This is a genomic window from Micromonospora sp. DT48, assembly GCF_049844495.1.
In the GTDB taxonomy this organism is placed as follows: Bacteria; Actinomycetota; Actinomycetes; order Mycobacteriales; family Micromonosporaceae; genus Micromonospora.
On the sequence record NZ_JBNCLE010000004.1, the window covers coordinates 401,124 to 457,771 of the forward strand.

General features: G+C 71.5%; 49 protein-coding genes and 1 pseudogene (1 of these 50 only partly in view). 17 read left to right on the top strand and 33 right to left on the bottom strand.

What is annotated here, in order from left to right; all coding sequences use genetic code 11:
- The 10 genes from ACLQ2S_RS02610 to ACLQ2S_RS02655 form a co-directional block, all read right to left on the bottom strand.
- Positions 1–1,605, bottom strand: the 5' portion of a protein-coding gene (locus tag ACLQ2S_RS02610; protein ID WP_155214781.1) for an ATP-dependent Clp protease ATP-binding subunit. The gene continues 930 nt to the left of window position 1, outside the view; 1,605 of the gene's 2,535 nt are visible here — the first part of the coding sequence; it begins with the start codon at positions 1,603–1,605; the stop codon falls past the left edge of the window.
- Between the two features lie 440 nt (positions 1,606–2,045).
- Positions 2,046–2,396, bottom strand: coding sequence for a histone-like nucleoid-structuring protein Lsr2 (locus ACLQ2S_RS02615; protein ID WP_308440940.1), 351 nt, complete (start codon positions 2,394–2,396; stop codon positions 2,046–2,048).
- A gap of 115 nt (positions 2,397–2,511) precedes the next feature.
- Positions 2,512–4,020 carry a lysine--tRNA ligase gene (gene lysS / locus ACLQ2S_RS02620; protein ID WP_309222399.1) on the bottom strand — a complete coding sequence of 503 codons (1,509 nt, stop codon included), beginning with the start codon at positions 4,018–4,020 and terminating at the stop codon, positions 2,512–2,514.
- A gap of 275 nt (positions 4,021–4,295) precedes the next feature.
- Entirely contained in the window at positions 4,296–5,054 is a 759-nt protein-coding gene (locus tag ACLQ2S_RS02625; protein WP_309222398.1) for a type III pantothenate kinase, read from the bottom strand.
- 19 nt (positions 5,055–5,073) lie between these two features.
- Complete coding sequence (gene nadC / locus ACLQ2S_RS02630; RefSeq protein ID WP_155214390.1) at positions 5,074–5,970, bottom strand: carboxylating nicotinate-nucleotide diphosphorylase; 897 nt, start codon at positions 5,968–5,970, stop codon at positions 5,074–5,076.
- Positions 5,967–7,661 carry an L-aspartate oxidase gene (locus tag ACLQ2S_RS02635; RefSeq protein ID WP_425701024.1) on the bottom strand — a complete coding sequence of 565 codons (1,695 nt, stop codon included), beginning with the start codon at positions 7,659–7,661 and terminating at the stop codon, positions 5,967–5,969. Before ACLQ2S_RS02635 ends, nadC begins: the two co-directional genes overlap by 4 nt.
- Before the next feature lie 61 nt (positions 7,662–7,722).
- On the bottom strand, positions 7,723–8,619 hold the full coding sequence (locus ACLQ2S_RS02640; RefSeq protein ID WP_425701025.1) for a septum formation family protein: 897 nt from the start codon (positions 8,617–8,619) through the stop codon (positions 7,723–7,725).
- A 156-nt stretch (positions 8,620–8,775) separates the two neighbouring features.
- Complete coding sequence (gene panD / locus ACLQ2S_RS02645) at positions 8,776–9,195, bottom strand: aspartate 1-decarboxylase (protein WP_155214387.1); 420 nt, start codon at positions 9,193–9,195, stop codon at positions 8,776–8,778.
- Positions 9,196–9,221: 26 nt separating this feature from the next.
- Positions 9,222–10,070 (bottom strand): pantoate--beta-alanine ligase, encoded by an 849-nt coding sequence (gene panC, locus ACLQ2S_RS02650; protein ID WP_425701053.1) that lies wholly within the window; start codon positions 10,068–10,070, stop codon positions 9,222–9,224.
- A gap of 38 nt (positions 10,071–10,108) precedes the next feature.
- Complete coding sequence (locus ACLQ2S_RS02655) at positions 10,109–11,071, bottom strand: Rossmann-like and DUF2520 domain-containing protein (RefSeq protein WP_425701026.1); 963 nt, start codon at positions 11,069–11,071, stop codon at positions 10,109–10,111.
- Positions 11,072–11,182: 111 nt separating this feature from the next.
- Here ACLQ2S_RS02655 and ACLQ2S_RS02660 point away from each other — a divergent pair, with 111 nt between their 5' ends.
- Both ACLQ2S_RS02660 and ACLQ2S_RS02665 read left to right on the top strand, forming a co-directional pair.
- Complete coding sequence (locus ACLQ2S_RS02660; protein WP_425701027.1) at positions 11,183–12,319, top strand: SAM-dependent methyltransferase; 1,137 nt, start codon at positions 11,183–11,185, stop codon at positions 12,317–12,319.
- Positions 12,320–12,356: 37 nt separating this feature from the next.
- Positions 12,357–13,538, top strand: a complete 1,182-nt coding sequence (locus ACLQ2S_RS02665; protein ID WP_196222411.1) for an NADH-quinone oxidoreductase subunit D — start codon at positions 12,357–12,359, stop codon at positions 13,536–13,538.
- Positions 13,539–13,569: 31 nt separating this feature from the next.
- On the opposite strand, the gene ACLQ2S_RS02670 is transcribed toward ACLQ2S_RS02665, so the two are convergent.
- The 4 genes from ACLQ2S_RS02670 to ACLQ2S_RS02685 all read right to left on the bottom strand — a co-directional run bounded on the left by ACLQ2S_RS02670 (position 13,570) and on the right by ACLQ2S_RS02685 (position 18,143).
- Positions 13,570–15,192, bottom strand: a complete 1,623-nt coding sequence (locus ACLQ2S_RS02670; protein ID WP_425701028.1) for a hypothetical protein — start codon at positions 15,190–15,192, stop codon at positions 13,570–13,572.
- A 155-nt stretch (positions 15,193–15,347) separates the two neighbouring features.
- Positions 15,348–16,349: a glycine betaine ABC transporter substrate-binding protein gene (locus ACLQ2S_RS02675; RefSeq protein ID WP_230462212.1), complete on the bottom strand. Its 1,002-nt coding sequence runs from the start codon at positions 16,347–16,349 to the stop codon at positions 15,348–15,350.
- A gap of 302 nt (positions 16,350–16,651) precedes the next feature.
- Positions 16,652–17,374, bottom strand: coding sequence for an ABC transporter permease (locus tag ACLQ2S_RS02680; protein WP_155214382.1), 723 nt, complete (start codon positions 17,372–17,374; stop codon positions 16,652–16,654).
- Positions 17,375–17,456: 82 nt separating this feature from the next.
- Positions 17,457–18,143, bottom strand: coding sequence for an ABC transporter permease (locus ACLQ2S_RS02685; RefSeq protein ID WP_425701029.1), 687 nt, complete (start codon positions 18,141–18,143; stop codon positions 17,457–17,459).
- Positions 18,144–18,145: 2 nt separating this feature from the next.
- Here ACLQ2S_RS02685 and ACLQ2S_RS02690 point away from each other — a divergent pair, with 2 nt between their 5' ends.
- Entirely contained in the window at positions 18,146–19,141 is a 996-nt protein-coding gene (locus ACLQ2S_RS02690) for an ABC transporter ATP-binding protein (RefSeq protein WP_425701030.1), read from the top strand.
- 58 nt (positions 19,142–19,199) lie between these two features.
- On the opposite strand, the gene ACLQ2S_RS02695 is transcribed toward ACLQ2S_RS02690, so the two are convergent.
- The 7 genes from ACLQ2S_RS02695 to folP all read right to left on the bottom strand — a co-directional run bounded on the left by ACLQ2S_RS02695 (position 19,200) and on the right by folP (position 23,929).
- A complete protein-coding gene (locus tag ACLQ2S_RS02695; protein ID WP_155214380.1) occupies positions 19,200–19,691 on the bottom strand; it encodes a hypothetical protein in 492 nt (163 codons plus the stop codon).
- A 78-nt stretch (positions 19,692–19,769) separates the two neighbouring features.
- A complete protein-coding gene (locus ACLQ2S_RS02700; protein ID WP_155214379.1) occupies positions 19,770–20,075 on the bottom strand; it encodes a hypothetical protein in 306 nt (101 codons plus the stop codon).
- 64 nt (positions 20,076–20,139) lie between these two features.
- On the bottom strand, positions 20,140–21,348 hold the full coding sequence (locus ACLQ2S_RS02705) for an ABC transporter permease (RefSeq protein ID WP_425701031.1): 1,209 nt from the start codon (positions 21,346–21,348) through the stop codon (positions 20,140–20,142).
- A 170-nt stretch (positions 21,349–21,518) separates the two neighbouring features.
- Entirely contained in the window at positions 21,519–22,004 is a 486-nt protein-coding gene (locus ACLQ2S_RS02710) for a DUF3180 domain-containing protein (RefSeq protein WP_230462230.1), read from the bottom strand.
- Positions 22,005–22,113: 109 nt separating this feature from the next.
- Positions 22,114–22,641 carry a 2-amino-4-hydroxy-6-hydroxymethyldihydropteridine diphosphokinase gene (gene folK, locus ACLQ2S_RS02715; protein ID WP_155214376.1) on the bottom strand — a complete coding sequence of 176 codons (528 nt, stop codon included), beginning with the start codon at positions 22,639–22,641 and terminating at the stop codon, positions 22,114–22,116.
- Positions 22,638–23,003: a dihydroneopterin aldolase gene (gene folB, locus ACLQ2S_RS02720; protein ID WP_155214375.1), complete on the bottom strand. Its 366-nt coding sequence runs from the start codon at positions 23,001–23,003 to the stop codon at positions 22,638–22,640. The genes folK and folB overlap by 4 nt, the downstream gene beginning before the upstream one ends.
- Positions 23,000–23,929, bottom strand: a complete 930-nt coding sequence (gene folP, locus ACLQ2S_RS02725) for a dihydropteroate synthase (RefSeq protein WP_309222396.1) — start codon at positions 23,927–23,929, stop codon at positions 23,000–23,002. Before folP ends, folB begins: the two co-directional genes overlap by 4 nt.
- Before the next feature lie 343 nt (positions 23,930–24,272).
- On the opposite strand from folP, the gene ACLQ2S_RS02730 reads away from it, so the two are divergent.
- From ACLQ2S_RS02730 to ACLQ2S_RS02760, 7 genes are read left to right on the top strand one after another with little or no spacing between them, the layout of a single operon-like run.
- On the top strand, positions 24,273–24,590 hold the full coding sequence (locus ACLQ2S_RS02730; protein WP_309222395.1) for a hypothetical protein: 318 nt from the start codon (positions 24,273–24,275) through the stop codon (positions 24,588–24,590).
- A 13-nt stretch (positions 24,591–24,603) separates the two neighbouring features.
- Entirely contained in the window at positions 24,604–24,966 is a 363-nt protein-coding gene (locus tag ACLQ2S_RS02735; RefSeq protein WP_093409867.1) for a hypothetical protein, read from the top strand.
- Between the two features lie 49 nt (positions 24,967–25,015).
- On the top strand, positions 25,016–28,306 hold the full coding sequence (locus ACLQ2S_RS02740) for an ATP-binding protein (protein WP_155214374.1): 3,291 nt from the start codon (positions 25,016–25,018) through the stop codon (positions 28,304–28,306).
- A gap of 1 nt (position 28,307) precedes the next feature.
- Entirely contained in the window at positions 28,308–30,245 is a 1,938-nt protein-coding gene (locus tag ACLQ2S_RS02745) for an MFS transporter (RefSeq protein WP_425701032.1), read from the top strand.
- Positions 30,242–30,802: a hypothetical protein gene (locus ACLQ2S_RS02750; RefSeq protein WP_425701033.1), complete on the top strand. Its 561-nt coding sequence runs from the start codon at positions 30,242–30,244 to the stop codon at positions 30,800–30,802. Before ACLQ2S_RS02745 ends, ACLQ2S_RS02750 begins: the two co-directional genes overlap by 4 nt.
- Entirely contained in the window at positions 30,795–31,961 is a 1,167-nt protein-coding gene (locus ACLQ2S_RS02755; RefSeq protein ID WP_425701034.1) for a M23 family metallopeptidase, read from the top strand. Before ACLQ2S_RS02750 ends, ACLQ2S_RS02755 begins: the two co-directional genes overlap by 8 nt.
- A gap of 13 nt (positions 31,962–31,974) precedes the next feature.
- Positions 31,975–32,568, top strand: a complete 594-nt coding sequence (locus ACLQ2S_RS02760) for a hypothetical protein (protein ID WP_155214371.1) — start codon at positions 31,975–31,977, stop codon at positions 32,566–32,568.
- A 7-nt stretch (positions 32,569–32,575) separates the two neighbouring features.
- Here the strand turns inward: ACLQ2S_RS02760 and ACLQ2S_RS02765 are convergent, their stop codons facing one another.
- Complete coding sequence (locus ACLQ2S_RS02765) at positions 32,576–33,130, bottom strand: hypothetical protein (protein WP_425701054.1); 555 nt, start codon at positions 33,128–33,130, stop codon at positions 32,576–32,578.
- Between the two features lie 198 nt (positions 33,131–33,328).
- Here ACLQ2S_RS02765 and ACLQ2S_RS02770 point away from each other — a divergent pair, with 198 nt between their 5' ends.
- Positions 33,329–35,902 (top strand): FtsK/SpoIIIE domain-containing protein, encoded by a 2,574-nt coding sequence (locus tag ACLQ2S_RS02770; RefSeq protein WP_425701055.1) that lies wholly within the window; start codon positions 33,329–33,331, stop codon positions 35,900–35,902.
- A complete protein-coding gene (locus tag ACLQ2S_RS02775) occupies positions 35,899–36,606 on the top strand; it encodes a hypothetical protein (RefSeq protein ID WP_155214368.1) in 708 nt (235 codons plus the stop codon). The genes ACLQ2S_RS02770 and ACLQ2S_RS02775 overlap by 4 nt, the downstream gene beginning before the upstream one ends.
- Before the next feature lie 10 nt (positions 36,607–36,616).
- Here ACLQ2S_RS02775 and folE read toward each other — a convergent pair whose 3' ends face one another.
- The 4 genes from folE to ACLQ2S_RS02795 all read right to left on the bottom strand — a co-directional run bounded on the left by folE (position 36,617) and on the right by ACLQ2S_RS02795 (position 40,504).
- Positions 36,617–37,279, bottom strand: coding sequence for a GTP cyclohydrolase I FolE (gene folE / locus ACLQ2S_RS02780; protein WP_155214367.1), 663 nt, complete (start codon positions 37,277–37,279; stop codon positions 36,617–36,619).
- Between the two features lie 38 nt (positions 37,280–37,317).
- A complete protein-coding gene (ftsH, locus tag ACLQ2S_RS02785) occupies positions 37,318–39,333 on the bottom strand; it encodes an ATP-dependent zinc metalloprotease FtsH (RefSeq protein ID WP_155214366.1) in 2,016 nt (671 codons plus the stop codon).
- A gap of 359 nt (positions 39,334–39,692) precedes the next feature.
- Entirely contained in the window at positions 39,693–40,268 is a 576-nt protein-coding gene (gene hpt / locus ACLQ2S_RS02790; protein WP_155214365.1) for a hypoxanthine phosphoribosyltransferase, read from the bottom strand.
- 98 nt (positions 40,269–40,366) lie between these two features.
- Positions 40,367–40,504: a hypothetical protein gene (locus tag ACLQ2S_RS02795; RefSeq protein ID WP_196222409.1), complete on the bottom strand. Its 138-nt coding sequence runs from the start codon at positions 40,502–40,504 to the stop codon at positions 40,367–40,369.
- 153 nt (positions 40,505–40,657) lie between these two features.
- Here ACLQ2S_RS02795 and ACLQ2S_RS02800 point away from each other — a divergent pair, with 153 nt between their 5' ends.
- The gene (locus ACLQ2S_RS02800) at positions 40,658–41,620 is read left to right on the top strand and encodes a GlxA family transcriptional regulator (protein ID WP_155214364.1); all 963 of its coding nucleotides are present in this window, start codon (positions 40,658–40,660) and stop codon (positions 41,618–41,620) included.
- A gap of 165 nt (positions 41,621–41,785) precedes the next feature.
- On the opposite strand, the pseudogene tilS reads toward ACLQ2S_RS02800, so the two are convergent.
- The 3 genes and pseudogenes from tilS to dacB all read right to left on the bottom strand — a co-directional run.
- Positions 41,786–42,763, bottom strand: a pseudogene (tilS, locus tag ACLQ2S_RS02805) (tRNA lysidine(34) synthetase TilS); the annotation flags it as partial.
- A 15-nt stretch (positions 42,764–42,778) separates the two neighbouring features.
- Positions 42,779–43,846 carry a zinc-dependent metalloprotease gene (locus ACLQ2S_RS02810; RefSeq protein ID WP_155214362.1) on the bottom strand — a complete coding sequence of 356 codons (1,068 nt, stop codon included), beginning with the start codon at positions 43,844–43,846 and terminating at the stop codon, positions 42,779–42,781.
- 125 nt (positions 43,847–43,971) lie between these two features.
- The gene (gene dacB, locus ACLQ2S_RS02815) at positions 43,972–45,414 is read right to left on the bottom strand and encodes a D-alanyl-D-alanine carboxypeptidase/D-alanyl-D-alanine endopeptidase (protein ID WP_425701056.1); all 1,443 of its coding nucleotides are present in this window, start codon (positions 45,412–45,414) and stop codon (positions 43,972–43,974) included.
- Between the two features lie 472 nt (positions 45,415–45,886).
- On the opposite strand from dacB, the gene ACLQ2S_RS02820 reads away from it, so the two are divergent.
- Entirely contained in the window at positions 45,887–46,393 is a 507-nt protein-coding gene (locus tag ACLQ2S_RS02820) for an inorganic diphosphatase (RefSeq protein ID WP_093409905.1), read from the top strand.
- Positions 46,394–46,418: 25 nt separating this feature from the next.
- On the opposite strand, the gene eccD is transcribed toward ACLQ2S_RS02820, so the two are convergent.
- Positions 46,419–47,819, bottom strand: a complete 1,401-nt coding sequence (gene eccD / locus ACLQ2S_RS02825; RefSeq protein ID WP_155214361.1) for a type VII secretion integral membrane protein EccD — start codon at positions 47,817–47,819, stop codon at positions 46,419–46,421.
- A gap of 102 nt (positions 47,820–47,921) precedes the next feature.
- On the opposite strand from eccD, the gene eccCa reads away from it, so the two are divergent.
- The 3 genes from eccCa (at position 47,922) to ACLQ2S_RS02840 (ending at position 54,066) form a co-directional block, all read left to right on the top strand.
- A complete protein-coding gene (gene eccCa / locus ACLQ2S_RS02830; protein ID WP_425701035.1) occupies positions 47,922–51,860 on the top strand; it encodes a type VII secretion protein EccCa in 3,939 nt (1,312 codons plus the stop codon).
- 73 nt (positions 51,861–51,933) lie between these two features.
- Complete coding sequence (mycP, locus tag ACLQ2S_RS02835) at positions 51,934–53,256, top strand: type VII secretion-associated serine protease mycosin (RefSeq protein WP_155214359.1); 1,323 nt, start codon at positions 51,934–51,936, stop codon at positions 53,254–53,256.
- A 75-nt stretch (positions 53,257–53,331) separates the two neighbouring features.
- Positions 53,332–54,066: a phosphatase PAP2 family protein gene (locus ACLQ2S_RS02840; RefSeq protein WP_375335267.1), complete on the top strand. Its 735-nt coding sequence runs from the start codon at positions 53,332–53,334 to the stop codon at positions 54,064–54,066.
- A gap of 15 nt (positions 54,067–54,081) precedes the next feature.
- Here the strand turns inward: ACLQ2S_RS02840 and ACLQ2S_RS02845 are convergent, their stop codons facing one another.
- From ACLQ2S_RS02845 to ACLQ2S_RS02855, 3 genes are all read right to left on the bottom strand, one after another.
- Positions 54,082–55,260: a MarP family serine protease gene (locus ACLQ2S_RS02845; protein WP_309222392.1), complete on the bottom strand. Its 1,179-nt coding sequence runs from the start codon at positions 55,258–55,260 to the stop codon at positions 54,082–54,084.
- 63 nt (positions 55,261–55,323) lie between these two features.
- Entirely contained in the window at positions 55,324–56,004 is a 681-nt protein-coding gene (locus ACLQ2S_RS02850; protein WP_309222577.1) for an NUDIX hydrolase, read from the bottom strand.
- Positions 56,005–56,060: 56 nt separating this feature from the next.
- Entirely contained in the window at positions 56,061–56,648 is a 588-nt protein-coding gene (locus ACLQ2S_RS02855) for a TlpA family protein disulfide reductase (RefSeq protein WP_155214772.1), read from the bottom strand.

Below are 56,648 nucleotides of genomic sequence, written 5' to 3' on the forward strand. Positions count from 1 at the left end.
ACCTGCCCTCGTGCGTCGGATCGCCTTCGACACCGCCTTGACCGCGTCTTCCTGGCCGATGACGCGCTTGTGCAGCTCGTCCTCCATGCGCAGCAGACGCGAGGTCTCCTCCTCGGTCAGCTTGTAGACCGGGATGCCCGTCCAGTTGCCCAGCACCTCAGCGATCTGCTCGTCGTCGACCTCACTGACGACGTCCAGATCACCGGCCTTCCACTCCTTCTCCCGCTGCGCCTTCTGGCCCAGCAGCTGCTTCTCCTTGTCCCGCAGCTGCGCGGCCCGCTCGAAGTCCTGCGCGTCGATCGCGGACTCCTTGTCGCGGCGCACCTGCGCGATCCGCTCGTCGAAGTCACGCAGGTCCGGCGGCGCGGTCATCCGACGGATCCGCATCCGCGCACCCGCCTCGTCGATCAGGTCGATCGCCTTGTCCGGCAGGAACCGGTCGGAGATGTAGCGATCAGCCAACGTCGCCGCCGCCACCAACGCCGCGTCGGTGATCGACACACGGTGGTGCGCCTCGTACCGATCCCGCAAGCCCTTGAGGATCTCGATGGTGTGCGCCAACGACGGCTCACCGACCTGGATCGGCTGGAACCGTCGCTCCAGCGCCGCGTCCTTCTCCAGGTGCTTGCGGTACTCGTCCAACGTCGTCGCGCCGATGGTCTGCAACTCACCTCGCGCCAACATCGGCTTCAAGATGCTCGCGGCGTCGATCGCACCCTCCGCCGCGCCCGCACCCACCAGCGTGTGGATCTCATCAATGAACAGGATGATGTCGCCGCGGGTGCGGATCTCCTTGAGCACCTTCTTCAGGCGCTCCTCGAAGTCACCCCGATACCGCGACCCCGCCACCAACGCACCGAGGTCAAGCGTGTACAGCTGCTTGTCCTTCAGCGTCTCCGGCACCTCGCCCTTGATGATCTTCTGAGACAGCCCCTCCACCACAGCCGTCTTGCCCACACCCGGCTCACCGATCAGCACCGGGTTGTTCTTCGTCCGGCGGGAGAGCACCTGCATCACCCGCTCGATTTCCTTCTCCCGCCCAATGACCGGATCGAGCTTGCCCTCACGGGCAGCCTGCGTCAGATTCCGCCCGAACTGGTCCAAGACCAGACTCGTCGACGGCGCAGCCTCACCCGGAGCCGTCCCCGCCGCCGCCGGTTCCTTGCCCTGATAGCCCGACAGCAACTGGATCACCTGCTGACGAACCCGGTTCAGGTCCGCCCCCAGCTTCACCAACACCTGCGCGGCCACACCCTCGCCCTCACGGATCAACCCCAACAGGATGTGCTCCGTGCCGATGTAGTTGTGGCCCAGCTGCAACGCCTCGCGCAGCGACAGCTCCAGCACCTTCTTAGCCCGAGGCGTGAACGGAATATGCCCACTCGGCGCCTGCTGGCCCTGACCAATAATCTCCTCAACCTGCTGGCGAACGCCCTCCAGAGAGATCCCCAAGCTCTCCAGAGCCTTCGCCGCCACACCCTCGCCCTCATGGATGAGGCCCAACAGGATGTGCTCCGTACCGATGTAATTGTGGTTGAGCATCCGGGCCTCTTCCTGGGCCAGGACGACAACCCGTCGCGCTCGGTCGGTGAACCGCTCGAACATGCCCTCGTGCTCCTCACGTGCCGTGCGCACTCGATCTTGGTGGTCAAGACTCTCGGCGGGGCCGGATACGCGAGCGCCCAGGACGGGCGTCCGCGCCTCATTACTCTATCGCCGCGAGCCGACTCGGCTGACCTCGTGTGTCTGCCTCGTAGGCCCGATACGCGTCGTTTTGCACAACCATCCACGCTCAGCGGGTGTTCCGGGCGTGGTCCGTGTACGCGCAGAGCGAAATTCGGCCCGCTGGCCGGGACCTCCGGGAGCGCCGCACGGAGGCGCCCCCGCCCCGGGGACGGCATCACCACGGCACCATCCACAGGTTGTGGACAAGTTATCCACCACCTGTGGACAACGCGCGGTAGGCCCCGGACAGTCCCGGGAACGACGACGCCGGCCCGGAGAGTCTCCGGGCCGGCGTCGTGAACTACGGTGCGTACCTGATCTCAGTGACCGGCCTTCGAGTGGTACTCGTCGACGATCTCCTGGGGGATCCGGCCCCGGTCCGAGATGTCCTTGCCCGCCTTGCGTGCCCAGGCTCGGATGGCCTTGTTCTGCTCACGGTCAGCGGTGGCACCGCCCCGACCACGGGCGGCCCGGCCGCCCACGACCACACCGCCGCGACCGACCTTGGTGCCGTGGGCGATGTACGGCGCGAATACGTCGCGCAATTTCTCTGCGTTCGAACCGGACAGGTCGATCTCGTACTGAACGCCATCGAGCGCGAACTTGACGGTCTCGTCCGCGTCCCCGCCGTCCAGGTCATCGACCAGCTTGTGAATGATCTGCTTGGCCACGTCCCACATTCCTTTCGAGCAGGGGTAGCTCCTGCCAACTGCAAGAGCACAATAACCCGCCTGATGCTTGTCGCGTCAATAGGATGCGGTAAGGAGCCGGAAAGTTTCCGTACGACTACTCCGGGCGGACCAAGGGGAAGAGGATGGTTTCCCGAATTCCGAGGCCGGTCAGCGCCATCAGGAGGCGGTCGATTCCCATTCCCATGCCACCGGACGGTGGCATTCCGTACTCCATGGCCCGGAGAAAGTCCTCGTCCAGTCGCATCGCCTCGTCGTCGCCCCGGGCGGCCAGTTGCGCCTGGGCCACCAGCCGCTCCCGCTGCACCACCGGGTCGACCAGCTCGGAGTACGCGGTGCCCAGCTCGAAGCCGAGCACGTACAGGTCCCACTTCTCGGCCAGGCCCGGCTCGCTGCGGTGGGACCGCGTCAACGGACTGGTCTCCTCGGGGTAATCCCGAACGAAGGTGGGTGCCTCCAGGCCGGGTACCACCAACTCCTCGAAGAGTTCCTCGGCCAGCTTGCCCGGCCCCCACTTGGGGTCGACGGACATGCCCACCTTGTCCGCGTACTCGACCAGCCGAGCGCGCTCGGTGTGGACCGTGACCTCCTCTCCGAGCGCCTCGGAAAGGACACCGAAGAGAGTGACCGAACGCCACTCACCGCCGAGGTCGAACTCCCGCCCGTCAGCGTGAGTGACCACCGTCGATCCGGAGACCGCGATCGCCGCCTGCTGGACGAGATTACGGGTCAACTCCGCCATCGTGTTGTAGTCGCCGTACGCCTCGTACGCCTCCAGCATGGCGAACTCGGGTGAGTGCGAGGAGTCGATGCCCTCATTACGGAAGTTGCGGTTGATCTCGAAGACCCGCTCGACGCCACCGACGACGGCACGCTTCAGAAACAGTTCCGGAGCGATTCGGAGATACAGATCGGTGTTGAGCGCATTGCTGTGGGTCACGAAAGGCCGAGCCGCAGCGCCCCCATGGAGCAACTGCAACATCGGCGTCTCCACCTCCAGGTAGCCCTCGGCGTGCAGCGAATCGCGCAGACTGCGCAACGCCGCCGCCCGGGTACGCACCATCTGCCGCGCCTGCGGGCGGACGATCAGGTCGACATAGCGCTGCCGGACCCGGGCCTCCTCGCTGAGCGGCTTGTGTGCCACCGGAAGTGGCCGCAGCGCCTTGGCAGTGACCGCCCACTCCTCGGCCAGCACCGACAACTCACCCCGGCGGCTGGTGATCACCTCACCGGTGACCCCCACGTGGTCACCGAGATCCACCAGACGCTTCCAGTCCTCCAGGCGCTCCGCGCCGACCCGGTCCAGCGACAGCATGGCCTGCAACTCGGTGCCGTCGCCGTCGCGCAAGGTGGCGAAGCAGAGCTTGCCGGTGTTCCGTACGAAGATCACCCGGCCGGTGACCGAGACCCGGTCGCCGGTGGCGGTGTCGGTGGGCAGATCCGCGTAGCGCTCGCGCAGCTGACGCAGCGAGTCGGTACGCGGGTAGCCGATCGGATAGGGCTGCACACCGTCGGCGAGCATCCGGTCCCGCTTCTCCCGGCGGACCTTCATCTGCTCGGGAAGGTCGTCGGCGGGGTCGACTGGCACGGGGCTCTGCTGGGTCACGGCACGCTTCCTCGGCGGGAGAATTCAGACGGGGTCAAGCCCAGAGCGTACTCAAGCCCCCGAACCCCCGTTACCGGATAACCCACCCCCATGACCCACCCCACCCAGCAGGCCCGGCGCCGCCCCCGCACGCTCCACTCGCAAAGAAGCTTCACAGAAGCCCAAGGAACGGATGGCGCTGGCCGCCGAAGGTTCCGGGCAGCCCGACCGGCGCAGGGATCAAGCCTGATAGCCCGGAGCCGGTCGGGTCGCCGGAACCCCCAACCGCAACAGAATCAGAGGTTTCGCTCGTAGACCATGCGCAGCCCGATCAACGTGATCATCGGTTCGTGGTGCGTGATGGTCCGGCACTCGTTGAGCACCAGCGAGGCCAGCCCACCGGTGGCGATCACCGCCTTCAGCTCGCCCATCTCGGCAGCCATCCGCTCCACGATCCGGTCCACCTGGCCAGCGAACCCGAAGTAGAGGCCCGCCTGGAGGCATTCGACGGTGTTCTTGCCGATGACCGAGCGGGGTCGGGTCGCCTCGACCTTGCGGAGCTGGGCGGCGCGGGCGGCGAGCGCGTCGAAGGAGATCTCGATGCCGGGGGCGAACGCGCCACCGAGGAACTCACCCCGCCCGCTGATCACGTCGAAGTTGGTGGTGGTGCCGAAGTCGACGACGATCGAGGGGCCGCCGTAGAGGGTGTACGCGGCCAGCGTGTTGACCACCCGGTCCGCGCCGACCTCCTTCGGGTTGTCGATGGCCAGTTGCACCCCGGTGCGTACGCCGGGCTCGACGATGACGCTCGGCAGCTCGCCGTAGTAGCGGGTGAGCATGGTCCGCAGGGAGCGCAGGGCCGCCGGAACCGTCGAGCAGGCGGCCACGCCGGTGATCTCGACGGCGTCACCGGCGAGCAGTCCCCGGAACATCAGACCCAGCTCGTCGGCGGTCGAACGGGCGTCGGTCTTGATCCGCCAGGAGTGCACCAGCTTGTCGCCGTCGAAGGTCGCCAGCACGGTGTTGGTGTTCCCGATGTCGATGCAGAGCAGCACGCACGCAGCCTAGACGGGTTCAGTCGGTGCGCAGGTCCAGGGCGATGTCCAGGATCGGTGAGGAGTGGGTGAGCGCGCCGACGGAGAGGAAGTCGACGCCGGTCGCGCCCACCGCCGCCGCGTCGGCGATGGTCAGCCCACCGGTCGCCTCCAGCTCGGCCCGATCACCGACGGCGGCGACCACCTCGGCGAGCACCGTCGGCGGCATGTTGTCCAGCAGCAGGAAGTCCGCCCCGGCCTCGACCGCTTCCACCGCTTCGGCGAGGGTGTCCACCTCCACCTGCACCGGCACGTCCGGGAACGCTTCCCGGACCCGGCGGTAGGCGGCGGCGACGCCACCCGCCGCGAACTTGTGGTTGTCCTTGACCATCGCGACGTCGTGCAGGCCCATCCGCTTGTTGGTGCCGCCACCGGCACGGACCGCGTACTTCTCCAGGGCACGCAGCCCGGGCGTGGTCTTGCGGGTGTCCAACACCATCGCCTTGCTACCGGCCAACGCGTCGGCCCAGGCCCGGGTGTGGGTGGCCACCCCGGACATCCGGCAGAGCAGGTTGAGGGCGGTCCGTTCGGCGGTGAGCAGCACCCGGGTGGGGCCGGTGACCGTGGCCAGCACATCCCCGCGCGCCACCCGCTCGCCGTCCTGTGCCACCAGCGTGACGTCGACGGTACGCCCGGCCCTGGTGACCTCGGCGGTCAACTCGAACACGGCGGCGGCGACGGCCAGTCCGGCCACCACGCCGTCGGCGCGGGCCACCACGTCGGCGTTGTCCGTCTGCGTCGCCGGGATGGTGGCGACGCTCGTCACGTCGAGGCCGTCCGGGCCGAGGTCCTCCACGAGCGCGTTCTCGATGATCCGGCGCACCTGGTCCGGGTCCAGCCCGGCCGCGCGCAACATCCGTTCCGTCTCGCCGGTCATCGCGTCTCCTCCCACCGGGTGGTCAACCGTCCCTGTCCGTCGACCGCGCCGACCAGGTGACCGAGCCACCGCTCGTCGGCCGTCGGAAAGTCCTCCCGCCAGTGGCAGCCCCGGGTTTCCTGCCGGGCGTACGCCGCAGCGACCAGCGTGGCGGCCACCGTCAGCAGGTTCGTCGCCTCCCAGTCGGCGGTGCGCGGGGTACCGCGAGCACCGCCCAACTCGACCAGGTCGGCGGCGGTCGTGGTGAGCGTCGCGGCCGAGCGGAGCACCCCGGCACCGCGGGTCATCGCCCGCTGCAACACCGGCGTCGTCGCGGCCGGTAGCACCCACCCACCCTCGCCCCGCCACACCCCGGTGTCCGCCGGGCGTGCCTGCTCGGGCAAACCGGAGGCGATGTCGTCGGCGATCCGCCGGGAGAAGACCAGCCCTTCCAGCAGCGAGTTGCTGGCCAGCCGGTTGGCGCCGTGCACGCCGGTGCAGGCGACCTCGCCGCAGGCGTACAGGCCGGGAATGGAGGTCCGACCGCGCCGGTCGGTGCGGACCCCACCGGAGGCGTAGTGCGCGGCCGGCGCCACCGGGATCAGGTCGGTGCCCGGGTCGACGCCGATGGCCAGGCACGACGCCACGATCGTGGGGAACCGTCGGGCCAGGAAGTCACCGCCGAGATGGCGGGCGTCGAGGTGGACATGGTCGTCACCGGTGGCCAGCAGCACCCGGTGGATGCCCTTGGCGACCACGTCCCGTGGCGCCAGCTCGGCCAGTTCGTGCTGGCCGAGCATGAAGCGCTTCCCGTCGGCGTCCACCAGGTGCGCGCCCTCGCCCCGCAGCGCCTCGGAGACCAGCGGCTGCTGGGCGTGGCCGGCGCCGGGCACCCGAGGGTGCTCGGGAACGATCAGCGCGGTCGGGTGGAACTGCACGAACTCGACGTCGGTGACCGCCGCACCGGCCCGCAGGGCCAGGGCGACCCCGTCGCCGGTGGAGACCGCCGGGTTGGTGGTGGCCGCGAAGATCTGCCCCATCCCGCCGGTGGCCAGCACGACCGCGCGGGCCAGCAGGGCGCCGACGCCGTCCTCGCTGCCCTCACCGAGGACGTGCAGCGTGATCCCGCACGCGGCACCGAGCCCACCCGGACCGTCGCCGGGGGCCCGGAGCAGGTCCAGCACCAGCGCGTGCTCGACGAGCCTGATCCATGGATCGCGCCGGACCGCCTCGTGCAGCGCCCGCTGCACCTCCGCGCCCGTCGCGTCGCCGCCCGCGTGCACGATGCGGTCGGTCCGGTGCCCGCCTTCCCGGGTCAGCATCAACGAGCCGTCGTCGTTGCGGTCGAACTCGGCACCGAGGCGCATCAGTTCCCGCAGCCGGGTCGGCCCCTCCTCCACCAGCACGCGGACCGCCGCCGGGTCACACAGGCCCACACCGGCGATCTCGGTGTCGGAGGCGTGCATGGCCGGGGTGTCGGCCGGGTCGAGCACGGCGGCGATACCGCCCTGCGCCCATCTGGTCGAGCCCTCGTCGATGTCGACCTTGGTGACCACGGTGACGTGCAGGCCCGCCTCACGAAGATGTAGGGCGGCGGTCAGCCCGGCCACCCCGGAGCCGACCACGATCACGTCGGTGGTCTCCACCCAGCCCGGCTCTGGGGCGGCCAGCCGGCTCGGCAGCGCCGGCAGGCCGACGGTCGGTAGGTCCATGCCCACAGTCAACCCGAATGCCTTTCGCCCCGGGCGGCGGGGGCGGGACGAGTGGTTCCGGCTACTTCGTCCGGAGCGGGAGTCCGTCCGGACCGGCGCCCTTGAGCGTCCCGGTCACCTGGCGGTTGCTGAGCCACAGATAGCAGCGGATCCCCCGGTCACCCACCCGCCACCGACCGGCGCTGGGCGGACGCACCACCACATCGGTGCGGAAGACCAGGTCGGTGTCGTCCGGCAGGCCGGCGAAGCGGGCCAGCACCGAGCGGCACCCGGCGTAGAAGGGGGCCCAATGGGCGTTTCGCGTCGGGTACGGGCCCTCCGGTGCCGGCCAGACACCGGCGAACTCGGCGTCGTGGCGCTCGGCGCACGCCACCGGAACCAGGGACTGCACCACACCGTTGCTGTTGGTACGTGTCTGGTGGCAGCTCAGGCGCAGCGCCGAAGCCGTCCGGAGCACGTCGCGCAGCGACCCGGTACGCACCACGACCTTGGCACCCGCGTCCACCGTGTCGACCTCCATCAGGTCGCAGCGGTACCAGCGGGAGCCGGTCGCCCAGCCCGGCTCGGACGGTACCGCGACCGCCAACCGCAGCCGCCCGGCCCGCCAGTTGTCGCCCACGTAGCCGTTGGCCCGGTTGTCGCACTCGGCGAAGGCGGTACGCAGTTCCGCCGAGCCGGTGGGTGGTGGTGCGCTCCGCTCGGCGGGAAAGGCGCCCACGTGCACCGTCTCCACCCGGTGCGGTTCGGCGCAGTCCACCGGCGCGTACGCCCCGACCGACACCACCTGGGCGAAGTCGGCCTCGTGACAGACTCCGGCGGCCGGGGTGAACGGCCCGGGTGGCGGCAGTGCGGCCCAGTCGTCGACCAGGTCGCCATCCAGCCCTCCGGTCGACCCACAGCCGGCCAGCAGCGCTGCCACCATGAAGGTCGCGACCAGGGCTCTCGTCGCACGTGGCATGGCGCCGCCTCCCCCAGTCAGCGGCCGTCCCCCGACGGCGCCTTCAGGGTAACCAGAAATGACCTTCTGGTGACAGACCGGAATCACGGCATGATCGTCGTGACCGGTGGGAGGTGTCGCCGGTAGGGACACGCCGACGACGTCTGGCGTCCGGAGCTACACCGACAGCGGGTTGGGCACCGGTGCACCGGCGGTGCCGGGCGCGGCGGTGGCCGGATCGGCATCGAGGTCGACGACCCGGTTGTCCGCGTCCACATGCACCACCCGAGGGCGGTACGCGCGGGCCTCGGCGTCGTCCATCTGCCCGTACGCGATCAGGATGATCAGATCGCCCGGCTGGACCAGGCGGGCGGCGGCGCCGTTGATGCCGATCACGCCGCTGCCCCGCTGCCCCGGGATGACGTACGTCTCCAGCCGGGCGCCGTTGGTGATGTCGACGATCGCCACCTGCTCACCCGGCAGCAGGTCGGCGGCGTCGAGCAGGTCCTCGTCGACGGTCACCGAACCGACGTAGTGCAGGTCCGCCTGGGTCACCGTGGCCCGGTGGATCTTGGACTTGAGCATCGTGCGGAACATCGGGATGCCTTTCGCGGGGTTGGTGGTCAGCGAGCCGGGTCGAGCAGGATCGGGGCGTTGTCGATCAGCCGGGTGTCGCCCACCCAGGCCGCCACGAGCAGCCGGGCGGGACCTCGGACCGGCCCGGGCTCCAGGTCCGGATCGGTGAGCACCAGGTAGTCCAGCCGCGCTCCCGATTCGCCGGTGCCGAAGGCGGCGTGCGCCGCGGTCAGCACCGCGGCGGCATCGCGTCCGGCCGAGGCGGCCTCCGCACCGGCCCGCAGCGCCCGGGACAGGCTCAGCGCCACCTTCCGCTCAGCCGGTGAGAGGTAGCGGTTGCGGCTGGACAGGGCCAGACCATCCGGCTCCCGTACGGTGGGCACCCCGATCACCTCGACCGGGACGTCCAGGTCCCGGCACATCCGCCGGACCAGGGTCAGCTGCTGGTAGTCCTTCTCACCGAAGAAGGTCAGATCGGCCTGGGTGAGCTGGAGCAGCTTCAGCACCACGGTGAGCACGCCGTGGAAGAACCCCGGACGGCTCAGTCCTTCCAGGTCCTCGCCGAGCGACCCGGGATTGACCCGCACCGCCGGCTCACCGCCGGGGTACATCTCCGCCACGGACGGCGCGAAGACCAGGTCCGCGCCGGCCCGCCGACAAATCTCAAGATCAGATTCAAGGGTACGCGGATAGCGGTCGAAGTCCTCGTTCGGCCCGAACTGGAGCGGATTCACGAAGATCGTCACGATCACGTGGTCGGCGCGCGACCGGGCCTCCCGCAGGAGGGCCTCGTGCCCCTCGTGCAGCGCCCCCATGGTCATCACCACCCCCACCGTTCCGGTGCGGGCGGCTCGCGCCCTGGCCAGATCGGCGCGGGTGTGCACCAACTCCGTCACGTGATCCACCTCGTTCGGCATCTGCCCTCCCCCGACGGTCACGCCGCCACCTGACTTCCGTACCCGTCCAGGACGCCGAGCAGCGCCGTCGCGTCGGCCGGACGCAGCCGACCGGACGCGACGGCCCGTTCGGCGGTACGCCGAGCCAGGACGAGGTAGGGCTCGACCGAGTCGGGCGCGGTGGCGGCTAGTCGGGCCAGGTGCCGCCGCACCGTCCCCGCGTCACCGCGCGAGACCGGGCCGGTCAACGCCTCGTCGCCGAGGCGCAGCGCGTTCTCCAGCGCGGCACGCAGCAGCGGTGCGAGCACCTTCTCGGGCTGACCCACCCCGGCGTCGCGCAGCCAGTCGGCCGCCTCGTTGACCAGGGTCACCAGGTGGTTCGCGCCGTGCGCCAACGCCGCGTGATACAGCGGCCGGTCCGCCTCGGCGATCCACTCGGGCACCCCACCGAGATCGACCACCAGGCGGGCGGCCAGCGGGCGCAGCTCGGCCGGCGCGGTCACCCCGTACGAGACGCCGGGCAGCCGACCGAGGTCGTCGGGCGTACCGGCGAAGGTCATCGCGGGATGCAGCGCCAGCGGACGGGCACCGGCCGTGCCGACCGGGGCCAGCACCGCCAAACCGTGTGCTCCGGACGTGTGCGCGACCACCTGACCGGGACGCAGTGCGCCGTCCGCCGTCAGGTCGGCCACCACCCCGGCCAGCGCGTCGTCCGGCACAGTGATCAGCAGCAGGTCGGTGGCAGCTCGCGCGACCTCGACGACCGAGCGGCGGGAGACCGTCGGCAGGAGCAGCGCCAGGCGCGCCTGGGAGGCGCCGGAGGCACCGCTGGCGGCTACCACCCGGTGACCGGCGGCAGCCAACGCGGCGCCCAGGGTGGCACCCACCCGTCCGGCGCCGATGATGCCGACGGTGAGCACGCTCGGGAAGGCGACCTGGGACGATGTCGCGGTCGCGGGCCGCCCACGGGCGGCCGAGTGGGTGCGCAGCGGTGCGCTCATGTCACGATCCAGTCCTCGAGGCGGGTACCGGTCGGGGCAAGTATGCGTCGCTGACGCCGATCCGAAACAAGAAGGTGTGAAATCGTTCACCGGCGGTGTGAGGAGGGCCCTATGTCGATGCGCTGGCGGGACGCGATGCGTCAGGCGCTCTACGGGCCCGAGGGCTTCTTCGTCTCCGGCGCGGGTCCGGCGGCCCACTTCCGCACCAGCGTGCACGCCTCGCCGATCTTCGCCTCGGCGCTGCTCCGGCTGATCCACCATCTGGACGCCGCCCTGGACTTTCCTGAGCCGTTCCATGTGGTGGACGTGGGGGCGGGACGGGGTGAGCTGCTGGGTGCTCTCGCCGTGGGGGTTGCCGGGACCACCACAGCCGCCGCGCGTCCGCCCGGCGTCCTCGACCAGTCGCCGTCCGCGCCGGTTCCGCTGGCTCGGCGGGTACGGTTCACCGCCGTCGAACTGGCCCCACGTCCCGAGCACCTTCCCGACCAGATCACCTGGACAGCTGAGATTCCCACCGCCATCACCGGCCTGCTGCTGGCCACCGAGTGGCTCGACAACGTCCCCCTCGACCTGGCCACCCACGCCGACGACGGCTGGCGGTATCTCCTCGTGGACCCCACCACCGGAGCCGAGACGACCGGCGAACGGATCAGCCCCGCTGACCTCGACTGGCTGACCACCTGGTGGCCTCCCCAGCCCGAGAGAGACGGGTCGATCCCGGCCACGTCGGGCTGCCCGGAAACCCCCACAGAAAGAGCGGAGATCGGGCGGACGAGAGACGAGGCGTGGGCGGACGCGGTCGGCCACGTCGACCGGGGACTCGTGGTGACCGTGGACTACGGGCATCTGCGCGAGGAGCGGCCGTTCGGCGGGACGTTGACGGGCTACCGGGGCGGGCGGCAGGTGCCACCGGTACCGGACGGCTCCTGCGACGTCACCGCACACGTCGCCATGGACTCGGTCGCCTCCGCCGGTGAGCGGGTCGCCCGGTGTGCGTACGTCCTGGCCGCACAGCGGAAGGCGTTGCGCGCGCTCGGGGCCGACGGCGGACGACCGCCGCTGAGCCTGGCCTCCAGCGACCCGGCCCGCTACCTGCGGGCGCTGGCCAGCACGTCGGCGGCGGCCGAGCTGACCGATCCGGCCGGGCTCGGCGGCCACTGGTGGCTGTGCCAGCCGGTCGGCCTGCCCGCCGACCGGCTGCCGTTCCTCGCGACGCTGACCGAGAACACCGACGGCGTACGCGGCTGACGGGCGCGCGCCGCTCGGCACGGTGGTTCATGGCACGATGGCGGACATGACCACGGGCGATCTGCGCGAGCTGACCGTCGGCACCGGGGCGGGACTGGTGCCGGGCACCGGCGGGGAGCAACTCGGCGCGGACATGGTGCTGAACATCGGCCCCCAGCACCCGTCCACGCACGGCGTGCTGCGCCTCAAGCTCGTCCTCGACGGCGAGCGGGTACTCAGCGCCGAACCGATCGTCGGGTACATGCACCGCGGTGCGGAGAAGCTGTTCGAGGTACGCGACTACCGGCAGATCATCGTGTTGGCCAACCGGCACGACTGGCTGTCGGCGTTCGCCAACGAGCTGGGCGTGGTGCTCGCCGTGGAACGGCTGATGGGCATGGAGGTCCCCGAACGGGCCACCTGGCTGCGGATGGCGCTCGCCGAGTTGAACCGGGTACTCAACCACCTGATGTTCCTCGGCTCGTATCCACTGGAGATCGGCGCGATCACCCCGATGTTCTACGCCTTCCGGGAACGGGAGACTCTCCAGGCGGTGATGGAGGAGGTCTCCGGCGGGCGGATCCACTACATGTTCAACCGGGTCGGTGGTCTGAAGGAGGAGGTGCCCGCCGGCTGGACCGGGCGGGCCCGAAACGCCATCGGCGAGGTGCGGCGGCGGATGCCGGACCTGGACAACCTGATCCGGCGCAACGAGATCTTCCTGGCCCGCACCGTCGGCGTCGGCGTGCTGTCGGCGGCCGACGCGGCCGCGTTCGGCGCCTCCGGTCCGGTCGCCCGAGCCTCCGGGCTCGACCTCGACCTGCGCCGGGACGAGCCGTACCTGGCCTACGACCAGCTCGACGTCCCGGTGGTGACGAAGACGGCCGGCGACTGCCACGCCCGTTTCGAGGTGCTGCTCGACCAGGTGTACGCCTCGCTCGACCTGGCGGAGCAGTGCCTGGACCGGGTCGACCAGTTGACCGGGCCGATCAACACCCGGCTACCCAAGGTGCTCAAGGCACCTGAGGGACACACGTACGCCTGGACGGAGAACCCGCTCGGCATCAACGGCTACTACCTGGTCTCCCGGGGCGAGAAGACACCGTGGCGGCTGAAGCTGCGTACCGCCTCGTACGCGAACGTGCAGGCCCTGGCAACCCTGCTGCCCGGCTGCCTGGTGCCGGACCTGATCGCCATCCTCGGCTCGATGTTCTTCGTGGTCGGCGACGTCGACAAGTGACGGCCACCCGGCCAGTGCCGGTCGGCGACGGTCAGCGCCAGCGGCCACCGTCGTGCGGCGCGGGACCGTAGCCGGGCTCCTCCGCATGGTGCCGTCGGCCGTACGGCTCCGCACCCGGACGCTGACCCCATCCGGGCCCCGGCTGGTAGCCGTGCGCCGGCTCCGGGGCGTAGCCGGCGACCGGTTCGGGCTGCTGCCCGGGCACTGGTTCGGGCTGGTAGCCGCGTTGGCGCGGCGGACGCCAGTCCTGCGGTACCGGCACTCCACCGGCGGGCAACGCCGGACGGCTCTCCGGCTCACCCCAGCCGTCCCGCCACGCGTCGTCGCCCGCCGCCTCCCGGCGTGGCTCGTCGCGGCGTACGCTCGCCCAGCGGTCCTCCATCCGGTATTCGGTGCCGCCCGGATCGGTGTGCACCTCGGCCCGGCGCTCCCCGACGCGCAGCTCGCGGCCCCGGTCGTCGTCGCGTACCGCCGCCCAGCGGTCTCCGGCCCGCAGTTGCGCCCAGTACTCCCCGGTGTCGTCCGCCCGATGCCCCCGGGCCACCGGTGCCGGGTCGGCCGGAGCCTCCCATTGCCGACCGGCCGAGTCCCAGCTCCGGTCGTCGCGCGGGCCCGCCCAGTCAGGACCGTCCGGCGAGGGCCCGCCGGGATAGGCCGGGCCACCGCCGCGCGGGGTGGACCAGTCGTCCCGCCCGGCCGACCATCTGCTCTCTTCCCGTGGCGGCGACCAGGAGTGGTCCGCCTCGTGCCGCGGGCCGGACCGGGGCCGTTCGTCGTCACGGAACGAGCCGGACCAGGAACGCTCCTCCTCGGCCGCCGAAGACCAGGAACGTTCGTCCGGGCGTTCCCCGGCCGACCAGCGGGGACTGTCGTCCCGGCGGGAACGGTCGCCACCGTCGGACCAGGAATGGTCGTCCCGGTCGGCGCCGCGCCTGTGCTCCCCGGTCGGTGTGCCCGACCACGTCGACGGGTAGCCGCCGGACTCACCCACGATCGTGTGCCGGGTGGTCACGTGCACCGTCTCGGTGTGCCGGACCACCCCGAGCGGCCTCGGCCCCGGCTCACCCGGGCGGTGTTCCGGCTCGGCGCGGGACGGTGAACCGTAGACACCGGCAGACCCGCTGGCTGGACGGTCCTGGCCGGGCCCTGGTCGCGGCCTGTCGTAGCCGCCGGTCGGGCCGGGCTGGGCGGTGCCGTACACCCCGGCCGGCCGGTCGGCCTGTTGCGCCCGTGCTTCCGGTGCCGCCACCCGGGCCCGCCCCGCACCGGGCGCCTCGTCGTTGGCGGGCGAGGCGACGCCACCGGCCTCGACCCGTCGACGCAACCCGGCCACCACGTCCTGGACCCGTTGGACCTCGTCGAGCGCCTGGTTACCGCGCTGGGCGGCGGCCACGATCTCGCCGCGCAACTCGCGCCGCAGCTCGTCGACCTCCGCGCGGAACTCCTCGGAGTACTGCCCGCCGCCGTCGGTACGCAACGCGATGGAGAGCCCGATCAGCACCACCGCCATGATGGCCAGCACCGCGGCGAACCGTAGTGGGCCGTTGCCGTCAGCGACCAGCAGTATCAGTGCCGCGACGGGAGCCAGTGCCACACCGCCCCAGAAGAGCACGGTGAGCAGCTTGCGCGGGTCGGCAGGCACCGGGGCAGGCATGGGTCCGCAGCCTACCGAGAGTTGCGTCACGTGGGAACGGCTCGACAGCCGGATCGCCGACGGGTTCGCCGAGGTGCGCCGGTTGCCGCGAACCGGGCAAACGAGGACGGCACCCCGGCCAGCTCGGCCGGGGTGCCGTCAGATGTCGCGAGGGCTCAGCCCTGGGCGTACGCCGCGTCGGTCGAGAAGACCAGGCCGACGCTGATCGTGCCGTTGCGCAGACCCGTCTTGGTCAGCGGGCCACCGCCGTCGAGCGAGGAGAACGAACCGACGGTCAACCCGTAGGTCTGCTCCAGGCCGGGCTTGCAGAACGGGCGCTCCTGGCACTCCGGCGGGCCACCCAGCACCGTCGCCGCACCCGAGCACTTCTCGGCCAGTTCGGAGAGGGTCCGTACGCCGTACTTGTCGGCGAACTCCTGCGTCACGGCGAAAGCGTTCTGGGTCTGTGCCGCTGCCGGCGCGCCGAAGGTGAGGCCCACCTTCTCACCCAGGTCACGCAGCGCGGTGACGGTCTTGTCCACGTCCGGCGAGGAGACCGGCTGTCCGCCGCTGTTCGCCTTGCCGTTGAGGAACTCGGCGATGGTGGCCGCGTACTCCGGGACGACCTGGATCTCGCCCTTCTCCAGGGCCGGCTCGTACAACTCCCGGTTGCCGATCTGCTGCACGGTGACCTGGTAGCCCGCCGCAGCAAGCTGGATCTTGTAAAGCTCGGCGATGATCTCACTCTCGGTGAAGTTGCCCGCCCCCACCGTGATCCGTCCACCCGGGCCCTTCTCCACGCCCTCGGTCAACGAGTTGGCGTCGGCGAACTCCTTCGCCGCGGCCTGCGCGCTCTTGCGATCCACGTCGACCGCCTTGTTGAGCTGCACCAGCTTCGGCGTGTCGAGCACCGCGGAGACCTTGTCGAGCGCGGCGATCAGCTGCGGCGTCGCCACCTCGCTGTTGACCGCCGGGATGATGTTGTCCGCGTTCTGGAGCGACTTGTCGTCCTCCAGCGCGATCAGCTGCTCGCCGGCCACCGGGGCGCAACCCTCGCCCGAGGCGCCCTGCTGGGGTGCCTCGGTGCCGGACGAGCCCGCGTCACCGCAGCCCGCCAGCACCGTCGCCGCCGCGACCGCCCCCACCACCGCGATAGACAGCCTTCTACCTGCGCGCATCCGCCCGCCTTCCGTGTCCCGGCGCGGCCCGGGTGGACCGGCCGCGTGTCCGACGGGCGACTCGCCCTTCGGCCGCCCGCGATCTCCACCCAACATCCTGACGCGCGCCTCCGACAACCCGAGAAGCCATTCGTCACCAGAACGTCACCCATCGGGGTCGTCGCGCCGTGAGCGACCACACGGCACGGCGTGTGGTGACCGGACCGCACGCCCGGATGCACGGCGAGTGACCGCGCGGCGCGGTGTGCCGTCGGCCGAGACTTGCGCTGGGGCATGGGCACCACAGCGCGGACGCCCGGCGATCAGGACCCGGTGACGGCGTCCGCCGCACGTCGCCCGGCACGATGCCGGGCCCGCCGCAGCGGCCGGGGAGTGACCAACCGTTCGACCAGGGCGAAGATCAGTTCGACGCTGACCGCGAGCCCGGCGACCAGTAGCCCACCGGCCAGGATCTGACCACCGCCGACCGCGATGCTCAACCCGAATCCGAAGCGGATGATCTCGCCCAGGCCGCCGCCGTTGACGAAGGTCGCCAGCGCCGCCGTGGCGACCACCTGGACGGCGGCGGTCCGGAAACCGGCCGCGAGATAGGGCACCGCCAGCGGTAGCTCCACCCGCCGCAGCACCTGCGCCCCGGTCATCCCCATGCCACGGGCCGCCTCCCGGGTCTGCGCATCGACCTGCCGCACCCCGGTGTACGCGTTCGCCAGCAGCGGCGGCACGGCGAAGACCGCCAGGGCCACCACCACAGCCGGTCGGCCGAACCCGAGGAACGTCAACGGAAGGATGGTGAGCAGGGCGAGGGTGGGCACCGCCAGGGTGAGGTTGGAGACGAGCACCACCAGCCCACCGCCCCGGCCGGTGTGGCCCAGCCAAAGGCCCAGCGGCCAGGCCACCAGACAACCCAGCAGCACCGCCGTGGCCGAAATGCTGACGTGCTCGCCGAGCCGGTCCAGGATGCCGCCCGGGTTCGTCCAGTTGAGCGGATCGTTGAGCCAGACCACCGCCTGGGACACCGGATTCATCGCGCTCCCCGACCGTCCCGGACCCGCCGTCCCCCGTCGTTCGCGCGGACCATCCCGATGCCCCTCCGTCGCGTCGTCACGTTCAACCAGCCCGCCCGCGCAGCCACGGCGTGAGCAGCCGACCGGCCCCGATCAGGAGCAGGTCGAGCACCAGGGCCAACAGGACACAGAGCAGCGTCCCGGTCATGATCTGTGCCTTGTAGAGGTTGTTCTGGAAACCGGCGAAGATGATCTGCCCGAGCCCACCCCGCCCGATCACCACTCCGACGGTCACCAGAGCCACCGTGGAGACCGTGGCCAACCGCAGGCCGGTCAGAATGCCCGGTAAGGCCAACGGCAACTCGATCCGCAACAGTCGACCCCACCGGCCGTAACCCATCCCCTCGGCCGCCTCCCGGACCTCCGCCGGCACCTGGTTGAGCCCGGCAACGGTGTTGCGCACGATCACCAGCAGCGCGTACAGCACCACCACGCTCAGCACGGTCGCCACACCGATGCCCAGATAGGGGGCGACGAATGCGAACAGGGCCAGGGAGGGGACCGTGTAGAGCACCCCGGTGAGTGCGAGAATCGGCCCGGTGAGTGGCCGGAACCAGTAGGCCACCACCGCCAGCGGGATGGCGATCAACGCCGCGATGAGCACCGCCCGGAGGGTCAGCGTGGTGTGCTCGCGCAGGGCGTTGAGCACCGTCTCCGAGTTGTCCCGCACGTACTGCCAGGAGAACCACGGGTTACCCGGATCAGCCCGGTAGCTCAGGCGGAAGGACATACGTGGACGTTACCCCGGGTGCCGGCAGCGATCGACGTGCGGCGTCGATCACCCTCGACGGCATCGGCAAACGCTACCCGGACGGCACCGAGGCGGTCCGAGAGCTCAGCCTGCACGTCGACGAGGGCGAACTGGTCGTGTTGATCGGCCCGTCGGGCTGCGGCAAGTCGACCCTGTTGCGAATGATCAATCGGCTGATCGAACCGACCACCGGCCGGATCCTGCTCGGTGACTCCGACGTCACCCGGGCCGACCCGGTGAAGCTACGCCGACAGATCGGCTACGTCATCCAGAACGTCGGGCTCTTCCCGCACCAGACCGTCGCCACCAACATCGCCACCGTGCCCCGGCTGCTCGGCTGGACCACCGCCGCGACGCAGCGTCGGGTGGCGGAGCTGCTGGAACTGGTCGGTCTCGATCCGGCGCAGTTCGGCCGGCGCTACCCCCACGAACTCTCCGGCGGCCAGCGGCAGCGGGTCGGGGTGGCCCGGGCGCTCGCCGCCGACCCGGTGGTGCTGCTGATGGACGAGCCCTTCTCCGCCGTCGACCCGATCGTGCGTACCCGGCTTCAGGAGGAGTTCCTGCGGTTGCAGGCGGAGGTACGCAAGACCATCGTCCTGGTCACCCACGATCTGGACGAGGCCGTTCGGCTCGGTGACCGGATCGCGGTGCTCTCCGAGGGCGGCCGGTTGGAGCAGTACGACACCCCGGCGGCGTTGCTCGGGGCTCCCGCCACCGATTTCGTCCGCGAGTTCGTCGGGGTCGACCGGGGCATCCGGCGGCTGGCGGTCACCCCGGTGACTCGGGAGGTGCTCGACCCACTGCCGGTCGACGGTGTGGCGAACCTGCCGACGGTGCCGTTGGGCGGCTCGGCGTACGACGCTCTGGCCGTGCTGCTCACCTCCCCGGGTGGGCAGGCCGTGGTCACCGAGGACGGGCAGCCGGTCGGGACGCTCAGCCGGGAACGCATCCTGACCCTGGCGGAACCGACCGGCTGAGTCGACGCGGCACGGATGTTGGGCCGGGTCCATCCCACCGACGGACCCGGCCGTGCCGTCAACGCCGTCCCCGGTACCCACCCAGGGTGGCGATGCCGATGATCCAGCCGACGAAGAGTCCGTACTCCGCGCCGTCCCCGGCCGCCTGGAAGGCGCCCAGCAACGACGGGTTGCTCCGGATCAGCGTGGTGAGCAGGGCGGCGAACGCCCCGGCGAAGATGAACGCCGCCCAGCCGGCGAAGAACTGGCTGATGGTGCCCCGGGCACGGGCGAGCTGGGAGCCCGGCAGCAGGTAGAGGAACACGAAGGTGAGAACGACCACGAGGATCGCCTTCAGATCGTCGGCGAAGATCTCCTGAATCGAGTCGGAGGAGTCGAATCGCCAGGCCGGCCAGGCGAGCAGTCTGAGGAACCAGCCGCCGGCGCTGTCCGGATCTGTGTTGTTCCTGGCCCAGTCGACGTACCAGGGGCTACCGAAGACGAGGACCAGGACGAGCGCGGCGAGCGTGCCGGCGCCCGGTGCGGACTTGTACCGATTGGTGAGAGCCATGGCCTCGCTAGTTCCCAGCGCATCGACGCAGGCAAACGCGAGGCGTTATTTATGGTGGTACGCGCGTTTGACGCCGTACTAATCCTTCATCAGGTAGTCGATGAACGCGGCGCGCAACAGGGGGGCGGACTCCTCGTAGCCGTGCCCGGTCAACTCACGCCAGAGCGCCACCGCCTCGTCGATCGTCGGCCCCACCGAGTTCGGCGCACCGTCGAGCGCGGCAGCCTCGTCGGCGTTCGGCAGATGCCGCAGCACCGACCAGAAGAACTTCACGTCGCGGCGCTCCCGGGCGAGGGCGAACGCACGCTCCCGCAGCTCCTCGGTGGAGAGGGCGTCCAACTCCTCGAACGACCGGCCGCCGGAGCTCGATGATGTGTCGGTCATGTGCCGAGCCTAACCGTCGAGATCACTCCCGGCGCGGCGACGACGTACGGCGTGTGTCGGCCGGTCACCGGTCGTCGACGTCCCAGGTTCGGGGGCTGCTCTCCCAGCGCCGGTCCCCCCACGGATCCGTGCTGCCGACCGCGGGTTGGGCGGGCAGCACGGGCGGCCAGTCACCGACCGGCTGCGGCTGCGCCACACTCCATCCACCGCCGCTGACCGGTTCGGCCAGCGGCGGAGCCGGCACACCGACCACCTCCGCCGGACGCCCGTACGTCTCGACCATGCGGGTGACGACGAGGCCGACGGCCAACGCGGCCCCACCGATCGCCCAGAGGCTCACCGTCCAGCCGCGTGCCTGCGCGTACCCGAGGAACAGGCCGAGCGCACCGGCCACCAGCAGCGTGCCGAAGACGCCGCCGCGCAGCCCGAACGCACTGGTGCCGGCGAGCAGCGTCGCGCCCACCGCCAGCACCGTCCAGTCCAGTCCCGTCGCCGGGGTCACCCTCTGGTCGGCCGAGGCGATCAGCACCCCGGCGAGCGTCGCCAGCACGGTGGAGCAGACGTAGCCACCGGTGACGACGACGGCAGCCGCCGCACCCCGTCGACGGGCCGGGTCGGCGGTCGGGCGGAACCGGCCGACCAGCCGTCGGATCGGGTTCACCGCTCCGAAGAGCCCGCCGAACACCGCGATCGCGGCGAAACCGACGAAGAGTTGGCCGGCGGTCCCGCGCGGGTCGTAGTCCCCCTGCACCAGCACGGGCGCGGAACGCTGCTCGATGTAGACGATGACACCGGCCGCGCCACCGAGGCTCGCCGCCCAGCCAGGCACGTGCAGCAGTACGACCACCAGCCCGAGCAGCAACCCACCGATCGCGGCCACCGCCGTGGCCGTGCCGACGGTGGCGAGCACCCCACGGTCACTCTGCTCGGCGAAGTGCAGCCCGGCCGCGACGGCGACCGGGCCGATCGCGAGGTTGACCGCAGCGGTACGCAGCGTCAGCCCGGCGGCCAGCGCCAGCAGGCCGAGGCCGACCACGTCGACGATGAGGTTCCGCAGCCCGCTGCCGCGCAGCATCGCCGGGTCCTCTCGCCACACCAGGTAGACCAGTGCCCCGAAGCCGAGCAGCAGCAGCGTCTCCCACACGATGTAGACACCGAAACGGTCCCGACCCGGCTCGGTCTCGGGTTCGTCGAGAACCGCCTCCGCCCCGGTCACGGGACTGGCCGAGGCGGACTCCGACAGTCCACCACGGCCCGGTTCGTCGTACCCCATGATCTATGCCTCCCAGCGGCCGCCCGGACTCCACCGACGCACGGGCGGACCGGCGGCGGGGCGTTGCCTTTCGGTCGCAGGCACCGTACCCGCGCGCCAGAGCCGGGCGTAACCCCCACCTGCGCAGCCACCGACGACAGCGCAGGTCGGGGCGGCTCACCGCCCCGCGCCTAGCGGCGGCCCGGGTGGCTGTCCCAGTCGTCCGGCTCGTGGTCGTCGTCAGGCTGGTCGGGAACCCGGCACGACCTCTCCAACCAGAGCGCGGCGGCCACCAGGGCGGTCGAGGCCAGCAGACCGGCGATGGCGGCCGGGCGGTCATCGGCGGCGGCGCGGGTCGACTGCACGAACAGCCAACCCGTCATGCCCGCGTAGCCGCCGGCGAAGATGGCACCGACCAGCGAGGACGCCTTCGCCAGCACGACGAACCGGGCCACCATCAGCGGGTTGACCGGGTCCCGGCCCGGCCGGCGCTCGATCCGACCCCGGGTGTTGATCGCGGCGTACGCCTCCAGCACGGCGAGCCCGGCCAGCGTCACCACCGGCAGCCAGGGCAGCGGTGGCAGCTGGTCGTAGTAAAGACCGCTGATCAGCAGCCAGGCCACCGCGGCGGCGGCGAGGGCGGTCACCACCAGGGTCGAGATACGGGTCGGCCCCATCCGCGACCCGTCGGGTGGCGGGGAAACGCTCATGCCGACACTCCGCCCCGCTCCGCACCGTCATGAGGCGCCAACGCGCTGAGCCTGATGGTCCGCTCGCTGCGCTCGCTCATGCCGTCGACTCTAACGTCAGATCGGGTCGTGGGCTCAGTTCCGGGACCTCTGCGGCGGCCGGACCGGTGGTGAGCAGGTCGGTCAGCCAACCGTGCCCGGGCAGTCGCCCGTAGGGCTGGATGTCGATCCACGGCCGGAGCACGAAGGCCCGCAGGTGCGCCCGGGGATGCGGCAGGGTCAGCTCGGGGTCGTCGCAGAGCACCGGCTGGTCGTCGTCGGTCCACACCGCGACGACATCCACGTCGAGGGTACGCGGGCCGAAGCGGCGCGCCGGATCACGGACCCGACCGGCGGCCTCCTCCGCCGCCCGACACCGCGCCAACCAGTCGTACGGGCCAGCGGTCGGGTCGGCGGCCAACAGCACGGCGTTGAGGTACGTCGGCTGATCGGGGTCACCCCACGGCGGGGTCTCGTAGACCCCGGAGACCACCAGCACGCTGTCACCGAGGACGGCCAGCGCGGTGCGCAGGTGGCCGAGTCGGTCACCGAGGTTGCTGCCGAGGGAGAGCACGGCGCGGGTCATCGGGTACGCGTCCGGCGCATCGTCACGGCCACGTCGGTGAAGGCGTGCGGCACCGGCGCCTCGGGCTTGTGCACGGTGACCGTCACGGCGGTGACCCGTGGATCCGCCAGGCAGACCTCGATCAGGCGGTCGGCGAGGGTCTCGATCAGGTTGACCGGCTCGCCGGTGATCACCTCGACCAGCCGTTCGGCCAACTCGCCGTAGTGCACGGTGTCCCGCACGTCGTCGGACCGGGCCGCAGGGCCCAGATCGAGTTCGAGCACCGCGTCGACGACGAAGTCCTGACCGTTGGCGCGTTCGAAGTCGTAGACCCCGTGCCGGCCGTGTGCCCGCAGGCCGGTCAACTCGATCCGGTCGGTCATCGTCGGACCCGCCTGTCTCCCGTGTTCCGCCGTGTCGCAGCTACCCCGCCGGCGTCAGCGGTCGGCGCGCCGACGGGGGTGGTCGCGCCGGTCAGTCGGGGACGGCCGGTGGCCTGCCAGACGGCGAGGGCGTCGACGGTGGCGCGTACGTCGTGCACGCGTACCCCCCAGGCACCGGCGGCGACCGCGAGCAGGCTGGTGGCGACGGTGGCCATCTCCCGACCGTCGGTGGGCCGAGGCACGCCGTCGGGGCCGGCGAGCAGCTGGCCCAGGTACGACTTGCGGCTGGCACCGAACAGCAGCGGGTAGCCGAGTTCGATCAGCTCCGGCAACCGGGCGCTGAGCTGCCAGTTGTGTGCGGCGTTCTTGGCGAAGCCGAGGCCCGGATCGATGATGATGCGATCCGGGGCCACCCCGGCGGCGAGCGCGGCCTCCACCCGCTGGCCGAGTTCGGCACGGACGTCGGCGACCACGTCGCCGTAGCTGGCCAGCTCGCTCATCCGGCGGGAGTGGCCCCGCCAGTGCATCAGCACCCAGGGACAACCGGCGTCGCTGACCACCCGGGCCATGTCGGGGTCGGCGAGCCCTCCCGATACGTCGTTGACCACCGCCGCTCCGGCGTCCAGCGCCGCCACGGCCACCCGGGCACGGGTGGTGTCGATGCTGACCGTGACGCCCGCCGAGGCCAGTTCCCGGATGACCGGCACCACCCGGGCGATCTCGGTCTCGCTGTCCACCCGGTCGGCACCGGGTCGGGTCGACTCTCCACCGACATCAACCAACCCGGCTCCGTCGGCACGCAGCCGGACGCCGTGTGCGACAGCGGCCTCGACGTCGGCGTAACGTCCGCCGTCGGAGAAAGAGTCCGGCGTGACGTTCAGGACGCCCATCACCACGGGGGCCGAAGCCCGTACCAGATCGGTCACGGTTAGGACGGTACCGGTCCCACCGCCCGTCGCAGACCGCCCGGTCCACGGCGCTGACATGGCAATTGGAACAGGTGTACGATCGGTCGTCCGGGTCGCTTCGGGCAGCATCTTCGCGGCTTGTCGCAAAGGGGGGCGGCCCGTACGCTGTGGAATTGCCCAGCATCGAGTTGGCGACGCTTGGAGGGAGGGCCAAAGCGGGACAACCCGCCCAAAAATCGCCACCGTACGTGGCGGTTATCGTACGCAGGGTCTCGGGCGCTGCGCACAGTGAGCACCGATCCCGCAAGGCTTGCCTACTGCACCACCGCGGCGCCGCCGGCCGCGACTTGGGGAGGTTTCAGTGATCGCCATCGAGCTGATGGAAACGGCGTCGAGCAACGCCGCCCACCTGCTCTCCACTCTGGCGTCGTCGGTTCCGCTCGCCGCCGAAGAGCCGAAGGGGATCAACACCGAAGGCGTTGTCACCTTCTTCGCCAGCAAGATCGCTCCGATCCTGCTGGCCGTGCTGGGTGTCATCTTCATCGGCCGCGCCAGCCGAGGCGAGATCTCCAAGGTGCTGACCAGTTCGGCCATCGCGATCGTCGGGTTGGCCTTCATCGCCGGAGCCGCCACCCTCTTCTTCATCGGTGACTTCCTGATCAACCTGATCTTCGAATAGGCGCAGGCACGAGATGCGGCTACGCACCGACGACGACATCTACCGGGCTCGCCTGGTCTATCTCGGGCCGCCCGGCTACACCCTTCCGGTCCACCTGCCGTACGCCCAGTACGGGCTGTTCATGCTGCTCGTTCCCCTCTACATGTTCATCCACTGGCTGTTCACGTTGCAGGTCGAACTCTTCCCCGCATGGGAGATCGCCCTCGCCATCGTGACCACCTCGTTCGTCTTCCGGTACGTCGATCCGGACCGTCCGGCGCGCATGGTGATCCGCACCGCGCTGACCGACTGGCGACGCACCCGGGAGCCGGCCGCCGAGCAGCGCGATCCGCGCCTGGTCGGTAGCAGGATCAGGATCCGGGAGGAACTGGCATGACCGGCTGCACGCCGTACGGGCCGAACGAGGACACGGGCAGGGCGGTCGCATGAGCCGCTCCACCACGCCGGGATCCCCGGCCGGACGTCCGGCCGCACCACACGGTAACCGTGCGCGTTCATTCGACTACCCAGAATCCGGCGAGCTGGACGAAGCCACCTTGGACCCGGCGCTCGCCACCACCCCGGGTCACGGCAGCGTCGGAGTTTTCCAGGCGCCCCGCCCGCCGCAACGCCGGGCGGTTCCGGTCGAACCCACCGCGGCCAGTCGGGACGGTGCGGACATCGACTCTCCGTTCCTCGACCTGTTCGGCGGCGCGTACTCCCGGCCCGGATCCGCCCAGCGGGGCACCGGGCTTTCCGCGCGGGCCCTGCCGCAACAGCCGGCCCCCACGCCACCGTCCGCACCGACGCCGCAGCGCGCCACGCCGCCACCGGCACCGCCGCGACCGGCCAACGCCACCCCGACCGCGCCACCGGTCCGCGTGGTCGACGACGCGGTGGCGGCCACCGACCGGCCGCCGGCTCCCACCCGGGTGACACCACCCGCCGGTGACCGGTTGCCGAACGCCCGCCCACCCGCCGACGACCGCCCGGCCGGCAACGACCCGCCGGTCCGGGAGAGCCGCCGGGTCCGGGAGAACGACCCGACCCACGCCGAGGCCGATACCCGGGCCCCACGGCGGGTCGCGCCGCCGGCCACCCGCACCGCCCCCCGGCAGCGCACCGTGGAGCGCTCCGACCGACCGATCAAGCCGGTCCGCGTCCGGCCCCCGAAGATCAAGTTCGGCGACCGGGACCCCGCCGTCGAACTCGCCATCACCGAGATCGCCGGTCACCTGACCTTCACTCCCAACACGGTCACCGCCTGGTACTGGCTGCCCGAGGTGCGGTGGGCCTTCCGCCCCGACGCGGAACGCGAGGCGTTGCTCTCGGCCATCTCCGAGCAGTACGCGGGCCTGGCCGGCTTCCGGCTGCACCTGCGCCGGACCACCCGGCCCTTCCCAGCCGACGAGTGGGCCCGCACCATCGACGCGAACACCGCCGCGCCCCTGCCCGACGTCCCGGGCACACCCGGCTGGGCCGACCACCTGGTCGCGGCCCAACGACACCTGCTCTCGGTCAATCACGCCGAGGGGCAGACCTACCTCGGAGTCACCTTCGCCCGACGATCGCTCGGCGACTCGCTCACCGAGCGGCTGCTGCGCACCTTCGGCCGCGGCGTCGCCGACGCCGAACGGCGCAAACTCGGCCGTACCGTCGAACAGTTCGACGAGGTGCTCGGCGCGTTCGGCATGCGCGGGCGCCGGGTCACCGCACACGAGCTGGAATGGTTGCTCTACCGCTCGGTGGCGCTCTGCATGGCGCCGCCCGGCACGCTTTCCCCCATCACCGACGGGCGCTGGGAACGCGGCGACCTGCTCGCCCTCACCGAACAGGTCGAGCGATACCGCACGCCGTACGGCTCCACGGTCAAGCTGGTCCACCGGATGACCGGCGAGGAGCGGCACGTCGCGGTGCTCGCCGTGGGCCGGATGGAGCCACTCGAAATCCCCGAGCGGCACGAGCCCTGGCTGCACTTCCACGAGCGGCTGCCCTGGCCGATGGAGCTCTCCACCCGGGTCGACATCCTCGGTTCCGGCGACTCCTTCCGCAACCTGGAACACCGGCTCCGGATGATCCGCTCACAACAGCTGGACTACGCCGAACACGGAATCGACGCCCCGCCCGAGTTGGAGCGACTCGCCAAGCGGGCCCTGGTGATCGGCGACGAGATGACCACCGGGCTGCCGGTCGACTCGGCCCGCGCCCACGGGTGGCACCGGATCGCGGTCGGCGGTCGCACCCGGGAAGAGTGCCTGGAGCGGGCCCGCCGCCTCATCCAGCTCTACTCCCGCGAACTGCGCATCTCCCTGCAACATCCGAAGAACCAGGACTGGCTGGCCCGCGAGTTCATCCCCGGCGAGCCGATCGCCAACACCGGCTACGTACGCAGGATGCCGGTCAACCTGCTCGCGGCGGCCCTGCCGCAGGCCGCCTCCACAGTAGGTGACCGACGCGGTGACCTGATCGGTCGTACCGCCGGCACCTGCCGTCGCCCGGTCTTCCTCGACCTGCACTTCCCCATGGAGGTGCGTGAGCGTTCCGGCCTGGCCGTCTTCGTCGCCGAGCCCGGTGGCGGCAAGTCCACCCTGCTCGGTGCGCTGGGCTACCTGGCCGCCCGTCGTGGCGTGCAGGTGACCCTGCTCGACCCCTCCGGCCCGTTGGCCCGGCTCTGTGCGATGCCGGAACTTCGGCCGTACTCGCGGGTGCTGAACCTGACCGGCTCCGAACACGGCACCCTCGCGCCGTACTCGCTGATCCCGACACCGCTGCGCAGCGAGTTCGTCGCCGGGGCCGCAGGCGACCGAGAGTTCGAGATCGCGGTTTCCAACGCCCGCGCCGAACGACGGATGCTGGTGCAGGACATCTGCATGATGCTGGTGCCGCCGCAGGTCGCGCGGGAAGCCTCCACCGCCACGCTGTTCCGGCACGCCGTGCGTCAGGTGCCCGCCGAGGAGACCTCCACCCTGGACGACGTGGTCACCTGCCTCGGCCAACTCGACGACGACGCCGGACGGGAACTGGCCAACCTGCTGCTGGACACCGCCGAGATGCCGCTGGCGATGCTCTTCTTCGGTCGCCCACCGGACGGACTGCTCGGCCCGGACGCGGCGCTCACCGTGATCACCATGGCCGGTCTGCGACTGCCCGACCTCAAGATCGAACGCGAGTACTGGTCGGCCGAGGAGGCGCTCGCGCTGCCGATGCTGCACACCGCACACCGGCTGGCCGTCCGCCGCTGCTACGGCGGCTCGATGGCCTCGCGGAAACTGGTCGGCCTGGACGAGGCGCACTTCATGGAGGGCTGGCGCTCCGGCCGATCCTTCCTGGTCCGGCTTGCCCGCGACTCCCGCAAGTGGAACCTCGCCGCGCTGGTCGCCTCGCAGAACCCCCGGGACATCCTCGGCCTCGACGTCCAGAACCTCGTCTCCACCGTGTTCGTCGGCCGCATCGCCGAAGACGCCGAGATCGCCAGCGAGGCGCTGCGCCTGCTGCGCGTACCGGTCGACGACGGGTACGAGGCCACCCTCGCCTCCCTCTCCTCCGCCGACGCGACCTCGGCCAACCGGCTCGGGTTCCGAGAATTCGTGATGCGCGACGTCGACGGCCGGGTCCAGAAGGTCCGGGTCGACGTCTCCTACGTGGATGGACTGCTGGACCACCTCGACACCACCCCCGCCGCCATCGCCGCCGCCGCAGGGGTGCTGCCGAACATGCTGCCTGACCTGGAGGCGTGACATGGCGAGGGCCCGGGCACGGATCACGGCGCTCCTCCTGGCACTCGGCGTCCTCGCCGCAGCCACGATCAGCTGGCCCGGGCTCACAGCCACACCGGCGTACGCGGCTCCTGCCGCGTACCAGGCCGCGGCTGCCGAACTCTGCACGACCGAGGAGTGGAAGGCCGACTTCCGCGCCTGTGTCGCCAAGCTACAGCAGGTAGCGGAGTCAGAGGCCACCTGCCTGAACCCGCCGACACCCACCGCTCCCGACTCCGGCATCGCTGGCTGGTTCGCATCTCGCCCGGAGGCCTCGGAACTGAGGGGCCCGAAGGGCTACTACACGAACTACGGCTACGCCGGTTACAGCTACAGCACTTACAAGGTTGAATCCGGCTGCGCCACCACCCTGCTGCACCCGGACTACAAGTTCACCAACACCATCGCCAACGGCGAGTTCATGATGGCCACGGCGATCGTCGGCGCCTCGAACGCCCTGCGGGAACGCGCCTGGGATCCGGGCACCATGTGGGGGTGGGCGGATCCGCTGGTGGACCAGGCCACCAAGGCGATCTACCAGAAGGTGTTCAGCGTCTTCGGCATCGTCACGCTCTGCGTCGTCGGGCTCTACCTGCTCTGGCGTTCACGGCAGTCGGACATGAGCAGCGCGATGACCACTGCGGGGTGGGCGTTGGTGGTGATGGTGGCGGTGACCGCGCTGGCCGCCTGGCCGGTCAAGTCCGCGAACCTCGCCGACGGCGCCCTCGTCTCCACGCTCGGCGTCGTGCACGACGCCGTGGGCCCGGCGGCCAAGGACGTGCCACCGGACCGGTGCGCGATGCCCAATCCGGACGCCTGCACGGACAAGCGCCCGCCCGCAGTCCGGGCCAGTGACACGGCCGCCGAGGCGATGCTCTACCGGAACTGGCTGCGCGGGGTGCTCGGCTCGGCCGACAGCGAAACGGCCAAGAAGTATGGCCCCGCGCTTTATGACGCAAAGTCGCTTTCCTGGGGAGAGGCCGAGAAGATTCGGACCAGCCCCGAAACCCGCGAGGCCACTATCAGCGCGAAGAAGCAACAGTGGATGACGGTTGCCGCGCAGGTCGAGCGGGAGGACCCGGAGGCCTTCGAGTATCTGCAGGGCGTCCGGGACATGGACCGGGTGGGTGCCGGGTTCATCGCGGTGCTCGCCGCCCTGCTCTTCGCGATGTTCGACCTCACCGCGTCACTGCTGGTGCTGCTCGGTTTCCTGATCTTCCGGTGGGCGGTGATCGCGGCACCGATCCTGGGCACCATCGGGCTGCTCCGCCCGGCCAGCGCCGGTTTGCGCCGGCTGGGCAACGCGGTGGTGGCGGCGCTGTTCAACATCGCGATCTTCGGTACCGGCGCGGCCATCTACCTCTTCGCGGTCGACCTCATCATGAGCACGGCCACCCTCCCCGGCTGGCTACAGGTGGTGCTGGTCTGGCTCTGCGGGGTGGTCGGCTGGCTGTTGCTGCGTCCCTACCGCCGGATCACCCAACTCGGCGGCAAGGACAGCAGCGAGGCGGTCAGCTCGGCAGGCTCCTGGCACCGCCGGTTCTTCCGGGACATGCGCACCGCCGCCCGGCTCGACGTCGCCGAGCCCGGTGGCACCGCCGAGCCCAGCGTCGGACGGCGTCGAGCGCTCGCGGCGGAGCAGCCGAAGGTGCGTCCGGAGGCACGTCCGGACCCGGTACCCAGCGACGCCCCCGCCGCCGCGAAGCGAGCGGACGGCCGCGCGGCCGACGGCATCGACACTCCGGCCGAGGATCAGCGCCCCAAGCAGACTGCCGCGCCCAGACCTCGCCGCCGACAGCCGGCCTCCTGGACCGAGCCCGATGTGCCGGACGAGAACCCCTCGTACGTCATCTACCGCCCCGGGTCGGCTGAACGCACCCCCGAGAGACCGGCACCGCGGGTCCGCTCCGAGGCTAGGTGACCGTCGTGCGTCGAGCGGTCGAATTCCTGTTCCTGCGGTTGCTGCGGTCCCGGCTGGGTGTCGCACTCGGCATCGCCGTGCTGGTGCTCGGGGTGGTCGGGGGGGCCAGGTTGGCGGCCGGCCCCGCCGATCCGGCGGCGGGGCTGAGCAATCGCCCGACCGACCCGATCACCACGGTGCATCCGACCACCGGTGACGACGGCGCGATCTCCACCACCACGACGCCCTCTCCGGTCACCCGGCCGGGCCAGCCGGCCCCGAAACTGGTCGCCGAACGCTTCGCCGTCGCCTGGCTCGGCCACCCGGGCCAAGCCGTCGCGGACTGGCACGACGCGCTGCGTCCGCTCGCTACCGCCAATCTCGCCGAGAAGCTCTCCGGTGCCGAACCGGTCGGCTCGTCCGCTGGTGCGGTCACCGGCGAGGTGACGATCCGTCCACGCGGAGAGACCATCGTGGAGGCGACGATCCCGCTCGACGGCGGTCGACTCCGCCTCGAACTGCTGGCACCCGACGGGCGCTGGCTGGTGGACGCGGTGGACTGGAGTAGGGATGAGTGAGCGCAGCCGTCCCCTTCGGCGGGTCCGGACCGGTGCCCTCGCAGCGGCGCTCTCCGCGATGCTGGCGCTGCTCTGCTGCACCGGCGGCACCGCCGCGTTCTTCCTCACCGAACTGGGTGGCGATGCCGCCGAGCAGTTCACCCCGGCCAGCATGGAGTGCACCGGCGATTTCCAGGTCGACGTGACCGGCAAGATGCCGCGCTTCGCTGAGTACGGACAACGCCAGCTGAGGAACGCCGCCGTGATCATCAAGGTCGGCCAGGAGATGAAGGTGCCGCCGCGGGGTTGGGTGATCGCGGTGGCCACCGCGATGCAGGAATCGCGGCTGCTCAACCTGGCCAACAGTACGGTCGGCGAGTCGCAGGACCTTCCGAACGAGGGTATCGGGGCCGATCACGACTCCGTCGGGCTCTTCCAGCAACGTGCCTCGTGGGGCACGGTCGCCCAGCGGATGAACCCCGAGTACGCCTCCCGCAAGTTCTACGAGAAGCTCCTCGACGTGCCCGGCTGGGAGAAACTACCGCTGACCGTGGCCGCCCAGCGGGTCCAGATCAGCGCCTTTCCGGACGCGTACGCCAAGCACGAGGAACTCGCCGCCCAGATCGTGAACGCGCTGGCCGGGGGTGCGGCGCGGACCGCGCTGATCGCGGGACAAGCGGTGTGCGACGCCGCCGAGGGTGGCGAGATCGCCGCCTCCGGTTGGACCGCGCCGATTCCTGGCGGGGTCGGCTCCGGATTCCGGACCGCCAGTCGGCCCGGACACAACGGTGTGGACATCGCCGCCCCGAAGGGCACCTTGATCAGGGCTGCGGCGACCGGCCGGGTGCTGGTCTCCCGCTGCGATCCCGACCGGCGCGGGCGGCTCAGCTGTGACGTGGACGGTTGGCCCGGCAAGGGGGGCTGCGGCTGGTTCGTCGACGTGCTCCATGCCCAGGGGATCGTCACCCGCTACTGTCACCTGGTGAGTCGTCCCCGGGTAGCCGTGGGTGACACGGTGCAGGCTGGTGAGGTGATCGGCGAAGTGGGCAGCAGCGGCAACTCCTCCGGGCCACACCTGCATTTCGAGGTGCACGTCGACGGTGACCGCAGTAGCCGGAGTGCCATCGATCCGGTGCCGTTCATGCGGTCGAGGGGCGCGCCGTTGAAGGGCGCCGGGTGAACCCCGGACCGTCATGACCGAACCGCTTCCCGACCCCTTCGCCGACCAGCCCGACTGGGCTCCACAGCCGCCTCGCCCGATCGAGATCGTTCCCGCCGCAGGAAGCGTCGAGCTACGCGGTCGACGGGTCCTGGTCGGGCTGCCCGGGATGGGCTGGCGGGCCGACCTGCGGGCTGACGACCGGGTGGTGCAGAACAGCCGCACCTACGTTCCGGTCATTCCAGAACACGAGTGGTACCGCGCCGAGTCAGAGCAGGTCGAGGTGTTCGCCCCACTGGTGCCGGTCGAACGGGTCTGGGTCGAAACGGTCGGCCGGCCGGACCCGGCGACGACGGACAGCAGCCTGCGGCTCGTCTCGCTGGATGCCCCCGCCCATCGGGCACCGACGCCGGTCTTCGAGGCCGACTCGGTTACCGGGCGGCGAGTTGTGCACATGGTCGGTTCCGTCGAGCACCGCGATCTGCGCGCCGTCACCGAAACCTACTCAGGTGCCGAGGGCGACATCTGCGTTCGGGTCACCCCGGAGGTGGAGTGGTACCGCTGGGCCTGGCGCGGCCAGTCGCCGACCACTCTGGAGGTCCCGGTACACGTGCTCTGGGTGGAGTGAGTACTAATTAAACGGCAGTGGCGGAGCAGATTCGCCAGTCTGCATCCAGTTGGGTGGTAAAGATCCACGACTGCCTATCACTCTGTCGAATGCCATCCACCTGTGCCGAGAACGTCAGGTCGACGCGCACCTCAGCGTTGTCGTCGATCTGATTCACCTGGAACTTCTCCCAGCTAACCCATATGGTCGTGCCGAACCGCTTCTCTCGGGCGGCTAAGTCGCCCCTAAGCCGCCGAAGCGTCTCGAAATCGGCTACGCCGTCGCATCTAAAGAGGCTCGCACGAACGTCGTTTCGATCAACCAGGTAGGCACGCAGATAGTTGTCCACAACTACGGCAGGAGTGCTGCGGTCGGGGGTGGTGGCGCGGTCGTAGACGAGGTAGCCGACCACCCCGCCAGCCAGGCACAGTGCCGCGGCCACCGCGGCGATCACGGTCAGTACCGTACGCAGGCGTTGCCGGGGCCGGCGTGGAGCCGGCGCGACCGCAGGCGGCGCCAGTTCCTCCGGCGGGGTCCTCTGCGCCGGTACGCGGGAGACCTGGGAACCGGCGGAGGGCGGCACTGATTCCACCCCCTGAGGCTATCGGCTGGCGGCCCAGGACCCAATGCCTCAGATTCGGCAGATCGTGACGGAACCCTGCCGATGGGTGAGATCCGCGACAACAACGACGCAGCACCGACGCGCATCCCGGAGGTGGAGCCTTCGCTGGGATACCGTCGGTGCTGCCCGGCGAGTGGGTGCCGACCTCGGGCGGAGGAGGTGGACACGGTGGGCGGTCCGAAGGCACGGACGCTCCGCGCCGCCGCGCTGCACCGCCGAGCTGCCGCGACGGTCACGGCGGCGACGACGATCCTCGACGAAACCCGGCCCGCGCCGGCAGACCAACGCCGTCAGTACGCGTTGGCCGAGCGGCTGCGTGACGCCGCCACCGTCCTCGCCCCCGGTTGGGCCGGGTCCACGCTGGACGAGGTCGCCCCGGCGCATCCCGCCGGGGAGGGACCACCGCCGTTCGTCCGGGTGGGCACCGCAGCCCCGCTGGACGATGCCCGGTTCCCGGCGCTGGTGCCGATGTTCGGCAGCGGTCACCTCGTGGTGGATGCCGACGCGCACGATCCACGGGTCGCCGGGCTGCTGCGGGCCGTACTGCTGCGAGTGCTGGCGGCGACACCGGCGGGGGCGCTGCTGGTTCGGACGGTGGATGCGACGGGTGTGGCGCTGGCGCCGTTCGCGGCGCTCGGTGACGCCGGGGTGCTGGCTCCGCCGGCCACGGACGCCGACGGGCTGCAAGCGGTGCTGGCGGAGGCGGAGCGATGGGTGGCGCCGGAATCCGCCGGCCCCCGCCGGCACGACCGCTCGCTGCTGCTGGTGTTGGCCGCGCTCCCCGAACCGCACCGGCCGAGCGACCTGGCGCGGATCGAGGCGCTCGCCGAGCAGGGGCCGGCGGCCGGGCTGCACCTGGTGGTGGCGGGGTGGCCGCCGACCGGTCGGGCCGCGCCGCCCAGGGCCACACCGCTGGCTATGCGGACCGCGTACGCGTTGCTCGGTGACCCGCCGGGTGCGGCGTTCGCCGGTGGCGGTACCGATGGTGGGCTGAACTCTCCCGTCTTCGTCGACCCGGATCCGTCGGCCGACCTGGTCGACACCGTGTGCCGCAGGATCGCCGCCCAGATCGAGGCCGGCAGTCGGCTGTCCCTTTCGCACCTGCTGCCACCGGCGGACGAACTGTCGCCGGACGAGCTGTGGCAGGCGACCGGGACGGACGGACTGAGCATCACCGTCGGCGATGCCGGCGGGCGACCGGTGTCGCTCGGCTTCACCGAGCTGACTCCGCACTGGCTGGTGGGCGGTCGGTCGCGGGGCTGCCGGGCCACCTTCCTGACCACGGTGTTGCTCACCCTCGTCGCCCGGTACGGCCCGGACGAGTTGGCGCTGTATCTGGCGGATCTCGGCGACGGCGAGTCCTTTGCGGAGTTCCTACAGACCGAGCGGGACCGGTCCTGGATCCCACAGGTCCGGGCCGCCGCGATGGCCGCCGACCGGGAGTACGTACTGGACCTGTTGGAGCAGTTGACGGCCGAGGTGCAGCGGCGGGCGGAGGCGTCGGCGCGGGCGGGTGGGCAACGTTTCGCGGAGTTGCGCGGTCACCGCGCGCTCCCCCGGGTGGTCTGCGTACTGGAGAACCTGCCGGTGCTCTTCGCCGAACGGGACCGGCTGGCCGCCGAGGTGACCGTCCGGTTGGACACGCTGGCCCGGACCGGCCGGACGTACGGTGTCCACCTGGTGCTGAGCGGCGAGGGTGATCTTGGCCTGGGCACCCGTTCGGACAGCGGCCAGCGGGATTCGCTGCTGGGCCAGTTCCCGGTACGGGTAGCGCTGCCTGGCGGCGGTGCGGTGCTGGAGCCGACCAACGATGCCGCAGCCGGTCTGCCGGTGGGCAGCGCGGTGGTGAACACGGCGGGCGGCCTTGGCGGGCCACGGGGAGCGATCCGTGGTCATGAACGGATGGTTCGGTTTCCCGATCCGGCGGACGAACCGGAGGCCGTGGCCGAGTTGCGCCACCGGCTCTGGGCGGCCCGCCCACCGAAGGCGACGCCACCTACCGTCTTCGCCGGGTACGCGCGCCCGCTGCTGCGCAACGATCCCCGCTACCGGGCGGCGGTGGCCGGGCAGTCGCTCGCGCCGGCCGCGCTGCTCGGGCGGGCGGTGGATGTCGCGCGCAGCACCGCGGCGGTGCCCTTCGGACCGGCGGCGGGCCGCAACCTCGCGGTTCTCGGTCCACGGCCTGCCGCGTGCCGACTGCTGGTGACTGCCGCTCGCAGCACGGCCGCTCACCACCCGGCGGGCACGGCACGGTTCGTGGTGGCCGCACCGGATGCCGAGGCAGCGCAGTGGGCCGATGCCCTCGCCGGGGAGTTGGCCGAACGCCACCGGGTCGACCTGGTGGATCTGGCCGGACTGGTCGCCGTGGCGGACGCCGGTGAGCCGGTCTACCTGGTGGTCTTCGGGCTGGACGTGGCGCCGGTCGATGAGCTGCCCCCGGCCCGGCTGCGGGCCCTGCTGCGCGACGGGCCACCGGCCGGGCAGCATCTGCTCGGTTGGTGGCGTACGGTGCCGTCGTTCGCGACGCTCGTGGAGCCGGACGAGACGGTGGACAAGTTGACCGCCGTGGCGGTGGCGGGTGTGCCGGGAGCGCAGCTCACCCCGGTGTTCGGTCGCCCGGTCGAGTGGCGGCCCCGACCCGATCGGGTGGTGCTCTGGGACGGGCCGGGAGAGCGTGGTGTGGTGCTGGTGCCCTACGACGTACCGGCCAGCTCCGCAGGGGAGCCCGAATGACTGTGGACGATTCGCCGGTCACGGCTGCCGGGCCGGTCCGGCAACGGACCGGCCCGCCGGGAGATCCGGTCCGGGTCGCGTGGACCGACTACTTGGCCGCCGCCCGTCAGCTCGACGGGGTACGGCGGGGCGCGGCGACCGCCGCGGGCGAGCAGGCCCGCGCGGTGCAGGCCGCTCGGGAGGAGTTGGCCGGGGTACGTACCCGGTTGGCACCGCAGGAGACCCGGCTACGTGAGCTGGGCGTACCCCCGATCTCGCTGACGCCGACGCCGCCGGAGTTGGCGGAGGCGGCGCGGTCGATGAGCGGCGGCCCGGCGGCGGTGTTGACGGCTCTGGGGGAGGCACGGCGGTGGGCGGTCGGCGCGGACGATGTCCTCGCCGCTCGCGGCCTGTCCCGGATCGCGCACTGGCCGGCCCGCCCCCGCAACCTGCTGGTGTACGGACCGCTGGGGCTGCTCGTCCCGGTGCTCCTGGTGGTGGTGTACCTGCTGACCGGCACCGGCGCGGTGACCGCGCTGGCGCTGTTGGTGGGCTTGCCCGCGCCGGCGGTCGCGTTCGGCCTGGGTTGGCTCGCGGTGGGCCGGTGCTTCCCACCCGGTCCGGGGCAGCGGGTGGACCGTACGCCACGGTTCGGCGCGCTGGCCTGTCTGCTCCCGGCCGTGGTGGTCAACGCGGGGATCGTGCTGGCGCTGCTGGCGTCCTGATCGCCCCCGTTCAGCGGGGGATGATCAGAGCCATCGCCTCGGCCCGGGACTTGGCGTCCCGTTGCAAGGTGCCGCGCACCGCCGAGGTGATCGTCTTGGCCCCGGATTTCTGGATGCCCCGCATCGCCATGCACATGTGTTCGCATTCGAGGACGACGACCACACCGCGTGGTTCCAGCCGCGTCATCAGCAGATCCGCGATCTGCGAGGTGAGTCGCTCCTGCACCTGGGGTCGGCGGGCGAATACCTCGACCAGCCGGGCCAGTTTGGACAGCCCGGTGATCCGACCGTCGGGGCCGGGGATGTAGCCGATGTGGGCACTGCCCCGGAACGGCAGCAGGTGGTGCTCGCAGAGGCTCATCACGTCGATGTCGCGGACCAGCACCAGTTCTTCGTGGTTGGCCTCGAAGGTGGTGGTGAGCACGGTGGCCGGGTCGACGCGGAGGCCGGCGAAGAGTTCCGCGTACGCCCGGGCGACCCGGGCCGGGGTCTGCTGGAGGCCGTCACGGTCCGGGTCCTCGCCGACCGCGATGAGGATCTCGCGGACCGCCTTCTCGATCCGGGCGAGGTCCACGGCGTCCTCGACGGGGCGCCCGGTGAGCCGGCCGTTGACCAGCCGCGCGGCGATGTAGTCGAGACGGTCGGTGTCGGGTTCGGTGGCGGAGGCGGCCAGTCCCCGCTGGGGGGAACTGGCCGCCGTGTCGTCGGTGCTCAGTGCGAACCGTCCGAGTTGTTGGAGCTGCCGCCTCCCACGGTCGCCTCGGCGCCGTCGGCTTCTGCCTGCACCTTGAGCGCGTCCTTCTCCGCCGGGGTGAGCACGGGCGGCTCGGTGGAGGGCTGCCGCTTGCCGAAGCCGTTGTACGGAGCCATCGGTGGCCGCTTCACCACTCGGGCACAGATCCGGGCCATGTCGGCGGTGGAGAGCGTCTCCTTCTCCATCAGTTCGAGCACGATGTTGTCCAGGACGTCCCGGTACTCGACCAGGATCTCCCAGGCTTCGTCGTGGGCGAGTTCGATCAGGGCCCGCATCTCGCCGTCGATCTCGGCGGCGACCGCGTCGGAGTAGTCCCGCTCGTGGCCCATGTTGCGGCCGAGGAAGGGCTCGTCGCCGCTGGTGCCGTACTTGATGGCACCGAGCTTGGAGCTCATGCCGTACTGGGTGATCATCGCTCGGGCCAGCTGGGTGGCTTTCTCGATGTCGTTGCCGGCACCGGTGGTGGGCTCGTGGAAGACGAGTTCCTCGGCGGCCCGGCCACCCAGCGCGTACGCCAGAGTGTCGATCATCTCGGCGCGGGTCTGGGTGTACTTGTCCTCCGTGGGCAGCACCAGGGTGTGGCCCAGGGAGCGGCCACGGGACAGGATCGTCACCTTGTGCACCGGTGCGGCGTGCGGGAGTGCCCAGGCGACCAGCGCGTGTCCACCCTCGTGGTACGCGGTGATCTTCTTCTCCTGGTCACTCATCACCCGGGTGCGCCGCTGCGGGCCGGCGATCACGCGGTCGATCGACTCCTCGAGCGACTCGTTGGAGATGGCCCGCTCATCCTTACGGGCGGTCAGCAGCGCCGCTTCGTTGATCACGTTGGCCAGGTCGGCACCGCTGAAGCCCGGCGTCCGCTTGGCCACCGAGTCGAGGTCGACGTCGGGCGTGAACGGCTTGCCCTTGGCGTGCACCCGCAGGATCGCCTTGCGGCCCTCCATGTCGGGGGCGTCGACCGGGATCTGCCGGTCGAACCGGCCCGGACGCAGCAGCGCCGGGTCGAGGATGTCCGGCCGGTTGGTGGCGGCGATCAGGATGACGCCGCCCTTGACGTCGAAGCCGTCCATCTCGACGAGGAGCTGGTTCAGGGTCTGCTCGCGCTCGTCGTGGCCACCACCCATGCCGGCGCCACGGTGCCGGCCGACGGCGTCGATCTCGTCGACGAAGACGATCGCGGGAGCGTTTGCCTTGGCCTGTTCGAACAGGTCACGGACCCGGCTGGCCCCGACACCGACGAACATCTCCACGAAGTCGGAACCGGAGATCGAGTAGAACGGCACCCCGGCCTCGCCGGCCACCGCGCGAGCGAGCAGCGTCTTACCGGTACCGGGCGGGCCGAAGAGGAGCACACCCTTCGGGATCTTCGCGCCGAGCGCCTGGTACTTCGCCGGGTTCTGCAGGAAGTCCTTGATCTCGTGCAGCTCCTCGACGGCCTCCTCGGAGCCGGCCACGTCCGCGAACGTCGTCTTCGGCGTGTCCTTGGTGATCATCTTCGCCTTGGACTTGCCGAAGTTGAGCACCCGGGAGCCGCCGCCCTGCATCTGCGACATGAAGAACAGCAGCAGCAGCACGAGCAGCACGATGGGAAGCAGGTTGACCAGCAGGCTGACCCAGATGCTGTCGGATGACACCTCGGTGTCGGCCGGCCCGGTCACCCGGTTGTTGGCCTTGGCGTCGAGGACCTGGTTCCAGACCTCGTCGCCGACCTCGTAGGGGAACTGGGCCTCGATCAGCTTCGTGGTGGTATCGCCGAACTCGGTCTCCTCGGCCAGCTCAAGCTGGATCGTCTGTTCCTTGTCCTGGAAGACGACCTTCTCGATACCGCCCTTGTTGAGCTGGTCGAGCGCGACGGACGTGTCCACCCGGTGATAGCTGGGTCCACCGGTGAACAACTGACTGAGCACGACGGCGCCGAGGATGACCAGGATGACCCAGAACACCGGTCGGCGGAAGAAACGCGTACGTTCCATGCTGTTGTCGAGCGCCGAGACGCCCGCATCCTCCTGATCGACGTCCTGACCGACTGTGGGTGTCGCCGCCTGGGCGGCTGCCGGAGCCGCCGTGCGGGCCGGCCTCGACCCCGGGACGCGATTGCCGCGCCACGGTCATTCGACGGTACACCGTGCGCGACCGATATGAGCTGGCGAGCCCAGCACTTACGCGCACGGCGAACCGGATGTCAGCCGGCGTGTCCCGAAGTCGGATCGTCGGGTCACCGGCGTCAAAGGTAGTCCGACCAGCTGAAAGGCGGCTGAATGCCGGGTGGGCACGGCCGAGACGTCGGTGGTCGGCGGTCGCCGACCACCGGGTGCCGCCGCGACGCGTCGGGTCAGGAACGAGCGTAGACCTCGGGTTTGAGCACCCCCACGTACGGCAGCTCCCGGTAACGCTCACCGAAGTCGAGCCCGTACCCGACGACGAACTCGGTCGGGATGTCGAAGCCCACGTACTTGACCGGCACGGTCACCTTGACCGCGTCGGGCTTGCGGAACAGGGCGACCACCTCGACGCTCGCCGCCGACCGGGACTCCAGGTAGCGCAGCAGCCAGGACAGGGTCAGCCCGGTGTCGACGATGTCCTCCACGACGACGACGTGCCGCCCGGCGATGTCCCGGTCGAGGTCCTTGAGGATGCGCACCACGCCGGAGGAGGTGGTGCCCTGTCCGTACGAGGAGATCGCCATGAAGTCCAGCTCGGCCGGGGGCCCGTACCGGCCCAGCGCCCGGGCGAAGTCGGCCATGAACATGACCGCGCCCTTGAGCACGCAGACGAGCAGTAACCCGTCGGAGACGTGGGCGTAGTCCGCAGAGACCTGCTTGGCCAGTTCCGCGGTCTTCTCACGGATCTGCGCCTCGGAGATGATCACGTGGTCGATATCGGCGTCGTACCAGGAGCCGTCAGCCATGACCCTAGCCTGCCGTACGCCCCGGGTTCGCCGTCGGCGGGGCCGCCGGTTTCGGGGCGACCCCGCCCAGGTAATTCCGGACTAAGGGAACATTCGACTCAGTGCGGGTAGGGCTGCCGTCTACGACCCCCGTCAGAGGGCTTCCAGTCCGCGGAGTCACGGCTGTCGGCGGTCAACCCCAGGGCGGACAGGAGTGCGAGGGACAGGAAGAAGAGCAGGAAAAACAGGAAACCCATGGCGGCGCTCGCTTTCTGGCTGCTGCGGAGGTCGGATCGCCGCCGGTGCGCACCGGACAGCTACCAGTCTGCGCACCCCGCCAGCCACCGAACAGTGGCAGGAATGCCATACATCCTCGATTTCCTGCCACTACCGGGGTTACCCTCGTCACCATGCTTCGCTCGGTGGCCGTACTCGTCCTGGACGGGGTCGCCCCGTTCGAACTCGGCGTACTCGCGGAGGTGTTCGGCACCGACCGCACCGCCGACGGGCTGCCCGGTTACCGCTTCGACGTGTGTGGACCTCGACAGACCCCGGTACGCACCTCCGCCGGCTTCCATGTGGTGCCCACCGCCGACCTGGCTCCGCTGGATGAAGCGGACCTGGTGGCCGTGCCCGCCCACGCCGCCACCACCACCGCCCCCACCGAGGTCCACGCAGCGCTACGCCGGGCCGCCGACCGGGGCGCGTACCTGTTCAGCGTCTGTGCCGGGGCGTACCTGCTGGGTGAGGCGGGGCTACTCGACGGGCGGGAGTGCACCACCCACTGGCGGCACGTCGACGAGTTGCAGCGCCGTCACCCGAGCGCCCGGGTGCGCTGCAACTCGCTCTACGTGCAGGACGGCCGCCTGCTCACCAGCGCGGGCACCGCCGCCGGTATCGACGCCTGCCTGCACCTGGTACGCCAGGAGCACGGCTCGGCCATCGCCACCCGGCTCGCCCGACGGATGGTGGTGCCTCCGCACCGCGACGGCGGACAGGCCCAGTACATCGAGGCACCGATCCCGAAGGCGCCACAGGCACCCACGCTGGAGCCGGTGCTGGAATGGCTGATGGGCCACCTGGACCGGCAGATCACCGTCGACGAGCTGGCGGCTCGGGCCGGGATGGCACCACGGACGTTCGCCCGCCGGTTCCGTGCCGAGACGGGCACCACGCCGCACGACTGGCTGACCAACCAGCGCGTACTGCTGGCCCGCCGACTGTTGGAGGACACCGCGCTCACGGTGGAGGCGGTGGCCGACCGGGCCGGCTTCGGCGACGCCGCCGCCCTACGCCACCACTTCACCCGCCGGGTCGGCGCCACTCCGCAGGCGTACCGGGCCACCTTCCGCGACCGCGCTCTCACCGGCTGACCGGAGGTCAGCAGCCGCCGGCGGCGCCGTGGCGAGCGGTTGCACGACGGTGCGCGTACAGCGGTTGCCGGGGGTGGATCATCCTTCGACAACCGCCTCGTCGGGCGCGGTCCCGGCCGCCCGCCGCACCGACGCCCGGTCGGTCGGCGTCGCCGGGAGCGCTTCGGACACCAGGCGATCGGCTCGGCGCAGCACCCGCAGCCCGCCCGGCAGGTAGCTGGCTCGCTGGCCGCGCCACGCCGTGACCAGCGCGTCGAGCGCGGTGAGGTGCCGATGCGACAGCGCGGCGGGCGGTGCGCCCAACTCGTGGGCCCAGGCGCGCAGCACCCGGCCGCGTACCGCGGGTGCCAGGTCGGCCAGCGCGCCGGTCGCCAGGCCACCATCGGGATGCCGGGCCCGACTCAACGCCACATCGGCGAGGTCGTCGAGGACCGCGTTGTCCGCCGCCACCAGCGCGGCGGTGCGGGCGAGGTTGTCGAGCACACCCGGCCCCAGCGCTTCGACCAACACCGGCACCACGTCGCCGCGCACCCGAGAGCGGGCGTACGCCGGGTCGGCGTTGTGCGGGTCGTCCCAGGTCGCCAGTCCGAGTGCCGCGCAGGCGGCCCGGGTCTGTTCCCGCCCGATCTCCAACAGTGGCCGTACGAGCAGGGTGCCGGCCATTTCCCGGCGGCTCGGCATACCGGCGAGTCCGCGCGGGCCGGCACCACGAGCCAGCGCGAGCAGCACCGTCTCCGCCTGGTCGTCCCGGGTGTGACCGGTGAGAACCGCCGCTGCGCCGTACCGTCCGGCGACCTCGGCCAACGCCTGGTAGCGGGCGTCGCGGGCCGCCGCCTCGGGGCCACCTGGCCGACCGGTGACGTCGACCCGGACCACCTCCACCGGCGTCAGCCCGACCTCCTGTGCCCAGCGGGCCACCGCTTCGGCGCGCTGCCCCGAGCCGACCTGCAACCCGTGGTCGACGGTCACCAGCCCGGCGACGCGACCCGCGCGAGGTGCCACGAACGCGGTGGCCGCGGCCAGGGCCAGCGAGTCGGCACCACCCGAGCAGGCGACCAGCACCGGCCCGTCCGTCGGCAGGTCGGCCAGCGCGCGACGGACCGCGACCCGGATCGCGGCCACCGGAGGAGCGAGCGGAGCCATCGACGCGGTGGTCGCTCAGCCGGCGATCGGTGCCGGACCGACCGGGCCGTGCACCCGCGCCACCCAGGCGTCCGGTTCGCTCAACTCGGAGAGTCGGGGCAGAGTCAGCGGCGACTCGAAGACCCGGTTGAAGCCGGTCATGCCGACCCGCTCCACCACGGCGTGCACGAACTTGCGGCCCTCGGCGTACTGCCGCATCTTGACGTCGATGCCGATCAGCCGCCGGATCGTCTTCTCCACCGGGTTGCCCGCCTCACGCCGCCGGTTGAAGCCCGCTCTGATCCGCTCCACGCTCGGGATCACCTGCGGGCCGACGCCGTCCATCACGAACTCGGCGTGCCCCTCCAGCAGGGTCATCAGGGCGGTCAGCCGGTCCAGCACGGCCCGCTGCCCGGGGGTCTGCACGATGTCCAACACGCTGGATCGGCTCTGTGGGTCGCGGACCACGTCGGCGAGGGTGCTCACCCCCCGGCGCAGCCGTTCCAGCAGGTGTTCACCACCCTGAGCGGCGTCGACGAACGCCTGCACCTCACCGAGGAAGTAGGCCCGCATCCAGGGCACGGCGGTGAACTGGGTCCGGTGGGTCACCTCGTGCAGGCAGACCCAGAGGCGGAAGTCGCGCGGATCCGCGCCCAGCTTGCGCTCGACCTCGACGATGTTCGGCGCGACCAGCAGCAGTTGCCCCGGGTCGGCGGAGAAGACCTCGTACTGCCCGAGGACCCGGCCGGAGAGGTAGGCCAGCACGGTGCCCGCCTGCACCCCGGTCACCCGGGAGCCGATCGCCTCGGTGAGGGCACCTGGCTGCTTGTCCTCGGTGAGCCGACCGACCAGCGGGGTGATCACCTCGCGGAGACCGGCGACGTTGGTGGCCGCCCAGTCGCGTCGATCGACCACCCGCACCGGCGGGTGGGCGAGCTGCGAGGTCAGCCCGGTGTAGTCGGCGACGTGCCCGGCCGCCTCGTCGGTCAACCGGCGCAACTCGGAAACCACGTCGGTGGCCTCGTCGTACGTCACCCGCGGGCCCGACTTGCCCAGAGCCCCCGCCGTCGCGGTGGCCAGATCCCAGTCCACGAACTGCGCCATGCGACCCACCGTACCCGCGCCGCGACACCCACCCGCCGGGCCGACGCGGCGCCCGGGTTATGGCGGGGGTCCGCCGCGCCCCGCCCACACCGTGGTGCCGCAGCCGGACCGGTGCGTCGACGCGCTCAGCGACAGCCGCAGCCCGCGAGGGCGGCGGCGATCCTGTCCAGCGCCGCCCGAGCCGGTTCCATCCCGTTCGGCGGCACGTCGTCGGTGAGCACGGCGAAGGTGAGCAGGCGACCGTCGGCCGTGGTCACCACCCCCGCGATGGCATGCACCCGGGTCAACGTGCCGGTCTTGGCGCGGACCACACCGACCCCGGCGGCCGTGCCGGGTGCCGCGCCGTACCTGTCGCGCAGGGTGCCGGACCATCCGGCGACCGGCAGCCCGCCGAAGATGCCGGCGAGTTCGGGCCGGTTCGGGCTGGCCGCGAGGGCCAACAGCTCGGTCAGCAGCGCCGGGCTGATGAGGTTCTTCCGGGACAGCCCGCTGCCGTCGGCGAGGACGAGTCCGTTCGTCGGCAGGGCCAGCTCGGCCACCACCTCGGCCATCGCCGCCGCAGCACCCGCGAAGGAGGCCGGCTGGTCTCGGGCCAGGGCGACCTGGCGGGCCAACGCCTCGGCGACGATGTTGTCGCTGTCACTGATCATGATGTCGACCAGCCGGATCAGCGGCGGCGAGTACACCACGCCCAGTTCGGCACCGGGGGCATGGCCACCGGCCGGTTCCGTCGCCCCGGTCGTCTCGGTCGGCGTCGGCGGTGCGGTGCCCTTGCGCACGGTCGACGCCGGCACCCCGAGCAGCCTGGCGAAGGCGCGGCCGGCGACCATGTCCGGTTCGGCGACCCGTGCGGCCCACCCCGGGCCGGCCTTCGGATTCTTGCGTGCTCCGTCGAGCATCAGCGCGGTGATCGCCCCGCCGTACCCACCGGTGGGGATGTCGTCGTCCCAGCCCGGCCCGAACACCGGGCCGGAGTAGCGCGAGGAATCGACGACGATGCTGGTGGGTGCGGCACCTGCCAGCGCGGTACGGACCTGGTCGGCGAGGTCCGTGAGGCTCGCCGCGCCCGGGTAGAAACCCTTCGCGTCGGCGGCCAACGTCGGGTCTCCGCCACCGACCAGCACCACCTCGCCGGGCTGCGTACCGGCGACGGCGCGGGTCGGGATCCGGTGGCCGGGGCCTCGGGCGGTCAACACCGTGACCGCGGTCAACAGCTTGGTCACCGAGGCCGGCACGGTCCCTTCGCCGCCGCCCCGCTCGAAGAGCATCTCCCCGGTCAGCGCGTCGGCCACCGCCATGTTGACCCGACCGCCCAGGGCGGTGTCATCGGCCAACGGTTCGAGCGCGGCGCGCAGCCCGTCCGTGGTGGGCGGTGGCGCGGCGAGGTCGGCGGCGGCGAGCACCGCGACCGGAGCGGGTTCACCAGTCGCGGTGGCTGCCGGGGTCGTCGGCGTCTCGCCCAGCCATCGGCCCACCGGCCCGGGCCGGACCACGACCAGGCCCACCGCGACCAGCACGAGTACCACCACGGCGGCGAGCACCAGCGGCAGCCGCCGACGCGGTGCCATCCCGACGGGTGGCGGCGGGTCGGCAGGCGGTTTGCCGGTCGGGTCGGTCGGTGGCATCCCCGCCGCCGGGCTCACCGGCGCGGCGGGCGGCTCCGGCGACGACGCGGGCGGCTCCGGCGGCGGGGCGGCTGGTTCCGCCGGGAGAGGGTTCGGCGCGGGGCGGTCGGCGGAGGTCGGCACGACCGAAGGCGTCGACGGTTGCGGCCGGAGGACCTGCGCCTCCGGCACCGGCACCCGTCCGGCCGCCGGCTTCACCGGCGGTTGGCTGTCCCCGCCCTCGACGGGGCCGCCGGGACGGTAGTGTGAATCTTCCCTCCCCACGACCCCCTCCTCCGCCACCGGGAACCGGCCTGGGTGACACTACTTCGGTCCGAAGACTATGCGGCGGCCGGAGTCCACGGGTTGGCATTCGCCCACCCTGTTCCGCCGCCGGTTCCGTCAAGCCAGCGTGGGCCAACGAGGGAGCGTGCAGATGGATTTCGACGTCACGGTTGAGATCCCCAAGGGTCACCGCAACAAGTACGAGGTGGACCACGTGACCGGGCGGATCCGGCTGGACCGTACCCTCTTCACCTCCACGCAGTACCCAGCCGACTACGGCTTCATCGAGGGCACCCTGGGCGAGGACGGCGATCCGCTGGACGCCCTGGTGCTGGTGCCCGAGCCGACCTTTCCGGGCTGCCTGATCCGGTGCCGCACGATCGGCATGTTCCGGATGACGGACGAGAAGGGCGGCGACGACAAGGTCCTCTGCGTCCCCTACGAGGACCCCCGGCAGGAGCACCTGCGCGACATCCACCACCTCGGCGAGTTCGACCGGTTGGAGATCCAGCACTTCTTCGAGGTGTACAAGGATCTTGAGCCGGGCAAGTCGGTCGAGGGTGCGACCTGGGTGGGGCGTACCGAGGCCGAGGCTGAGATCCAGGCTTCGTACCGGCGGGCCCGGGAGGCCGAGGAGCGCGGCGAGTCCACCCACTGACGGTTCGACGAGCCCGGGGAGCCGCTCAACCGAGCAGTCCCCGGGCTCGCTCGTACAGGCCGAGCACCGCGCAGGCGATCGGCACCACGGAAACCACCAGCAGGGTGTCGGCGAGGTCGGCGATCCGCCCGACGTACGGCGAGACCGGCCGACGGGCGTACGTGGTGCCACCCGCCACCACCAGGAGCGCGACCAGCAAGCCGCCGACGACCAGGGTCAACCGGAGTGTGGCGTCGACGGCTCCGGCCAGCACCCCGCCGAGGACCGCGTACCCGGCCAGCCCGGCGAGCACCGGCGCGACCCGGTGCCGGACGGTCGTGAACAGCCGGGCGCGGAGCAGCAGCACCGCCGAGGCCACCCCGACCAGCAGCCGACCGGCGACGTCACCGGTGCTGACCAGGATCACCGCCGCGCCCCCGGCCAACGCGGCCTGGCCGATCAGCATGCCGGTGAGCATCTCCTCGGTCCGGGCCACGGCCGCGTAGACCCGGCCCCGATCCGGCAGGTCGCGCACCCGATCCGCGTCGTCGGCCGGCTCGGTCGGCAGGGTCGTCGGCGGCAACGGCACCCGGCCCAGCCGGATGGCCAGCAGCGGAACGGCCCCGACGGCGAAGGTCAGTCCGCAGAGCAGGACCGCTGCCGCGCCCGCCGGACCGAGCAGCAGGGCACCGAGGGCGGCTGCTCCGCCGCCCACGCCCACCACCGTGCCGGCCACGAAGATCCGCAGTCGGGTGGCCACTCCGAACAGCCCCAGCACCGAGGCCAGCAGCAGCGCCACCGAACCGGCGAGCAGCTCCGGCGCGCCCACCCAACGCAGCGCACCGATCGGCCCGACCGGGTCGCCCGAACTGACGGCGAGGGCACCGGCCAGCGCCGCGTAGGGCAACGCGTACCCGCCGACGGTGGCACCGGCCAACCCGTCGCCGTGCGCCCGGGACAGCACGGTGCCGGTCAGCACCAGCAGACCGGCCGCGACGGTCGCGGCCAGCCAACCGGTCGGGTCTTCCGGCCCACCCGCGAGCAGGGCGAGCAGGCCGACGGTGAGCGGAACACCGGCACCGACCAGCGCCGCCACCCGGGTCGCCCCGGGCGACCAGGCCCCACCCTGCCGCCGGGCCGCGTCGGCGACGGCCTCCACGACGTCGTCGTACTCGAACTCCGGCCACTCGGTACGCGCCGGCACCAGATGCAGCACCTCGCCGTCGCGGATTCCCTGGGCGGCCAACGCCTGCCCACCGACCAGCACGCTGCCGTCGGAGCGGCGGAGCAGCCAGCCACCGTGCTGTTCCCCGTCGTCGGCGAGCCCGTCACCGGCGTGACGCAGCACCTCGGGCAGCAGCTCGGCGAGGGGGACCTGCTCCGGTAGCGCCACGTCGACCCGCCGTCGGGGTGTGCTGACGGTGACCCGGGCCAGCCCGACTGTCATTGACCGATCTCCATCCCGAGCGGGGTCTGCTGCTGCGCGGACGACAGGACTTTACCTACGATGAGCCAGGCTCGGGTCACGGTGCGCAGTCAGGAGGGTCGAGTGTCCACTGTCGTCGTGCGACGACCGGCCCGACGCCCAGCGCCCGAGATACCCGTCGGTGACCTGCCGGTGCAGGCACCCCCGGAGATTCCGGCCGCCACCGGCACCCGTTGGCACCAGCTGCTGATGGTGTTGCCGATGCTCGGCGGCACGGTGGCGATGGCGATGATGTTCGGCCGGGGCGACGGTGCCTACGCGTACGTGGTCGGCGGCATGTTCGGCCTCTCCTCGTTGGCGATGCTGGCGACCTCCTGGGGCAACGCGTCGGGCAGCCCGAGGAAGTCCGAGATGATGGCCGCCCGCCGGGAGTACCTGCGGCACCTGGCGACCCTGCGTCGGCAGGTGCGGCAGACCGCAGCCCGGCAGCGCGCCGGCCTCTGTTACCGGCATCCCGACCCGTCGCTGCTCTGGTCGACGGTGCACAGTCACCGGCTCTGGGAGCGGCGACCCGCCGATCCGGACTTCGCGGTGGTCCGGATAGCCGTCGGGCCGCAGACCCTGGCCACGCCGCTGATACCACCGGTCACCGGTCCACTGGAGGAACTGGAGCCGATGACGGCCGGCGCGCTGCGCCGCTTCCTCGACGCGTACTCGGTGGTGCCCGACCTGCCGGTGGCCCTGTCGTTGCGCAGTTTCGCCCGGGTCTTCGTCCGGGCCACCCCGGCCGGGACCACCGGGACACCGGCCGCGCAGGCGCTGACCCGGGCCATGCTCACCCAGCTCGCCGTCTTCCACGCCCCGGACGAGCTGATGATCGCCGTCTGTGCCGGGCCGGAACGCCGCGACGCCTGGGAGTGGGTCAAGTGGTTACCCCACGCGCAGCACCCGACCCGCACCGACGCCCTCGGTCCGGTACGGCTGGTGGCCAGCTCGGCGGTGGAGCTGGAACGGCTGCTCGACGGGGTGCTGGCCAGCCGGTCGAGGTTCAACCCGGCCGGGCTGGTCACGGACGGGCCGCACGTGGTGATCGTGCTCGACGGCGGTGACCTCACCGGCGCCACCGAACTGGTCGGTGACGGCGGCATCGACGCGGTGACCCTGGTCGACCTGGACACTGCGCCACCGCGACTGCTCGACCGGTTCGCCCTGCTGCTGGAGCTACGCGACGGCCGACTGCGGTCACGCTCCTCAGACGGTCCGGCCGAGGTCGGCACGGCCGATGCGTTGGAGATCGCCGAGGCCGAGGCGGTGGCGCGGCGGCTGGCACCGCTGCGGCTGGCCGCAGCCCGGGACGCCGGTCCCGCACCCGGTACCGAGCCGGGTCTGCCGGAGCTGCTCGGTATCGGCGATCCGGAGGGCTTCACCGCCGAACAGGGCTGGCTCCCGAGATCGGCTCGGGACCGGCTGCGGGTGCCGATCGGCGTCGGGGTGGAGGGCGGCGCGGTCGAGCTGGACCTGAAGGAGTCGGCGCAGGGCGGCATGGGCCCGCACGGGTTGCTGATCGGGGCGACCGGCTCCGGCAAGTCCGAGCTGCTTCGTACGCTGGTGCTCGGGTTGGCCGCCACCCACTCCGCCGAGCAGCTCAACTTCGTGCTCGTCGACTTCAAGGGCGGGGCCACCTTCGCCCCCTTCGACCGGCTGCCGCACACCGCCGCCGTGATCACCAACCTGGCTGACGCCCTGCCCCTGGTGGACCGGATGGTCGACGCGATCAACGGCGAGCTGGTCCGTCGGCAGGAACTGCTGCGCCGCGCCGGCAACTTCGCCAGCCTGCGCGACTACGAGCGGGCCCGGGCGGCCGGGAACCCACTCGCGCCGCTGCCGTCGCTGCTGCTGATCTGCGACGAGTTCTCCGAACTGCTCTCGGCCAAGCCCGACTTCATCGACCTGTTCGTCCAGATCGGCCGACTGGGCCGGTCCCTCGGGGTGCACCTGCTGCTGGCGAGTCAGCGGCTGGAGGAGGGACGCCTGCGCGGGCTGGACACCCACCTGTCGTACCGGATCGGTCTGCGGACCTTCTCCTCGCTGGAGTCCCGTACGGTGCTCGGGGTACCCGACGCGCACGAGTTACCCCCGTCGCCGGGGCACGGATACCTGCGCTTCGGCACCGAACCGCTGGTGCGGTTCAAGACCGCGTACGTCTCCGGCCCGGTGCGCCGACGCGTCCTGCCCACCGGCGCGGCCGAAACCGAACGTCCCCGGCTGCTCACCTTCTCCACCCATCTCACGCCGGTGCCGCAGCCGCCCGCACCACCGGAGGTCAAGGACGAGGCGGACGTCACGGAGACCCTGCTGCGGTTGCTGGTCGACCGGCTCGCCGGGCAGGGCACGCCAGCGCACCAGGTGTGGCTGCCGCCGCTGGACGCCCCTGCGGCCATGGACGAGTTGGTGGGTCCGCTCACGGTCGATCCGGCTCGCGGGCTGACCTTCGGCAATCCCGAGTTGCACGGCGGTCTCCAGGTCCCGGTGGCCGTCATCGACCGACCGTTCGAGCAACGCCGGGACGTGCTCTGGTTGGCGCTGGACGGCGCGGCCGGGCACGTCGCGGTGGTGGGTGGCACGCAGAGCGGCAAGTCCACCGCGCTGCGTACGCTGATCTGCGCGCTGGCCCTCACCCACACACCGGCCGAGGTGCAGGTCTACTGCCTCGACTTCGGCGGCGGCGGGCTCGCCTCGGTGCGCGACCTGCCGCACGTCGGTGGGGTCACCGGACGGGCCGACCCCACCGTCGTACGCCGCACGGTGGGCGAGATGTCCACCCTGCTCGCCGAGCGGGAGCGCCGCTTCGCCGAACTGGGTGTGGAGTCGATGGCCAGCTGGCGGCAGCGTCGTGGCGGCCGCACCGACGCGGACGACACCGACCTGTTCGGCGACGTGTTCCTCGTCGTGGACGGGTGGACGACCCTGCGTGCCGAGTACGACGACCTGGAGCCACTGATCACCGACCTGGCGACCCGGGGCCTGTCGTACGGCCTGCACGTGGTGGCCACCGCAGTGCGGTGGCTGGACTTCCGGCCGGGCATCCGGGATCTGTTCGGTTCCCGGTTGGAGCTGCGGCTCGGCGACCCGTCCGATTCACTGGTCGCCCGACGCGCGGCGGCCCAGGTGCCGGAGCAGACCCCCGGGCGGGGCGTCACCGCGGAGGGCCTGCACTTCCTCACCGCCCTGCCCCGCACCGCCGGAGCGGACACCGCAGCGCTGGTCAAGCAGGTGGGCGACGCGTGGTCCGGCCCGGCCGCGCCCCGGGTCCGGTTGCTCCCGGCGGTGTTGCCGTACGCGGACCTCGACCTCGACGCCGCGACGGGGCTGCGGATCCCGGTCGGCGTCGCCGAGGCGGATCTACGTCCGGTGCTCCTCGACTTCGGCACCGAACCGCACCTGGTGGTCTACGGCGACGCCGAGAGCGGCAAGTCGTCGTTCCTGCGTGCTCTGGCCACCTCGATCGTCACCCGGTTCACGCCGGAGCAGGCCCGGGTGATCATGGTTGACTACCGGCGCAGCCTGCTGGGCACCATCGCCACGGAACACCTGATCGGCTACGGCACCACGGCGGCGCACACCACTGACCTGATCGAATCGGCCGCCGGCTATCTCCAGGACCGCGCACCGGGCCCACAGGTCAGTCCGGCTCAGTTGCGGGACCGGTCGTGGTGGTCCGGCCCGGAGTTGTTCGTGCTGGTCGACGACTACGACCTGGTGGCGAGCGGCCCGGCGAACCCGTTGCGGGCGTTGGAGGAGCACCTGCCGCACGCCCGTGACGTCGGGCTGCACCTGGTGCTGGCGCGCCGGTGCGGTGGCGCGGCCCGCGCCCAGTACGAGCCGGTGGTGCAGCGGTTACGAGAACTGTCCACCTCGGGCCTGGTGATGTCGGGAAGCCCGGAAGAGGGTGCCCTGGTCGGTCCGGTCCGGCCGGGCCCGCTGCCACCCGGACGCGGTCGGCTGTTCACCCGACGCGAGGGGGTACGCCTGATCCAACTGGCGCATCTACCGCCACAGTGATGTCGACTCCACGGAACGTCCCTGTAGGCGGGATGGAACCGGTAATCTCCGATCGTCATGTGTCCTGCGACGAATGGCTGAGGATGTGACCAGGCTGCGGTACAGCGGGCTACCGACGGCGGGCCGGTTCGCCAACCGGGCGCTGCTCGCGGCGGCCGCCTCTGTGCTGTCGGTCGCCATCGCGGTCGTGCCCGCCACCGCAGTGCCAATCCACGCTCCCGCGTACGGCACGCCGGTGGCCCACAACCCCGACTCGACGCAACGTGCCGATCAGGTCCGCGACGAGCAGTGGCAGCTCGACAAGTTGGGCGCACGGACAGCCTGGCGTACCTCGACCGGTCGCGGTGTGGTGGTGGCCGTGATCGACTCCGGGGTGGACGGTTCCCACCCGGACCTGGTCGGGCGGGTGTTGCCGGGCCTCGACCTGGTCACGCCGGACGAGGCGACCGAACCGGATCCGGTCGGACACGGCACGACGGTGGCCGGTCTGATCGCGGGGCGCAACGACGACCGTCGGGGTGTGGTGGGTCTCGCGCCGGACGCCCGGATCCTGCCGGTGCGGGTTCTCGACGCGGAGAACCGCTACGACGACGCGCTGATCGTGGCCAAGGGCGTGCGATGGGCGGTGGACAACGGCGCGAAGGTGATCAACCTCTCCCTCGGCGGCAACGGCGACAGCGCGGCCCTGGCCGCCGCGATCGACTACGCCTTCGCCCGGGACGTGGTGGTGGTCGCCTGCACCGGCAATCTCGCCACCTCGCCCGAGGCGAAGGTGTGGTACCCGGCCCGTGAGCCCGGCGTCATCGCGGTCTCCGGGCTGGAGCGCAACAGCGACAACCTGTGGAGCGGCGCGATCACCGGTCGCGCCACGGTCCTCACCGCTCCTGCCAGCGGGCTGGTGGGTGCCCGTCCTCCCGGTGGCTACTGGCGGGTGCAGGGCACCAGCTTCGCGGCACCGCTGGTCGCCGCCACCGCCGCCCTGGTGCGGTCGCGCTACCCGGAGATGTCCGCCGGGGATGTGGTGAACCGGCTGTTGGCCACGGCGAAGGACATCGGGCCCACCGGTCGGGACGAGCGGTTCGGGTACGGCCTGGTCGACCCGGTCGCGGCGTTGACGGCGGAGGTGCCGCTGGTGCATCGGAACCCGTTGGACGACAACGATCCGCCGGGGGTGGTCGGTTTCGGCCCCGCGCCCGGGGCCACCTCGGCGGATGATCCCGACGCGGAGCAGCTCGGTCTGACCGGGTCTCGGCAGGAGACCCAGTGGCAGGCGCGGGCCGCCGGTTCGCAGGACGACGCCAGCTCGGAGCGGCTCTGGATCGGGGCGGCCATCTTCGTCGCGCTGCTCACCGGGGCGGTGCTGATGGTGCGCCGGTTCCGGCAGTCGTCCCGCTGAGCCGACCACCACTGAGGTACCCGAATTCGCGCATCTTGACGAGGTACGGGCGTCCGGCTGGGTACAACCATCGTCGTGGACACCTTCGAACGGGTCGGCCCGGCACCGTCCTCCGGCCCGGACGGTCGCCGACGGCGGGCCGACCTGTCAGGCGCACGGTGGGCACCGGCGGCCGCCAGCGTGCTGCTGCTCGCGTCGTTCACGTTGATCGCCACGCTGGTGCTGACGAACCGGTCACCGCTGCGTCGACTCGATCTGGCCATCACCACGCAGCTGCACGGGTACGCCCTGGACCACCCGGGCTGGGTCCGGGCGGTGAGCTTCTGGACCGACGCCTTCGCGCCGATGCCCCTGCGGGCCGCCGCGCTGTTCCTGGTGATCTGGCTGGCCCGTGACGGCGCCCGACGGCTCGCCGTCTGGGTCGGCACCACGATGGTGCTCGGCGGCCTGCTCGGGCCGCTGCTCAAACTCCTCGTCGGTCGGCCGCGACCGGATCTGCCCGACCCGGTGGCACAGGCACCCGGTTTGGCCTTCCCGTCGGGCCACGCGCTGAACGCGATGCTCGCCGCCGGAGTGCTGCTGGTGGTCTTCCTGCCCCGGACCAGAACCCGCTCGGCCGCCCGTGCGGTGCTCTGGCTGGGGGCGCTGTCGATCGCCCTGGTGACCGGGTTCAGCCGGGTCGCGCTCGGGGTGCACTGGAGCAGCGACGTGCTGGCCGGGTGGCTACTCGGAGCCGCGGTGGTCGTCGCCACCGCCACCGCGTTCGCCGTCTGGCCGAGCCGGGACGTACCCCAGGCCCGGTCGCACTGACCTGGCCGGTGCTGGTCAGGTGCAGTCGCCGGTGTCGGTGCCCCGGGTGCGTTCGGCACCGGCCAGCGCCACCGGTCGGGCCTCGGCGGCGGTGACCGCGAACCCGGTGTTCGGGTCGTCAGCCGCCGCCGCGAAGATCACCCCGAGCACCAGGCCGTTGGCGGAGACCAACGGGCCACCGGAGTTACCGCTGCGGACCAGGGCCCGGATGGTGTAGATCTCCCGGGTCACGTTCCCGGACGAGTAGATGTCCGGCCCGGTGATCCGGTCGACGTCGCGGATCCGCGCCGACTGGGCGTTGTACGGCCCGTCGAGCGGGAACCCGAGCACGATGGCGTCCGCTCCGATGCCGGCGTTGCCGGCGGCGAACCGCATCGACGGGCCGGGCAGCCCCGGCACGTAGAGCACGGCCAGATCCCGGTCGGGGTCGTAGACGACCACCTCGCCGTCGTACCGGTCCCCACCCAGTTCCACCGCGACCGAGCGGGTGCCGGCGACCACGTGCGCGTTGGTCATCACCCGGTCGTCGGCGTACACGAAACCGGATCCCTCGATCCGCCGCGAGCAACTCGGTGCCGACCCGAGCACCTTCACCACCGAGCGCTGCCCGTTGCTGACCACCTCGGAGCCGGCGAGTGCCGGGTCCGGCGGTTCGACCTGCCGGGCCTGGGTACGTCGCAGCCCATCGAAGACGTCCGGGAAGCCGTTGGTGTCGACGGTGTCGCGCAGCGCGGTGGAGAGCTGCTGTGCCTGGTCGGGCAGCACCTGGTCCACCACGTTGAGCAGCGCGCTGCTGCGCACCGAGGCGGCGAGCCAGGGCAGCGAGGAGGAGCCGAGCGGCACCGCGACCAGCCAGGCGACCAGCAGCACCGCGAAGAGGGAGACGAACGCGCCACCGATGTCGTCGGCCCGCCGCCCCACGTCACTGGCGATGGTGCGGCGCAGGTGTGACCCGAGCCAGCCGGCCAACGCCTGGCCCACCACCGCCAGACCGAAGATGGCCACCAGCGAGATCAACACCCGGGTGCCGCTGTCCACGAACTGCTGGGCGAGCATCGGACCCACCTGCAAACCGATCAGGGCGCCGAGAAAGAACCCGGAGAACGAGAGCACCCCGATCACGAACCCCTGTCGGTATCCGCTGATCGCGAACACGAGCATGAGCAACAGCAGGACGAGATCCACGGCCGACACAGCTCAAGCCTACGGGCCCAGGGCTCGCGCGAAGACGATCGCTTGCGGAAGGTGACGGTCAGATCAGCGCAGCGCGCTCTCGTCGACCTCGTCGGTACCGGCCGACGGGGCGGGCGAGGCACCGACCGGCGGCAGGTCGATCACCCGGCTGCGCGGCCACGGACGGCTCCAGCCGCCCATCTCCAACAGCGCCGCCAGCACCCCGGCGGTGAACCCCCAGACCAGCATTCCGCGTACCGAGAAGGCCGGGCCGATCCAGCCACTCGAATGGCGTACCCGCACCCGGTTGTCCGGGTCGACCAGCTCGGCGATCGGCAGCCGGGCGACGTGTGCCACCTCGGCCGGATCCCGGGAGTCGACCGGGTGCGGCGTGTGCCACCAGGCGAGTACCGGGGTCACCACGAAGTCGCTGACCGGTATCCACAGCCTCGGCAGCTGGGCCAGCACGGTCACGCTGGCCGGGTCGAGCCCGACCTCCTCGTTCGCCTCGCGCAGCGCCGTCGCCGCCGCGTCGGCATCCTCCGGATCGGCCGCGCCGCCGGGAAACGCAGGTTGGCCGGCATGGTTGCGCAGGGTCGCGGCCCGCTGGAGGACCAGCACGTCCGGGCCGGTGGCGGCGTCCTCGCCGAGCAGCACCAGCACGGCGCTCTCCCGGCCGCCGTGCTCCGGCGTCGGGAGCTGGGTGAAGTCCTCCGTACGGGCGGTGCCCAGCCGACCCAGCAGCGGGTTGAGCCAGCCCGGCACCGGCCATGGCGCGTCGGACGCCTCCCGGCCCGGGTTCACGCTGGCTGGCACCTCGCTCACGCCGGTACCGAGATGTCGAGGTGCTGCCGGATGAGTTCGGCGAGTTGGGCGTCGTCGAGGGCGCCCGAGGTGTCGATGTGCCGGATGCCGCCGTCGGCGCCCACGAACACCGTCATCGGGAACGCGCTGCGTTCCAGGGCCCGCTGGAACGCCTTGCCCTGGTCGAACAGCATCGGGAACCGTACGCCGAAGTCCTCGCCGATGGATTGGGCGGCGCTGCGGCTGTCCTGGGTGTTCACCCCGATCACCCGCAGCCGCCCCTCGGTCTGCTCGCTGAGCCGTTGGAAGGCGGGCAGTTCCTTACGGCACGGCGGGCACCAGGAGGCCCATATGTTGATCACCGCCGGGCCGGGGATGTCGCGCAGGTCGACCGGGGCGCCGCCGGTGAAGCAGGTGAGGGTCAACTCGGGCAACCGGTCCCCCTTCGAGGTGCCGTCGGTGGCCGCACCGGGCTCGGCGACGAGGGAGGTGCAGTCCTCGAACGGGGACGGCCGGCTGCTGCTCGTGCTCGGCCCGGCGGCGGAGGGCTGGTCGCGGTCGGGCGTACACGCCACAGTCCCGAGCAGCAGCAGCGGCAGGGACAT

Excerpts from the sequence above, each read along its gene's own strand:
- nadC (WP_155214390.1), bottom strand. The coding sequence starts at position 5,970 with ATGACCGGCGAGACGGAACGGATGTTGCGCGCGGCCGGGCTGGACCCG.
- ACLQ2S_RS02635 (WP_425701024.1), bottom strand. The coding sequence starts at position 7,661 with ATGGACCTACCGACCGTCGGCCTGCCGGCGCTGCCGAGCCGGCTGGCC.
- ACLQ2S_RS02640 (WP_425701025.1), bottom strand. The coding sequence starts at position 8,619 with ATGCCACGTGCGACGAGAGCCCTGGTCGCGACCTTCATGGTGGCAGCG.
- panD (WP_155214387.1), bottom strand. The coding sequence starts at position 9,195 with ATGTTCCGCACGATGCTCAAGTCCAAGATCCACCGGGCCACGGTGACC.
- ACLQ2S_RS02655 (WP_425701026.1), bottom strand. The coding sequence starts at position 11,071 with ATGAGCGCACCGCTGCGCACCCACTCGGCCGCCCGTGGGCGGCCCGCG.
- ACLQ2S_RS02660 (WP_425701027.1), top strand. The coding sequence starts at position 11,183 with ATGTCGATGCGCTGGCGGGACGCGATGCGTCAGGCGCTCTACGGGCCC.
- ACLQ2S_RS02665 (WP_196222411.1), top strand. The coding sequence starts at position 12,357 with ATGGCGGACATGACCACGGGCGATCTGCGCGAGCTGACCGTCGGCACC.
- ACLQ2S_RS02670 (WP_425701028.1), bottom strand. The coding sequence starts at position 15,192 with ATGCCTGCCCCGGTGCCTGCCGACCCGCGCAAGCTGCTCACCGTGCTC.
- ACLQ2S_RS02675 (WP_230462212.1), bottom strand. The coding sequence starts at position 16,349 with ATGCGCGCAGGTAGAAGGCTGTCTATCGCGGTGGTGGGGGCGGTCGCG.
- ACLQ2S_RS02680 (WP_155214382.1), bottom strand. The coding sequence starts at position 17,374 with ATGAATCCGGTGTCCCAGGCGGTGGTCTGGCTCAACGATCCGCTCAAC.
- ACLQ2S_RS02685 (WP_425701029.1), bottom strand. The coding sequence starts at position 18,143 with ATGTCCTTCCGCCTGAGCTACCGGGCTGATCCGGGTAACCCGTGGTTC.
- ACLQ2S_RS02695 (WP_155214380.1), bottom strand. The coding sequence starts at position 19,691 with ATGGCTCTCACCAATCGGTACAAGTCCGCACCGGGCGCCGGCACGCTC.
- ACLQ2S_RS02700 (WP_155214379.1), bottom strand. The coding sequence starts at position 20,075 with ATGACCGACACATCATCGAGCTCCGGCGGCCGGTCGTTCGAGGAGTTG.
- ACLQ2S_RS02705 (WP_425701031.1), bottom strand. The coding sequence starts at position 21,348 with ATGGGGTACGACGAACCGGGCCGTGGTGGACTGTCGGAGTCCGCCTCG.
- ACLQ2S_RS02710 (WP_230462230.1), bottom strand. The coding sequence starts at position 22,004 with ATGGGGCCGACCCGTATCTCGACCCTGGTGGTGACCGCCCTCGCCGCC.
- folK (WP_155214376.1), bottom strand. The coding sequence starts at position 22,641 with ATGACCCGCGCCGTGCTCTCCCTCGGCAGCAACCTCGGTGACCGACTC.
- folB (WP_155214375.1), bottom strand. The coding sequence starts at position 23,003 with ATGACCGACCGGATCGAGTTGACCGGCCTGCGGGCACACGGCCGGCAC.
- ACLQ2S_RS02735 (WP_093409867.1), top strand. The coding sequence starts at position 24,604 with ATGCGGCTACGCACCGACGACGACATCTACCGGGCTCGCCTGGTCTAT.
- ACLQ2S_RS02740 (WP_155214374.1), top strand. The coding sequence starts at position 25,016 with ATGAGCCGCTCCACCACGCCGGGATCCCCGGCCGGACGTCCGGCCGCA.
- ACLQ2S_RS02745 (WP_425701032.1), top strand. The coding sequence starts at position 28,308 with ATGGCGAGGGCCCGGGCACGGATCACGGCGCTCCTCCTGGCACTCGGC.
- ACLQ2S_RS02755 (WP_425701034.1), top strand. The coding sequence starts at position 30,795 with ATGAGTGAGCGCAGCCGTCCCCTTCGGCGGGTCCGGACCGGTGCCCTC.
- ACLQ2S_RS02760 (WP_155214371.1), top strand. The coding sequence starts at position 31,975 with ATGACCGAACCGCTTCCCGACCCCTTCGCCGACCAGCCCGACTGGGCT.
- ACLQ2S_RS02775 (WP_155214368.1), top strand. The coding sequence starts at position 35,899 with ATGACTGTGGACGATTCGCCGGTCACGGCTGCCGGGCCGGTCCGGCAA.
- ftsH (WP_155214366.1), bottom strand. The coding sequence starts at position 39,333 with ATGGAACGTACGCGTTTCTTCCGCCGACCGGTGTTCTGGGTCATCCTG.
- hpt (WP_155214365.1), bottom strand. The coding sequence starts at position 40,268 with ATGGCTGACGGCTCCTGGTACGACGCCGATATCGACCACGTGATCATC.
- ACLQ2S_RS02795 (WP_196222409.1), bottom strand. The coding sequence starts at position 40,504 with ATGGGTTTCCTGTTTTTCCTGCTCTTCTTCCTGTCCCTCGCACTCCTG.
- ACLQ2S_RS02800 (WP_155214364.1), top strand. The coding sequence starts at position 40,658 with ATGCTTCGCTCGGTGGCCGTACTCGTCCTGGACGGGGTCGCCCCGTTC.
- ACLQ2S_RS02810 (WP_155214362.1), bottom strand. The coding sequence starts at position 43,846 with ATGGCGCAGTTCGTGGACTGGGATCTGGCCACCGCGACGGCGGGGGCT.
- dacB (WP_425701056.1), bottom strand. The coding sequence starts at position 45,414 with ATGGCACCGCGTCGGCGGCTGCCGCTGGTGCTCGCCGCCGTGGTGGTA.
- ACLQ2S_RS02820 (WP_093409905.1), top strand. The coding sequence starts at position 45,887 with ATGGATTTCGACGTCACGGTTGAGATCCCCAAGGGTCACCGCAACAAG.
- eccD (WP_155214361.1), bottom strand. The coding sequence starts at position 47,819 with ATGACAGTCGGGCTGGCCCGGGTCACCGTCAGCACACCCCGACGGCGG.
- mycP (WP_155214359.1), top strand. The coding sequence starts at position 51,934 with ATGGCTGAGGATGTGACCAGGCTGCGGTACAGCGGGCTACCGACGGCG.
- ACLQ2S_RS02855 (WP_155214772.1), bottom strand. The coding sequence starts at position 56,648 with ATGTCCCTGCCGCTGCTGCTGCTCGGGACTGTGGCGTGTACGCCCGAC.